Raw genomic sequence first — 57,671 nt, forward strand, 5'->3', positions numbered from 1 at the left:
GTGCAGCAATATTATATCAGTTATACCCATGATGCTCGATGCGTCTTGGCGGGGCCACTACATGGAGTAACCCGTGATGAAAATATAAAAGTGAGAGTGAATGTGAAAGTGAGTGCGGAAGTGGAAGTGAGTGATGAGTGATGAGTGATGAGTGAAGCGTAATGCGCAAGATGCGAGAGGCAAGACGAAGAAAGTTGTCGGAGAATAAGAAACACAAAAGCAATACAAAGGCCTGACCTCACGAATTTAGATAATATGCTATGATTACAAACGAAGGACAGCGGTTTTTCGGAGGATGCGCCAATGGCGAAGGCATCTTTAGTGCGATATCGATGCGGAGAGTGCGGCTCCGTGAGCCTCAGTTGGAGCGGTAAATGTCCGTCTTGCGGTTCGTGGGGCACACTCTACGAGGAAAGAGAAGAGAAGGAGAAAAAAACCTCATTCAAGCCACTCGCGCCGGCCGCGCTGGATGAGGTCACCTTTCCTGAAAGGTTCCCCTCTGGGCTTTCGGAGTTGGATAGAGTGCTCGGAGGGGGATGGGTGGCCGGAAGCGTCGTCCTGATCGGCGGAGAGCCTGGCATAGGCAAGTCCACGCTGTTGCTTCAGGTGTGCAGCTTTCTCGGAGAGAAAGGTACGGATGTCCTCTACATATCCGGCGAGGAGTCGGCCGCTCAAGTGGCATTGCGGGCTAAGCGCCTTGAGGCTCGAGGTGGTAATTTGCGCCTGCTGTGCCACGATGACATCGATGAGGCGCTTTCCGTCGCTGCAGACGCAAGATTCGTAGTAGTAGATAGCGTTCAGGCACTTCGCTCTGCCGATGTAGGTGGCTGGCCCGGCACGATTTCCCAGGTCAGAGCCGTGACGCAGCGGTGCATAGATTTTGCCAAAGAGAAGAACGTGCCCGTCGTACTCGTAGGGCATATCACCAAGGAGGGGCAGATAGCGGGCCCGAAGTTGATGGAGCACATGGTGGATGTGGTCCTGTTGTTCTCCGGCGAGCGCACCTCATCGTATCGCGTTTTGAGGGGCGTGAAGAATCGCTACGGGAGCACGGACGAGGTGGGTCTCTTCGAAATGAGCGAGCGCGGGCTTTCGCCGGTGGTCGACCCGAGCAGCCTCTATTGGAGTGGCGTGGAGTCATCGGTTTCTGGCGTCGCCATGGGGGTGGTGCTCGAAGGTTCGCGACCCTTGGTGGCGGAGATACAATGTTTGGCCTGTCCTACGCCCTTTCCCTACCCGAAGAGGACGGCCAGGGGAATTGAGACGAGCAGGGTGCAGCTTTTGCTCGCTGTTTTGGAGCGGCGTTGCGGTTGTTTCAGCAGGACTCACGACGTTTACGTCAATGTCGTGGGCGGGTTGCAGGTTCGCGACCCGGCCGTGGACTTGCCGCTGGCCCTGGCGCTCGTCTCCGCCTTGAAAGATGTACCGTTGAGGCCGGATCTCTGCATGGTGGGAGAAGTGGGATTGGCGGGCGAGGTGCGGCCGGCTCCACGCACGCATCTTCGCATCAGGGAGGCCTCCCGCCTGGGTTTCTGCAGGGCCTTGGTGAGCAGTGCAGAAAGAGACATGAGCCGCGTTGAGGGGGTGGAGATCATAGCGGTTAAGAGCCTCAGAGAGGCAATGGGGGTGGTGATGCGTTGAAGCGTCATCTCGCAGTTTTAGCGCTTTTTGTCTGCTTCGTTGCATGGGGAGGTTCCGCAACGGTCTATGCAGAAGAGGCGAAGGTGTTGGTTTCCCCCCTCGATGGCGTCGTGGGGACCGTTCTCGAAGTTTACTTAGGCGAACTCATAGAACGTGCCCGCAGCGAGGGGTTCGACCTCTTGGTGCTCGCCATAGACACGCCTGGCGGCCTCGTGAGCTCGATGACAGCCATGGTGAATAAGATTCTGACCTCACCCGTTCCGATAGTCGTGTGGGTCTACCCTTATGGGGCGAGAGCGGCCTCTGCGGGAGCGTTTATTGTGCAGGCGGCTCACGTGGCGGCAATGGCTCCCGGCACGAGGATAGGCGCTGCTCATCCGGTGACCGCCGGTGGCGGTGACGTGCCGAGCGATGAGATGAACCGCAAGATTACCAACGACTTAGCAGCTCAGATGCGCTCTCTGGCCGAGGAGAGAGGACGCTCTGCTGAAGTGGCTGCCCGTATGGTGACGGAGAGTCTGTCTTTGACCGCCCAAGAGGCCATGAGCAAGGGTGTGGTGGACGTGATGGCCACAGAATTGGAGGAGCTCCTCGTGGCCATTAGCGGCAGGAAAGTCGTGGTTGGGGGAAGCGAAATCGTCCTCGACCTTTCGGACTACGAAGTTGAGCATACGGAAATGCCGATGAGGCTCAAGGTTCTCCACTTCATATCCCGCCCCGACATCGCCTATCTTTTGCTCATGCTGGGCATATATGCGATCATATTTGAGATCCTCTCTCCGGGAGGGTTTGTCCTCGGCACATCTGGGGCCATAATGATCCTACTGGGCGCTTATGGGCTGCGGATGCTTCCGCTGAATTGGGCAGGAATTATCTTGCTCATAGCCGGCATCACCGTGATGATCATAGATCTGTTGGTCGGGGGAATTGGGGTACTCTCCGCCTTCGGCGGAGTAGCCATCATAGTGGGCGGGCTTATCATCTATCGGGCTCCAGGGGGTGAGCTCTTGCGCTATTCCATGACTTTCGTCACAGGGGCTGTTGTGGCTGCAACGGGCTTTTTCTTGTTGGCCCTGTGGGCTTTCTTGAGATCTTTGAAGACCAGAAAAGCCTCGGGCCAGGAAGGGTTGGTGGGAGAACCCGCTACTGTGGTTCAAGCGTGTAACCCGGATGGGATGGTGCTCTGTCATGGGGAGTATTGGAAGGCAAGAAGCGTGGATGGAGAACCCTTAGGAGTGGGAGAAAGAGTTCGGGTGGTTTCCCTCTCAGGGTTGGTCCTGTTGGTAAGTCGAGACAAGGAGGAGGATGTAAAGGATGGGGACTGAAGGGATCATAGAAAGCCTTTTTAGCGCCGGCGGTTATCTCGGGGCTATACTGATCATAGTCATTATCTTGACGGCGGCTCTCAAGATTGTTCCTGAGTATCAGCGCGCCGTGGTTTTTCGCCTGGGTAGGGCTATAGGCGTGAAGGGGCCCGGTTTGGTGATTGTCATCCCTGTTATCGATCGCGTAGTGCGAGTTGACTTGCGCGTGGTCACACTCGATGTGCCCGTTCAAGAGGTGATAACGAGGGACAACGTACCCATCAAGGTTAACGCCGTGGTATACTTTCGAGTTATGGAGCCGATGCGCTCCGTGATAGAGGTGGAAAGCTATATCATGGCCACGAGCCTTCTGGCTCAAACCACGCTTCGTTCGGTGGTGGGAAGGGCCGAACTCGACGAAGTTCTCTCTGCGAGGGATAAGATCAACATGGAGCTGCAGCAGATCATAGACGAGCGCACAGACCCATGGGGTATCAAAGTGAGCGCGGTTGAGGTCAAAGAACTGGAGCTGCCAGAAGGAATGAAGCGCGCGATGGCGAGGCAGGCCGAGGCCGAAAGGGAACGTCGCGCCAAGATCATCAACGCCGAAGGAGAGCTTCAGGCTGCAGAAAGGCTCAGCCAGGCCGCTCAGATCATGGAGACCTCTCCGGTTACCCTCCAGCTCAGGTATCTGCAGACGCTGAGAGAGGTGGCAAGCGAGAGGAATTCCACCACCATATTCCCGCTGCCCATCGATTTGCTGAAACCGTTCCTTTCGCGCAAGGAGCGGGAGGTTATCGATAAGGATTAGGCTGAAAAAACATAGCTGACTTTACTGCGTATAGACGAGGGGGTCCATTTCGTGGGTTACGACTTTTCGGCCATAGAGAGAAAATGGCAACAGCGTTGGGAAGCGGCAGGCGTATTCTACGTGGATAGAAATCCGGCTAAGCCCAAATTTTATTGCCTCGAAATGTTCCCATATCCGAGTGGGGCTCTTCACATGGGGCATCTCAGGAACTACTCGATAGGCGACGTATTGGCCAGGTACTTGCGCATGAAGGGATACAACGTGCTTCACCCCATGGGCTTCGACGCCTTCGGCATGCCGGCGGAAAACGCCGCTATACGTTACGGAGTGCACCCACACGAGTGGACGTGGAATAACATCGAGCACATGGCGAAGCAGCTAAAGGAGATGGGCTGCAGCTATGATTGGCGACGCCGCATAGAGACGTGTCATCCCAACTATTACCGTTGGACGGAATGGTTTTTTCTCCAATTCTTCAAGAGGGGGCTTGCATATCGTAAAAAAGCCTTCGTCAATTGGTGCGATGAGTGCAAAACCGTGCTCGCCAACGAGCAGGTGATCGAAGGCAATTGCTGGCGCTGTGGCACGCCGGTAAGAAAACGAAGCCTTGAGCAGTGGTTCTTGCGCATATCAGACTACGCTCAAGAACTGCTCGATTCGCTAAAAGAGCTCGACAAATGGCCCGAACGGGTGAAGATGATGCAGGAAAACTGGATCGGCCGCTCTGAAGGAGTGCGCCTATCTTTCCCCGTGGAGGGTATCGACGCCTCAATAGAGGTGTTTACAACCCGCGTCGACACCATTTACGGTGCCACGTTCCTCTCCCTGGCGCCGGAGCATCCCTTGGTGGAAGCGTTGGCGGATCGCTCCCCGGACGGCGACGACATCAGGAGGTTCGTAGAAGAGGTGATCCGTCGGAGGGAGATTGAGCGCTCGGCCGTGGGCAATGAAAAAAAGGGATACTTCACGGGCTTTTATGCCCGCAATCCCGTCACCGGCGAGAGGCTTCCCATTTGGATAGCCGATTACGTGCTCATGGAATACGGCACGGGTGCGATCATGGGCGTGCCGGCTCATGACCAACGCGACTTCGAGTTCGCCCGCAAATACGGTCTGGAGGTTCGTGTGGTAGTTAACCCTCCAGGAGAGGAAAAACTCGATCCCGCGACTATGGATAGGGCCTTCGAGGGAGAGGGATATCAGTGCAATTCGGGTTCCTTTGACGGTCTTGCCACACCGGTGGCCATTCGGCGGATGGCTGAGTGGATCGAAAGCCAGGGTATGGGCAAGAGAGAGGTCAACTATCGCCTCCGCGATTGGCTGATCTCGCGCCAGCGCTACTGGGGGGCTCCCATCCCGATAGTCTATTGTGATCGTTGTGGCATTGTCCCAGTTCCGGAGGAGGATTTGCCTGTGCTCCTTCCGCTGGACGCACACCTCCTTCCCGGGGGAGGAAGCCCTCTGCCTGGGCTCGAAGAGTGGGTCAGCGTACCGTGCCCTCAGTGCGGCGCTCCGGCCAAGCGCGAGACCGACACGATGGATACCTTTATCTGTTCTTCGTGGTATTTTTTGCGTTTTTGTTCGCCATGGACGGATAAGGCTCCCTTTGAAAAGGAGGACGTCGATTGTTGGATGCCGGTTGACCAGTATATAGGCGGCATTGAACATGCTTGTCTTCACCTCATTTATGCGCGTTTCTTCACCAAAGTCCTCGCTGACATGGGCATGGTCAATGTGAGGGAACCCTTTGCCGCGCTTTTAACCCAAGGCATGGTTATAAAAGACGGCGCCAAGATGTCTAAGTCAAAGGGCAATGTAGTTGACCCCGATGAGATCATGAAGACCTACGGGGCAGATACGGCTCGGCTTTTCATTCTCTTCGCATCTCCGCCTCACAAGGACCTCGAATGGTCGGACCGAGGCGTCCAGGGAGCCCACCGCTTCCTTAATCGCCTCTTCAGGTTCGTGGAGGACAACGAAGAAAAGCTTAAAGGGGCATCGACCGAACCAGTGCCTGTGGGCAACCTTCTGAAGAAGGAACAAAGGGAGCTCAAAAGGGCCATACACGGGACCATACAGGCCGTCACGCGCGACATAGAGGTGGAAAGACAATTTAACACCGGCGTTGCGAGGCTTATGGAGCTCCTTAACGCCCTTTCGATGTATGAGCCCAAAGATCCTGTTGATTGGAGCCTAACGAGAGAAGGGGTCGAAGCTCTGCTCGTATGCCTCTCCCCTTACACGCCGCATATCTGCGAGGAGCTGTGGGAGAAACTTGGACACGATAATATGCTGGCCGAAACCGAATGGCCCGAGCCCGATCCGGAAGCGCTCGCCGCGGAGGAGGTTACGGTGGTGGTCCAGGTGAACGGCAAGGTGAGGGAAAGCATTAATGTGCCGGCCGGGTTGAGCGAAGAAAACCTGAAGGAGCGCGTCTTGGCGCACGAGGGGGTTAGGCGAAGGTTAGAAGGTAAGGAAATCAAAAAAGTGATAGTGGTGCCCGATAAGCTTGTGAGCCTTGTGGTGAAGGATTAGTGCCTCATTTAATCGTGGTTAGTGCTCCTGGTCTTGAGCTGCAGGATTTGCTCCTCGCTGCAGAAAAAGAGCTGCAGGAGGCAGGTTATATGTTGGCTCGTCACTATGAAGAGACGAGCTGGAGTGAAATCTTCGCCGTCGCCGGCAGCGGCGGCCTCTTAGGAGGCCGTTCCCTCTTTGTGGTGGAAAATGCGTCACGGTTGGGGCCGTTTCCTGAGGGTTTTTTGCCGTGGCTTGAGGGAGAGGCGGCAGAGACCGCGGTCATTTTGGCCTATGAGGGAGATCATCGCAAGTATCTGTCAAAGGAAGTACTCGAACGGGTAGGTCTTTACGAGCTACAAGCTGTGCCTCGATGGGGTAAGGCCAGGCTGGATTGGATAGCCGCGCAGGCTAAAAATCTTGGAGCGCGCCTCGACGGCGAGGCGCTTTCTCTACTGAGCGAGTATTTTGAGGATCCCAAGGAGCTCAAGTCTGAGCTTGAAAAGCTTGCCGTGGCCTCTGAAGACGGGAAAATATCTACAGCCTTGGTGAAGGAGCTTTCTGTCTCAAGCGGGGGCAGGAAGCTGGTAAAATTCCTCGACGCGCTCTGCGAAGGAAAGATCCCTGAGGCGCTCGAAGCCATGGTGAATCTGAGGGAAGAAGCGGATGTACTGCCGGTGATCGCCAGCCTTCATCGGCGGTTTCGTTTGGCTGCCTACATATCTTGTTTGTCTCCTGAGGCCCATGAAGCCTTTTTAGAGGCGCTCAAGGCGCGTGGTTATCAGGCCAGGATGGCGAAGACAGCAGCCAAGCGCTATCCCGAAGCGGCTATCTGGCGCTTTTTAACCGGAATAATAGGTTTGAGCTATCGGGAAAAGGTCGGGGAAGGATCTGGGTGGGTTTCGTTAGAAGAGCTTGCAATCGAACTGCTCGAGTCATGTGCATCTTGAGGCGGGCTAAGGGTTTTGGGGCTCTTTGCCCGCCTTTTATATTAGGATCCAGCGCTTTTATCGAGCGCCCTGACCGACGCCATGAGCCTCGACTTTTTTCTTGCTACGGTGTTGCGATGAAGGACTCCTTTGATTGTGGCCTTGTCTAAGACGGAATAGGCTATGCTGAGGCGTTCCTTCGCAAGCGCAAGATCGCCAGCGGTTACAGCTTCGAGCACATCCTTGCAAGCGCTCTTGGCGCGACTTTTCCAGTGGCGATTATACAGTCTGTTCCTTTCCTCGATGCGCATCCTCTTGACTGCGGATTTAATATTGGGCACCGCTTTTTCACCTCCCTTCGTATAATAAAAAGAAAGCGCAAATAATTCTATCACGTCTTTGTGGATCGAGACAACCGGTGTCGCTTGGGCCTGCAGCGAGATCTCAAGCGGTGGGAGGCGGGACCATAGGTGCAGAAAAAGGTCCTTAGATGAGCTTGAAAAAACTGCGCCCTTGGAAGATGGACGAGGTATCATGTTCGGAAGGTTAACTACGCGAAGGGGTTTGTATCATGGCTTTAGGCGGCGTCAAAGTAGAAGGAAGCCTTACAACAAAAATCAAGACCCTCCTCTTTTGGTCGTTGGTTGTTTTGACGGCCGCGGGGTATCTATTGGACGGCAGCGCCGAGAGCAAATGGTCGCTCATGTGGATGACCGGTTTATCCGGTCTAATCGGTTATATAACAAACTATTTAGCAGTTAAGATGATATTCCACTCTTTCACTATCCCATTGGGGCCTGTCTCCTTCACGTTGCCGGGCAGCGGGCTCATCCCCCGCAACAGAGATCGCATATTGGACACGGTAGCCGAAGAGGTGCGGCGCAGGCTCATAACGCCGGAAGCGCTTGAGAGGATCGTAAGTGAGGAGGAGCTCATCGAGGCGCTGGCTCCGACGATTCAGCGAGAGGTCATGCGTCTGATCTTGAAAAGGGAGAGCCTGAAGACCGTCTTGAATGCCATGTCCAAACCGTTAGAGGAATATTTCAGGGGACGCGAGTTCAGAACCCTCCTCAAGCAGCAGGTCGAGAAAATGGAGGAGGAGCACCTTTTAGTTGGCTTAGCCAGCCGCTTGAAGATCATAGATGCCGATGAAATCGCCAAGTGGATCGGGGATTTGGTTTGGGAACGCTGGCGCGATTTCTCACAGGGAGAGGAGGGTCTATCGGAGTTGCAAAGACAAGTAGCTTCGGTCTTGAGGGAGATGTCTTTTCAGGAGGATCAGGCGGCGGAGCTTTTGGGTCGGAGCTTCAGAAGGATAATAAACAAGGCCTTGAGGGAGATAGACTTCGGCGCCGTAGCGCGCAGGTCGCTCGTGAGCATCGATGAAGGAAGTTTGGAGGACTACCTCGAGTTTCTCTCGCAGCGCTACCTGAATTGGATAGAGATCTGGGGCGGAGTTATGGGAGCCTTGGTCGGTGTCGTGATGTGGCTTGGCGTGTGGGTCCAGTAGGGATGTGGAGGGGCGTTATACATGTCGGAATTCAAGAGATTAAAGGTGCTTGCGGGGACGAAAAAGGTTACCTTTGGCGTCGACATCCTGGCCTTGAAGTTGCGGGGCATCAGCGCTTGTGCGCTCGTCGTCTTCGCTTTATCGCTTTTGGGGTCTTTTTTGCCGGCTTTTGCCGAAGAGATGGTTGTTCTGTGTCCGGAGCGCATTTCCGTCGGAGAGCCCTTCCTTGTGACCGTATATATGGAGTCTAAACCGGAGAGGGTAGAACTCTCCTGGCTCGGTGAGACTTTGTCGCTGGACGTTCAAGCCGATGGTGGGCACTTCGTATCAGCTGCGCTTTTGGGCACAGACATCTTAAATTCCACTTTAGGAGAGCACGAGCTCGCTATTTACGCGAAGGCCTCGAACGGACAGCTGCGTGTCGCTCGTAGCGTAAAGGTGATCGGCAAAAAGTTCAAAGAGCAGCGGTTGAGTCTGCCCGAGAAGATGGTGACGCCCCCCAAGGATGTGCTTGACCGCATAACGAAGGAGCAGAAGCAGGTGCGTGAAGTGCTTGCGACGCGCTCTCCTAAACGGCTCTGGGAGCTCCCTTTTGTGCGTCCGGTCCCAGGTGCGGTGACTTCCGAGTACGGCTTGACGCGGGTCTTGAACGGCAAACCTAAAAATCCGCATCGCGGCGTTGACCTCCGCGGGGCCGCAGGTGACCCGGTTAAGGCTGTGGCGTCCGGTCGCGTCGCCCTTGCCGAGGAGCATTACTTCGCCGGGAAATGTATCTATCTCGACCACGGAAACGGCGTGATTTCGGTTTATATGCATTTATCTCGTATCGGTGTGGCCGGGGGAGATCTCGTCGAAGCCGGAGCGGCCATCGGCAATGTGGGAAGCACGGGCAGAGTGACCGGCCCTCATCTTCACCTCGGCATCAGCCTTCAGGGGCGTATGGTCGACCCTATGCCTCTTTTGGCAAAGCCTGCCGATCGTCCCGGGGAAGATTGAACAATCGGCCACCGCTCAAAAGATACCCCTTAGAAGTAACCTTCTCTATGAAGTCTTTATCGTGGGAAGCAACAAGAAGGGCTGCATCGGTAGCGATCAGCAATTGCTCTAAAATGGCACGAGCATCCTCGTCGAGGCCGCCGGTAGGTTCGTCCAAGATGAGCGCTATCGGGTCCATAGCCAGTATTGTGGCGAGAGCTCCGAGTTTTTTTTGGCCGCCGGATAGGGAGTAAGGCGGCCGATCTGCTAAATTCGCCATGTCCAAAAGATCGAGTGTGGCGATGGCTTTACTGCGCGCCTCGTCAGGAGACAGGCCGAGGTTCAGCGGGCCGAAGGCTACATCTTCGAGAAGAGTGGGGCAGAATAGTTGATCGTCAGCGTCTTGAAACAGAAATCCCACCTTCCGGCGCAGCGCCGTTAGATCTTTGCGCCCGGTTACAGGTCTTCCCTCGAACAAAATCTCACCGGCCGAAGGCCTTTCCAGGCCCATTATGACATGGAAGAGAGTAGTCTTCCCTGCGCCGTTGCACCCCCATAAGCCCGCCTTCTCACCAAAATCCAGTTGAAAGTCGATCCCTTTCAAGACCGGTTCGCCGCCTGGGTAGGAAAAGGTTATACCCTTGAGTTCCAAGAGCGGCCTCATATTAAAACGCACCCCAAGAGGAGTAGGCCGAGCCCGGCACAACGCATCGCTTGTGTAAGGTTCAGTTTCTCGGCGTAGCAGATGTCGGGAAAGGTGCCGTTAAAGCCTCGAAGCTCCATCGCAACCGATACCCTCTCAGCTCGGCTGAAGGCTTTTAAAAAGATCATCCCCATGAGGTTGCCGTACGCTCTTAGCGTGCGGAGGTTAAATCCTGGCTTAAAAGCCCGCAGTGTCATGGAACGGTGAAGTTTTGATGCCTCGTCGAAGAAAACGTGCGCGTAACGATATGTAAAGTGGAGGAGGAGCACCAGTTTTTCGGGCATGTGAAAGAATTTGAGGGCATTCATAGTCCGATAAATCGGAGTCGTCCCCAAGAGCGAGGTGAAACCGAAGACCGCCGTGTAGCTTCGAAGGGTGATCGTCCCGGCCATGACAACCCCTTCTATCGAAAGAGAACAAGTCCCCAAAGAGACCCTTTTTCCGCCGCCCAATAGCGGTAGAGTAATCCAAAGCACGAGTATGAGACTGTCCAAGAGGGCCAACCTCTTCATAACGGAAGCCAACGGTATGTGCCCCAAGAAGAGAAGCAGGATGGAAAAGGCGAGCAAAGCCACGAGGGATGACCAGTTTGAGGCAGCGGCTGCGGATAGCGCCAGCGCCGCTGCCAAAAACACCTTAAGTCGCGGGTCCATCGTATGCAGGAAAGAGTTTCCCTCTGCAAAGGCGACCTTCAAGGGGAGTCCCATAGGTTCAGCCATTCTTCTTTCGATTCCCCTTCCATAAGATTATGCCCACCAGGCCGACGATGTAGCCCACCCCGCCCACAATCTCCGAGAAGCCCGGATGAGACATCTTTTCGTTTAAGCGCACGACCTCTTCCCTCAGAGGGGAAACCTCGCGCCTTACGACCTCTCGCATCAGTGCTTCCAGCTCTCCCGCTGGCAGGTTTGATTGTGCCGTCCCTGCGGCTTCCGACTCGCTTGCTGTTATGGCTTTTTCTCCGCTTGAAAACCTTAAAGTCGTCTCAGTGCGGTGCCCCATGCCGTCTTCGACTACCACCTTGACTGTCTCACGTTTTTCTTCTCGTGGCAGGGACAGGGAAAAGCCCCCTATGTCATCGGTGCGACATTCTTGGAGTACCTCGTCGTCGGCACTCAATAGTCGCACCGGACAGCCTTTAGCTGGGACCCCGTCGCTGAAATAGACCTCTCCTGTCACTCGTTCCCCCTCGTGGAAGGCAAAGACGTTTAGCTTGTGCGCCGAAGCTGGCGAGGCTACAAAGAGCGTCAACACAAAGAATGCGATGAGTGGCGCACATAAAATGCGAGGCATCGTTTTGGCGATGAAGGAGATGATAAAACCTGTCACAATCCCTTCGATTAGCACTATGGGGAGATTAGCCGCCAAAAGCATCGCCGCAGAATTTTGGAGGATTTCTCCGCTGAAGGTAAGGGCCATCGCCACCATCAGGGAAGCTCCGAGCACGCCCCCCGAGCCGGCCACGAAACCAGCCGCAAATGGCGGAATTTTCTTCTTGGCCATGAGCCAGCGGCCCAGAAGGCCCGCTAAGGCACCGGGCAGAGCCATGGCCGTGGCGTTTGCGCCCAGCACCACCAATCCGCCAAACTGGAAGAGAATGGCCTGAAGCAGCAGTGCAACCAGATAAGCTGGGAACAGAGACCATCCCAATACGAAGCCGCCAAGGCCGTTCAGCAGCAGGTGCACGCTTGAAACCCCTACGTTTACGTGAATGAGTGATGCCACGAAGAGAGAGGCGGAGACAACGCCGCAGCGCGGAACCGCCTCCATCGATAGCTTGCTGAGGCCATAAGTCGTCCCCGCGGCAGCGCAGGTAACGCCGCCAATTAAAACGGGAAGCGAAAGCACACCTTCGGCTATATGCATCCTTTATTCACCTTTTCCGCATGAACCCAGATCACGGCGCCCAGCTCGACGGGAGCATCCTCTCCGGAAGGGCTTTTCATCGTCTCGGTCTCGGGAGCGTCGGCGAGCGCCGCAAAGCCCCACCAACCATCCCAGGGGAGACCGTAGGTGAAAACGCCCCGTTCGTCGGCGCGGATGACCTGGGTCACAAAGGGAGGAGCGGGGGTCTGTCGCTTCAAGCCTTCGTTGTAGTATTCGATTTCGACTAAAGCGCCCGAGAGCGGTACTCCCTCCAGCAACACCTGGCCCTGAAAGACATTGCCCTCCCAGAGGCCGTAAGGCCGCGTCAGCGGAACGATCTCGGCTCGCAAGCCAACCGGCACATCCCACCCCTCCTCCATTCCGAAGGCGTTGACCACGGTCTTCGCGTAGTGGATGATATACTTGCCTTCGGCAGGTTCCCAGTAGGGTGCGGGCTCCACATAGAAGATGTAGTCGCCTGGGCGGCGAACCTCATAAGACGTCTTCCAGGCCTTGAAGCCCTCGGCCGTAGAGAACTCAGAGAGGGTGGAAAGAAGATCCGCATTTTGGCCTCTGGCTACGACGCCGAAAGTCGCAGGTTTTTTCATGTCCATCAACTGCTGCTCGAAGGGGTGAATGAAGAGCAGGGACAAAGTCACGTTGCGATCTTCGTCTTGGGTGAGTATATTGTCGCTGGGCAAGATCGCTTGGAAGTGCGCAAGGGCTGCAGTAGCGATTGTCGTTTGGAATATAGCTGTTATGAAGAAAATTAAAAGCCTGTTTTTTACCATTCGAAAAACCTCCTTGGACAGATAAGGAGCAGGGAGCATCGTGTTACGTTTACGACAAATAATATTACGACTTTGTCCTCCTTTGTCAAGCGGAGGACCATTGCTCTGCAGGGTCAGCTATGCTATAGTATTTGGGCTCGTCATATCTATGGCCTTGTCAAATTAACGAGGAGTTGGTGACCTGTGAAACGTACTTATCAACCGCACAACACGCGGAGGAAGCGCTCGATGGGTTTTCTCGTCCGATCGAGTTCGCCAAGCGGTCGTCGCATATTGCGCAATCGCAGAAGGAAAGGGCGCAAGCGCCTGACGGTATAGAGTGGGCGGATTTTCTTATCCCCGCTCGGCGCGTTTGGTGAGAGGATGGGAGTACGATTACGTATTTCGCACCGGTCGCAGGAAAAGAGGGGCGCTGGTGCGTTTGTTATTCGCTCCTGGACCTGATGGCGCGACGCGCTTCGGCTTGGCAGTGGGCGGTCGACAAGGGGGATCCGCAGATAGAAACAGGGGGAAGCGCATCTTGAGAGAAGCGGTGCGGCGATTGAGGCCTTGGACGAGAAAGGGAATATGGATGGTGGTCATGTTGACAGATATGGGTCTCAAGGCCAACGCCAGAGAAGTGTACGAAGAGATGGCCAAGCTGTGTCACGAGTCGGGGCTTCTGGCAGATGAATGGCCTGGTCTTCAATGGATGCCTCGTAGAGGTGCGGATAGCGCATGAAATTTCTCAAGCTGATCGCCATAAGGTCAGTTCGCGGTTATCAGACCTTCGTCTCTCCGTTGTTGGGGAATAATTGCCGATTTTACCCTACTTGTTCTCAATACGCCATTGAGGCCGTCGAGCAGTATGGCATTTATGGCGTCTGGTTGGCTTTGTGCCGCATATTCAGATGCGGCCCCTGGAGTCGTGGAGGGTATGACCCCGTTCCTCAGCGCAAGGCGAAGTCATAAGCGAAAGAAGGATGGTGAGAGTTTTGGGTTCTATTTGGCAAGCAGGTAGCAATCTGATGCTTGTTACCTTGAATTTCTTTTATGGAATAACGCATTCGTATGGTCTTTCGATCATATTACTCACAATCGTGGTGAGGTTGCTTTTGCATCCCTTGACCCATAAGCAGTTAGTGAGCATGAGAAAGATGCAGCAGATTCAACCTCGCCTGCGGACATTGCAGGAAAAGTACGGCGACGACAAGGCTAAGCTCAATCAAGAACTGATGAAGCTTTATAAGGATGAGGGGATCAATCCGGCCGCCGGTTGTCTTCCCATGTTGCTTCAGTTGCCCATAATGATCCTCCTGTTCCGGTTATTGATGACCTACGACTTCGGCAATATATCGTTCATGGGCGTGTCGTTGGCGGGCTCCGTCCTGTCCACAATGGCCGCTGCGTTGGGCATATCTGCAGAGAAGATCGGGATAACGATGGTCCTTTCGGCTATAGCCTCAAACCCAGCAGGCCTCCTCAACGTGTCCGTATACGCAGGCAACCTCTTGCTTTTGATAGGGATTACCGTTTTGACCTGGCTCCAGCAAAAGTTTTCGGGGAGTACAGGCAACCCCCAGATGGCCTTCATGAACTGGTTTATGCCGCTCTTTCTCGCCTTCATATGCTTGAGCTTGCCGGGCGGCGTGCTCCTTTATTGGGGCGTTTCTTCGCTCATAGGCGTCGCGCAGCAATGGTGGGTTCAGCGCACGGTTAAAGTGCAGTTGCAGGAAAAACCTGTACTGTACAAAAACAAACCTCCCACTGCTTGACGATGACAGAGGTTGAACTTTAAGAGGGGGTTAGAGCATATGAGCGCGACTGACGAGCAGTCCATACTGTTAGAGGTATCTTCAATGGAAGAGGCTCAAGACCTCGCTGCGGCTCGTTGGGATATAAGGGCAGACGACGTGATAGTGGTCTCAGTGGAGGAGGAGAAAAAACTCTTTGGCCTCTTTGGTAAGAGGCTAAAGGTGGCGGTCAGACCGAAGGCTGACCTCGTCAGTTTGAAAGCCCGAGATTTCCTCTGTGAATTGTTTGAACTTATGGACTTAAAGGTGGAAGTCGAGGTTAAAGAGGACGATGTCCTCGATATAACAGGCGAAGACGCAGGTATAGTCATAGGGCGCCATGGTGATACGCTCAAGGCCTTAGAACACCTGTTAAACTTGGCCGTAAGAAGAGAGGGCGGCCGCCTGCGGCTCGATAGCGACGGGTATCGCCAACGCAGAGAGGCGAGTTTGAAGCGCCTTGCGGAGTCCGCTGCTCGCCGGGCGCTGGAAAGGGGAAGGCCCGTGCCGCTCGAACCTATGGCCAACTGGGAGCGAAAAGTGGTTCATTTGGCTCTCAAAGACTACCATGACATAGAGACGCGCTCCGTGGGCGATGAGCCATATAGGCATATCGTCGTGTGGCCCAAGAGGCCCGAGAGGAAAAAGCCCTCTTTTTATCGCACTTGATGATCTGTCGATATATATGGGCTCAACTGCTAACTGCTCGGCGGATGCGTTTGCCCTTTGATTAGCAGGGGGCAAGAAGTGCAGGATGGCTTCTTCTTGCAATGTGTCTTTGCGTGCGCTACAGCTAAGGCGTGCCACTCTCCCAGGAAGGTTGCATCTTTGGGCAAATTGCCCATTAACAGGTGTTGCGCGGCAGCATACTGTCTCTTATCCCACTCCTTTGGCCACCATCCCAATCGGCCGCCTATTCTCAGCGTGTAGTTGTCGATGACTAAGATTGGATACCCTCCGGCATAGCATAGCATGCTATCTGCCGTCTCTTCGCCTATCCCCGTCCGATTCAGCAACCAGCTTCTCGTCTCTTCTAACGGTTTTTCGAACAGCACATCGAGAGTTTTGAACTCTCTCTCGATGCTGACAGCGAACTCCTTCAAATAGCGGGCCTTTTGGCGGTAGAAGCCGCAAGGCCGTATTGCTTCGCACAAGTTTTCTTGCGGAATTTCGCATAGCGCCTTTAGCGACAGCCACCCTCTTTTCTTCAGGGCCGTTATGGCTGCTTCTACGTTCCTCCAGCTGGCGTTCTGAGTCAAAATGGCTCCTATGCATACTTCTTCCGTCGAGTCGGCTGGCCACCATCCTTGTGGTCCATAACAGCGAAACCACATTTCGTAAGCCTTTAACGGAGAGAGCATCCGACCACTCCTTCGGGGCTTTCCCTTAAACATAATGTACCAAAAACATAATGTACCAACCCGGCCGTCGGCTTTCAAGCCGATATCCTTAAGGTCTGAAGACGTGTCAGTGCCCTCCGGCCATGATAAAATTTTGGTGGATATATGAGCGCGACGCCGCAAAAAACCGTAGGTAGAATTTACGATGTGCGTGGATTGTTAAAGGGAGTATATACTCGATCTTGATAATGCAAAGATATCGGGGGTGATTGAGTTGTTGAAAAAGTTCATTAAAGTGGGGATCTTGCTTCTGCTAGGAATGCTCGCGGTAGGCTTGCCGCTTGAAGCTCTCGCTGCCACTTCGAGCGACCCCTTCACGGGGAATCCGATAGCGAAGATCGCTCAAAGCGCCTCTCCGGCGGTGGTCAACATCGATACCGAGACCCTCGTTAGGCAGCCCGTGTTTCCCTTCATCGACGATCCTTTCTTCAGGCAGTTTTTCGGGGAGGAGTGGCAACGATTCTCACAGGTCATTCCGATGAAGGGGAAAGGCTCGGGGTTTATAGTATCTAAAGAAGGTCACATACTGACCAACAATCATGTGGTCGAGGGAGCGGACAAGATCACCGTTACCTTGTCAGACGGCAGACAGTTCGATGCGAAAATCGTGGGGAGAGACCCGACCTTTGACCTCGCCGTGATAAAGATCACAGCGAGCGATCTTCCGGTACTATCTCTGGGCGATTCCGATGCGATTCAAGTAGGCGAATGGGTTGTTGCCATAGGAAACCCCTTCGGTTTGGAGCATACTGTCACGGTTGGTGTGATATCGGCGAAGAACCGATCGATCAGAGCTGGGAATCTCAGCTTCGACGGATTTTTGCAGACGGATGCGGCCATAAACCCGGGCAACAGCGGCGGTCCGCTCTTGGACCTCGACGGCAAGGTCGTAGGCATAAACACGGCCATCATCCCTTACGCTCAAGGTATAGGCTTTGCCATACCGGTGAACATGGCCAAGAGCGTCATGGACGATCTCGTATCTTATGGAAGGGTGCGACGAGGTTGGCTCGGCGTTTACCTTCAACCCCTCACTAAGGACTTCGCCAAAGCTTATGGTATAAAGATCGACAAGGGTGCGGTAGTGGCCGATGTGGTATCCGGTTCCCCTGCAGATAAAGCCGGCATAAAGCGAGGGGACGTGATAACGGGCATCGATGGCGCAGAGATCAAAGATCCTCAAGATCTGGTTTTTCAGATACGCAAGCGCATGGCAGGAGATAGAGTGAACCTCGAAGTCGTAAACCAGAGCGGGCGCAGGAGCATTGCCGTGACTTTGGGAGAGATACCGGGGCAGTCCGAAGAGCCTCGCACGCGCAGGACATCGCTTGAGGAGAGCCTCGGCGTAGAAGTGTCTCCCGTGACTCCTACTCTTAAAGAGGAATTTAGTCTGCCAGACCAGAGAGGCCTGGTGGTGACGAAGGTAAAATCCGGCTCACCGGCCGATCGCGTCGGTCTTCGAGAGGGAGACATGATACTTGAAGCCAACGGCTCTGCGATTGAGAGCGTAGAAGACCTGGAGCGCGCCTCTCAAAGCAGGGACATCGTCGTCCTTCTGGTGTGGCGCAATGGGCGAACGTTCTTCGTCTCCCTGCGACCTTAAGACAAGGGTTGAGACTCCTTCGGAGGTGCATCGCTTGAAGACAAGAGATGTAATAGTGATCTTGGACTGCGGCTCTCAGTATACTCAGCTCATAGCGAGGAGGATCAGAGAACTCCGTGTCTTTAGCGAGATTCTTCCGTGGGATGCGCCTGTAGAGGAAATCCGATCGAGGAGCCCCAAGGGCATCGTAATTTCGGGAAGCCCGATGAGCGTTACGATTCCTGGGGCTCCCACGTTACCTCGTGACTTTTTGGAAATCGGCGTTCCCATCTTGGGCATCTGCTATGGGATGCAGTTGTTGTCTTTCCTTCTGGGCGGCAAGGTGGAGAGGGCAGAGGCGGCGGAATACGGGCGCGCTCAAGTTGAGGTCGAAGACGAAGGCTCTCCGCTATTTCGCGATCTCCCCCAGCGCTTTTGTGTGTGGATGAGCCATGGAGACTCGGTGGCCTGGCTTCCGCCACATGTGCGCGTCTTGGCTAAGAGTGAAGGCGGTTTGCCGGCCGCTATAGGCGTTCCAGAGAAGCGCATCTGGGGTCTGCAGTTCCATCCGGAAGTGGTCCATACGACATATGGCGTCGAGATCTTGAAGAACTTTCTCTTTGAGATATGCGGGTGTGACCCTTCGTGGGATTTGGGCGACTGGGTCAAGGAGAAGGTGGATGAAATTGCGAAAACGGTAGGAGATGGGAGCGTACTCTCGGCCCTTTCCGGCGGTGTGGACTCCACCGTGGCCGCAGTGCTTACGAGGAGGGCAATAGGAGATAGGCTTCATTGCGTCTTTGTAAACAATGGCCTCTTGCGCCTGAATGAGGCGGAAAGCGTGCTCTCCGTTTATCGGCAGGAGTTAAATCTCAACGTCCAGTATGTGGACGCTTCGGAAGAGTTCCTCACCGCTTTGCAGGGCATTACAGACCCCGAGGGCAAGCGTAAAGCGGTGGGAGAAACCTTTATACGCGTCTTCGAGAGAGAGGCGAAAAGGATCGGTCGCACGGAGTGGCTCCTCCAGGGGACGCTTTACCCGGATGTGATAGAGAGCGGACATCGCGGCAGAGGGGCCTCTGTAATAAAGACGCATCACAACGTCGGCGGACTGCCGAAGGATATGAAATTTAAGCTCTTGGAACCGTTGAGGGATCTCTTCAAAGACGAGGTCCGCGCTATAGGGGCTATCTTAGGCGTGCCGAATACAATATTGCGGCGCCATCCCTTTCCCGGCCCTGGCTTGGCCGTGAGGTGTTTGGGAGAGGTGACGCGGGAAAAGTTGGAGCTGCTGCGGCGGGCCGATGCCATATTTCTTGAGGAGTTGGATTCTGCAGGTTTTTACGATAAGGTGTGGCAAGCCTTCTGCGTCCTCCTCCCCGTTAAGAGCGTCGGCGTGATGGGGGATGAACGCACCTATGGCCATCCTGTGGTATTGCGAGCGATCGAGTCTCAAGATGGGATGACGGCGGATTGGGCCTACTTGGACCGTCAACTGCTCGATAAGGTGGCACGGCGCATATGTAACGAAGTTAAGGGCATCAACAGGGTGGTCTTGGATTTGACCAGCAAGCCGCCGGCGACGATAGAGTGGGAGTGAGGGAAGTGCTCTCCAAGGAGCGCCTCGTGAAGTATTTGAGCGGCCGCAATTACGAACCCTCGACAGCCGAAGAGATCGCTTCGGCTTTGTCCGTTTCGCCGCAGGAATTTCGGGAACTCGAGAAAGTGCTGAAGGAGCTCGAAGACGACGGCCTTGTATTTAAAAGCCGCCGTGGTCGGTATCTTTGGTGTGAGCGCAACCACATAGTTGTCGGGCGCCTTCAGGTGCATCCTCAAGGGTTCGCCTTTCTCATACCGGAGAAGGAGGGTTCGCCTGACATATTCGTGCCGCCGGATCAGAAAGGTGATGCCATCCACGGAGATCGTGTTTTGGTGCGCTATCACAGAGAAAAAGGCAAACGGCTGGTCGGCGGCGTTGTTAAAGTGCTTCAGCGAAGCACAAAGCGCATAGTCGGTACTGTGCGCGCCGCCGACTCCGTCCTTTACGTAGTCCCTTTGGAGAAACGCTATGCTTTCGTCGTCGCGCTCTCGGGCGAATCTGGGCGAGTTGTCTCGTCCGGCGATGTGGTGGTCTGCGAAATCGCGCACTATCCCACGCCCTTTGAACCAGCCTTCGGCGCGATCGTGCGCAGGATAGGCAAAGAAGGCGAACGAGGTGTGGATGTAAAGGCCCTGATGGAACACTTCGGCGTGGAGGAAGACTTCCCCGAGGCTGCATGGGATGAAGCGGAGCACCTGTTGGGAATGGAAAACGCCGTTGAAGCGGAGGGGCGCGTCGATTTTCGCAATTGGGCTACCCTTACGATAGACCCCGAGGAAGCCAAAGATTTCGACGATGCTATCTCTGTCGAGGCGACGAACGATGGCTGGCATGTGGCGGTGCACATAGCGGATGTGGCTCATTATGTGCGCGAGGGGAGCGCCCTCGACGAGGAAGCCAAAGAAAGAGGATTTTCCGTATATTTGGTAGATCGGGTAGCGCCGATGCTTCCACCCCAGCTCTCCTCAAACCTCTGCAGCCTCAAAGAGGGAGAGGATCGCTACGCTATCGCAGTCGACGCGCATTTGGACGGCGAAGGAGGGGTCAAAGGGTATAGGATCGTAAGAAGCGTTATCAACGTCGATCGAAGGCTCACTTACGATGAGGCGCAGCGCGCTCTCGATGGGATTTTACCACTCGAGGCGCCTCTTCAGCACGTGCTCGAAGAGGCGAGCAAGCTGGCTCGCCGACTCTACGAGAGGCGTTTGGAGGATGGGATGCTCGAATTCGATCTCCCCGAAGTCGAGGTGGATCTCGATACTTCGGGGTGTCCTGTGGCGATCAGAGTTTTAGAGCGCCGTTGGAGTTATAAGGTTATAGAACACCTGATGATAATGGCCAATTCTCTCGTAGCAGATCACCTCTTCGGTCTTGGCGTCCCAGCCCTTTATCGCATACATGAAAGGCCGAACGCGGAAAAGCTCGAGCAATTACGGGCGCTTTTGATCGTTTTGGGCCTTCGCCTTCGTGCGCTTCGTCCGAAGCACAAAGACATTCTCGAACTGCTGAAACTTGTGGAAGGGAGGCCTCAGAAACGCTTGGTTCACACGTTGCTTCTGCGCTCGCTGCCGCGGGCCAGATATGCCCCTGAAGCCCTTTCCCACTTTGGGCTCGCCCTGAAGCGATATCTTCACTTCACCTCTCCTATTCGCCGTTATGCTGACCTTTTGGTACACCGCATTGTCGGCCTTCTCCTCGACGGAGGCTTGGCTCAAGAGATAGAGCGCTTTCGAAACGAAACGGCCTCCGTGGCCGCGCACCTTTCCGCTCGAGAGGATGTTGTCGATGAGGCGGAGAGGGAGTCGGTCCGCCTGAAGCTCCTACAATATATGGAGCGTCACGTCGGGGACGTTTTTTCAGGGGTGATCTCCGGCGTGGTGTCCACAGGATTTTTTGTGGAGTTGGAGAACTCCGCGGAGGGCTTTGTGCACGTCTCTTCGTTGGACGATGACTACTACATTTACGATGAAAGACAGATGGCGCTCGTTGGGCGCCGCCGCGGCAGGATTTATCGCCTCGGCGATCCTCTTCGCGTCCTTGTGGCTAAGGTAGATAGAGGCATGGGAAGGTTGGATCTGGAAATATCGCGCTAAAGGGGGTGTTTTTGGGTGGAATACGATGAAGTGGGTTCATACGAAAGAAGGAGGAAGGGTTTTTTGCCCTTCGGCCTGGTATTTGCTCTGTTGGCATTTTTAGCTTATAGCGTAACGCAACCGCTCTTGCGCCCGATAGCGTGGTCCGTGTTGCTCACCTTCTTCGTCCGTCCCTTTTATAGCTTCCTTTACGAGCGTTTTTTTCTGGGGCGTTGGAAGGGCGTAGCCGCGGCCATTACGACTATTTTAGTGCTGGTGGTCATCGTCGTGCCGGTGGTCACCATAGGATTGCTCCTCGTAAGGGAGGGAATAAACGTAATCAGTGCCCTCCCTGGCGTCGTAACCAAGTTAGGAGAGATGGACCTATCCTTCGTCTTGAATTATCTGCCGCCGCAGGTTGCCGAGGCCGTTAAACCTTATCTCGTAGATTTGAGCTATCTCAACGATATGCTGCTCAGGACTGCCCGTTGGGTAGCCACATGGTTGGCCAGCACCTCAAGGGATGTGATGGGCAACGTCTTTCGCCTCTTCTATAACTTGTTTGCGCTGACGATTGTGTCATTTTACATACTGCGCGACGGGCACCTCATATTGAAGTATGTAGACGATATACTGCCATTGCCCAAAAACGAGCGTGAGGCCATCTTTGAACGCGGCAGGGCCATGCTCTCCGCCGTGCTTTACGGGGTGACCTTGACTGCGGGCATCCAGGCCTCTTTGGGTGGCCTAGGCTGGTGGTATGTGGGCTTGCCATCGCCGCTGTTGTTCGGCGGCGTGATGTTCGTGACGGCTATGATACCCTTTATCGGCACCCCGATAGTGCTACTTCCCGGGGCTTTATATCTTTTCCTGGTGGGGCAGTGGAGCCAGGCTGCAATGCTGGCTGCGTGGTCCTTATTGGTGGTGAGCACTGTCGATAATTTTATACGCCCATACTTCATCTCAGAAGGAAGCAAGGTTCACATGTTAGTCGCCTTTATCGGGGGAGTCGGAGGATTGGCGGCGTGGGGCTTCCTGGGGCTCTTCCTCGGCCCTATCATCGTCACTTTGTTCGTGTTTTTCTTAGATAGCTACAGGCGCGTATGGCATGCCATGCGCGGCGCCTGATCGCTTGGGGGTGCCTCAATGCCATTTGCTGTGGCGGTGTGCGGTTTTAAGGATAGCGGCAAATCGACGCTTTGTTACAAGCTGTTGGAGGGCTTGCGTTCAAAGGGCCTCCGGGTGGCTTACGTTAAGCGCACTCAGGAGGAGGTCTTATCTCCCGCTGGTACGGACAGCGGAGACGGCGCCGCCTTGGGCTTCGAGACGCTGCTTTGGGGGCGCGATGGTGTCAGATGTGAGGCGAAGGGCGCCGCTTTCGATATTTCCTTCTTGACGGTTCGTTTCTTCTCTGAAGCGGATTTTATCCTCGTGGAGGGGGGGAAGGAGCTCTCTTTGCCTAAAATTTGGGTGGGACCTCCCGGTTCTTCACCGCCTGGGGTGAAGGGAATCTTGGCTTACTATCATAGTGAGTCTCCGTCAAATGGCGTTCTCTCCTTTCGCCGCGGCGAAGAAGAAGCGATGATTGAGTGGTTATACGGTTTACAGCAGCAAAGGGCATCGGCCTCATTGAGGCTGTATCTGGACTATAGAGAATTGCCTTTAAAAGACTTCGTGGCCGACATGATCGCGGGGGGATTGAGGGGGATGATAATGGCGCTCAAAGGCGGCGAGGCTGTCAAGCGTGGCGCTTTTGTATATCTGCGTGGCGACAAAACTGGGGGAGAACGATAGAAAATTATATAAAAAAGCAAGATTTATACTATAATTAACCTCGTCTTTTGCTCTTACAGCATTTCGCGATCTCTGGAGGAGGGATTTTCAACAAATGAACGGCTATGTGTTGTGGCTGACCGGAGGTACTGGTGTTTTGGCGCTTGTCTTTGCTATTCTGGCAGTGGGGCGCATTGGCGCTATGGAGGTGAAGATCGAGAGAGTCAAAGAGCTCTCCGAGATCGTCCACAGAGGCGCCATGACCTTTTTATACCGGGAGTACAAGGCCCTCATTCCCTTTGTATTGCTCGTGGGAGCGCTATTGGCCTGGAAGGCCTCCTTCCCTCTCGCTGTCTCTTTCGTTTTCGGTGCCTTTTGCAGCGCTTTGGCAGGTTTCTTGGGGATGCGCGTTGCCACGAGGGCCAATGGCAATACGGCTTACGCGGCGACTGCCGGTATGAACCAAGCCCTGCAGGTGGCCTTTACTGGCGGTGTTGTAATGGGGATGTTCGTCGTGGGGATAGGGATTTTGGGCGTGGTATTGGCTTACTGGCTTTATGGTGACCCTAATATAATCACAGGTTTCGGCTTCGGTGCTAGTTCTATAGCGTTGTTCGCACGCGTCGGCGGGGGTATCTACACGAAGGCTGCAGATATGGGGGCTGACCTGGTCGGCAAAGTGGAGGCGGGCATTCCAGAAGACGACCCAAGGAATCCGGCCGTTATAGCGGATAACGTCGGCGACAACGTGGGTGACATAGCTGGGATGGGGGCCGATCTATTCGAGTCATACGTGAACTCCATCATAGCCGCTATGGCTCTTGGCGTGGTAGCTTTCGGTCCAACGGGAGCAGCGTATCCGCTATTGCTCGCTGGAAGCGGCATAGTCTCCGCCGTTTTGGGCACGTTTTTCGTCCGGGTGAAGGAGGGCGGCGATCCTCAGTTCGCTTTGAGGAAGGGGACGATAGCCACCGGCCTATTCATGATGATCGGCGCATTCCTCGTCACGCGTGCCCTTTTTGGCGATATCGCCCTCTTTTGGTCTGTCCTGGGAGGGGTCATCCTGGGCGTGGCGATAGGGTATGTCACGGAGTTTTATACTTCTATAGGTTCAAAACCGGTGCGTCAAATTGCCGAGTCAGCTGCAACGGGACATGCCACCAACATCTTGTCGGGCATTTCTGTGGGCATGATGTCCACGGCAATACCGGTATTGCTCATATGTGCGGCGGTGCTGATAGGTTACAAATTCGGCGGACTTTACGGCATCGCATGCTCTGCTGTGGGAATGCTCTCGATAACTGGGATGACCTTGTCTGTGGATGCCTATGGCCCAATAGCGGACAATGCCGGGGGTATAGCCCAGATGAGCCAATTGCCTCCATCTGTACGTCAGATCACGGACAGATTAGATGCTGTTGGCAACACCACCGCTGCCATAGGAAAGGGATTGGCAATAGGGTCAGCTGCACTGACAGCCTTAGCGCTATTTGCGACTTATGCCACTGCGGTGCGGCTCGATCACATAGATCTCAACGACCCGATGGTGATGGCTGGTCTTTTTATAGGTGGCATGTTGCCGTTCCTCTTCTCTTCTATGGCGATCATGGCCGTTGGAAGAGCTGCCCAGTCGATGATCGACGAGGTGCGCCGTCAGTTTAGGGAGATCACGGGTCTCATGGAAGGCAGTGCCCAGCCAGAATACGAGCGCTGCGTAGATATATCGACTGCCGCAGCGCTGAAGGAAATGTTAGTGCCTGGCCTTATGGCGGTGGTGGCTCCTATAGCCGTAGGGCTGCTTTTGGGTCCCGGGGCGCTTGGTGGGCTGTTGGGAGGATCCATAATTACGGGTGTGATGTTGGCCATATTCATGGCCAACGCCGGTGGAGCTTGGGATAATGCCAAAAAATACATCGAGGAAGGGCACTTCGGCGGCAAGGGCACGCCCTCTCACGCAGCGGCAGTGGTGGGTGACACCGTGGGGGATCCGTTCAAAGATACGGCGGGGCCAAGCCTCAACATCCTCATTAAGCTCATGTCTGTTATCGCTGTAGTTTTGGCGCCGCTTCTGTGAGTGTGGGTATTGAAACAGGTGCTGGGTGAAGACTAACGCCTCGCTTGGTGGAGTGCCGGATAAGCTCGGACTTTATCCGGCACTTCTGTGCTTTTCGACATGGTTAAAGGCCGTATGTGCGAAGTACGTGTCGAGCAGTAGGGGATGGCATATATGGATCGCGATGTGATCGGAGAGATTAAAAAGCGCTTGGATATAGTGGACCTCGTTGGGGATTATGTCCAACTGCGCAAGGTGGGCAGGAACTATAGGGCTCTCTGCCCGTTTCATACTGAAAAGACTCCCTCTTTTTACGTGTCGCCGGAGCGACAGACGTATCACTGCTTCGGTTGTGGCAAGGGTGGAGACGCGTTCACCTTCCTTATGGAGATAGAAGGGGTATCGTTTCCTCAAGCTTTGGAGCGCCTTGCCAAGCGGGCGGGTGTGGCTTTATCCAAGAGCGCTCACCCCAAAACCGAGGGAGACCTTTCAGAAGTAATGGAGTTGGCCTTGAAATTTTACAGGGATGCGCTCAATAGCCCTTCTGGCGAGGTCGCGAGATCTTACCTGAAGCATAGGGAACTTCCTCCCGAGGTGTGGGAGGCATTTGAACTCGGTTGGGCTCCACCCTCGTGGGATTATCTGTGGCAATCCCTTCAAAGACGTGGCGTAACCTTCGAACTCGCCGAAAGATGCGGATTGGTGCTCATGGGTTCGAGGAGCCCATATGATCGCTTTCGCGGTCGAGTAATGTTTCCGGTTCGGGACGTCTCCGGCAAACTTGTGGCGTTTGGAGGCAGGCTCGTGGTGGGCGAGGGCGCGAAGTACATCAATAGCCCAGAGAGCGAGCTGTTTCAAAAGAGAAGCTGTCTCTATCTTTTGGAGCGCGCCAAGAAGTCTATACGCCAACGGGGGCGTTCGATCCTCGTGGAGGGTTATATAGATGCTATAAGGCTGCACATCTCGGGCTATCCTGAAGCTGTTGCCTCCCTCGGCACTTCGCTCACAGAGGATCAAGCCAAACTCCTCCAGCGCTTCGCGGGTCGTTGTTGTATATGTTACGATGCAGATACGTCAGGGCAGGAAGCCTCGTTGAGAGGCATGTATGTCCTTCAGAGAGAAGGGCTTCAAGTCAGTGTGGTCGTCCTCCCTCGAGATGTTGACCCCGATCAGTTGTTGCTTCAGGAAAACGGGGATAGGGTCTTTATGGAGGCTTTAGATCGCGCCCTTCCCCTTCCTCTTTACCACTTAGAGATCAGACGGCCTTGGTTAGAGGACCCTGGATCTCGCCATAGTGCGATTTTGGAGTTGCTCGAGGGCCTTGCGGAGCTTTCCCCCTTTGATGTGGCTCCATATCTTTCAAATTTGAGCATCGCCTTGGGCGTCTTGCCTGGAGAACTCAATGAGCAGATCGCAGAGATCAGGAGCAGAAAAAAGGTTGCAAAAGAAGATAAAAGCGCTCGTTCCGGCGTATATATAAATGGGATAGGGAAGAAATCGGCGAGTAAAGCGGCAGACCCCGTAGAGGCAGCTGTAGCCTATGTGCTGTGGAACGATGCCCGGAGGCGGGTTGAGGCGCCGCCAGAGGTTATTCTCCCCCTTATCGATGACGAGCGCGTTAAATCCATTGTCGCAGCTTTGCTGTATGGTGAGTCTCCTGAAGAGTTGGAGGGACGGTGGCTATCGTTAGGGGATCGTTTCCCCATGAGCCTCATCGCTATCGGGGGGAGTTTTTGTGACCAATTTGGTGATTTGGAAGTGGCATGGAAGGAGTTGCTCAAACTTTTGGAGAAACGGCGACGTTCCGAAAGATATCATAAACTCCTTTCGGCGATGGCCAAAGGTGAGGCCTCGGCGGAGGAGATGGAAGAATTGCGGCAATTGGCCAGTGACATAAAGGGAGGTGGCTGAAGATGAGCATCGAGGAACGCGACGGGCCGATCGAATCGCCGGAGGAACCCAGTGTCCCAGTAGAAGACCTCTCGACTTCTCAGGAGGAGCTGTTAAAGCACATAGACAAAATAAGAGACTTGCTCCAGATGGGAAGACAGAGGGGGTATGTGACGTATGAAGACATTGAAAAATCGATACCTCCGGAGCTATTGACAGCGGAGGCTCTCGATAACCTCTATTTCAATTTGATGGAACTCGGCATAGACATTCAGGACGGGGCCAAGGAGAAATTGCCGGGCGAAGAGATCGTGCTGAAGGGCAGCCTCGAGATACCTGAGGTGGAAGATATACCTCTGACCGACCCGGTACGGATGTATTTGAGAGAGATCGGGAAAATCCCGCTCTTGACGCCAGAAGAAGAGGTTGAGCTCGCTAAAAGGATTGAGGCCGGCGATCTCGAGGCAAAGAAAAAGCTCATGGCGGCCAATCTGAGGCTGGTAGTGAGTATCGCTAAGAAATATATAGGGAGGGGCATGCTCTTTTTGGACTTGATCCAGGAAGGCAATCTGGGCCTAAGCCGTGCCGTTGAGAAGTTCGATTATAGGAAGGGTTTTAAGTTCAGCACTTACGCCACGTGGTGGATCAGACAGGCCATAACGCGAGCCATCGCCGATCAGGCTAGGACCATCCGGATACCTGTTCACATGGTGGAGACGATAAACAAGCTGATCCGCGTGTCGCGCCAGCTGGTTCAAAAGCTTGGTCGTGAGCCGACTGCAGAGGAGATCGCCAAAGAGATGGGGGTAGACGCAGAAAGGGTGGCTGAGATCCAGCGCATTGCTCAGGAGCCTGTCTCTTTGGAGACGCCGATAGGAGAAGAAGAGGACAGCCAATTGGGCGACTTTTTGGAAGATAAAGAGTTATTGAGCCCAGATGATGCAGCGGCCAATCAGCTCCTTCGGGAGGAGTTGGAAAGCATGATTGACGAACTGGCGCCGCGCGAGAGAGAAGTGCTGCGCCTTCGTTTCGGCCTGGAGGACGGACACCCTTATACACTGGAGGAGGTGGGCCGTCGTTTCGGCGTGACCAGGGAGCGTATCAGGCAGATAGAGGCCAAAGCCTTGCGCAAGCTTCGACATCCGAGCCGCAGCAAGAAATTGCGGGATTTTATCGTATGAGTTGTTTATCATGATGAGCGTGAGGAGGTGGCTACATGAAGAAGGCAATCATCAAAGAAGTGGTGGAGCGCTTTAGGGAAAAGGGTCCGGTTATCTCCATTTTCGTGGATATGGATCGGAGCAAAAAGAACCCCAGGGAGATAGCCATCGAGGTGAAGAACATCTACAAAACGACGCTTCAAGAGCTTGCGCGCTGGCAAGTCGCTTCAGAAAGCGAGGCTTTGAAAGCCGTGTTTGAATCTCTCTTTCCTGAGATAGAAGGGTGCGTAGACGGTCTTTCTAAAGGCAAGGCCTTCTATGTGAATGCGGCCTCGGGGCTTTTCGCTCAATATTCACTCCCGGTCGCCGTACCTACGCAGGTGAGGGTGGCAAATCACCCATGCATCTTTCCTCTGATGGAGGTCCTTTCGCCTCATAAAGAAACGCTCGCCGTCATAGTCGGTGCCAAGGAGGCACGCTTTTTCCGCAACGACGGAGAAGAGGTGAAAATGCTACTCGAAGTCGCCGAGGATATGCCGGCCAAAGTTAAGGCCGCAGGGTGGTATGGCCTTGAAGAGCGCAGAATAGAGCGCCACGTGGAGGAGCACATATTACGACACCTTAAAGCTACCGCTGCTACCTTGAAGAGCCTTGTGGAAGAAGAGGGCAACAATTACGATCTCGTCCTCGTGGGAGGCAACGAAGAATATGGGGCGATAGTGGTCGAGTTGGCCAGGGAGGCCACTGTCTCTGTTCCCGTAGAGATGGCGTCTGAGCTCGGCAACGTTACCGATCCGGAGCTCGTCAGAGAAGCTATATTTGTTTATACCATGCGTCGCTTTTACGAGGAGGGGGAGGCCTTAGTCGGGCGTATTTTGACCGAAGCCTCCAAGGGAGGACAAGCCATCACGGGTTTGAGCGGCACATTGAAGGCCGTCAATATGGGCGCCATTCATCAACTTGTGGTTGACGAGCATCGCTCAGTAAAGGGAGGACGTTGCGATCATTGCGATACCCTAATTTCGGAGCCATCGAACGTTTGTCCTGTGTGCGGAGCATCAGTAACCGCTGAAGATGATCTCTTGGAGGCCATTGCGCATAAAGTCCTGGAGCAAGATGGCGATGTAACGGTATTGGGTCGACCGTCGCTGTTAAGGGAATACGAGGGCTTGGGCGCGGTTCTTCGCTTTCCTGTTTCTTGAGTTTGTTATACTGAAAGACACGATACATGAGGTTGGATAAATTCTTGAAAGCTTCAAGGCTGATCAAGCGCCGCTCTTTGGCTCAGGAGATGATCGCAAATAATGCTGTTCGCGTCAATGGTCGGCCCTGCAAGGCCTCTTATAATGTAAAATCTGGTGATGTCGTGAGTGTGGCTTTTCCGCGCCGTTTATTGCGGGTGTGCATTTCGGTAGACGACGAAGCGCTCATCAAGCGAGGGAGTCGTTGTTATGAAGTGCTCGAAGAGCGCACAATAGATCCTGATGAAGTGCCATGGTAGGCAATGAGGAGGAAGACAAAAATGAGCGAAATCGTAGGCATTCATGGTAGAGAAATACTCGATTCCAGAGGTAATCCCACTGTAGAGGTTGAAATATGGCTTGAGAGCGGAAGCATTGGCAGGGCAGCTGTTCCCTCTGGAGCTTCTACTGGCACATTTGAGGCTTTAGAGCTGAGGGATGGCGGCGACAGATATGGCGGCAAAGGTGTCAGGAAGGCCGTAGAGAACGTGAATGAGCGGATAGGACCGGAGATAGTCGGCTTGGAGGCCTCCGAGCAGGTCTCAATTGACCGTGCGATGATAGATCTCGACGGCACGCCGAACAAGAGCAACTTGGGTGCCAATGCCATTTTGGCCGTCTCATTGGCAGTGGCACGCGCTGCAGCCGGTGAGCGAAGCATGACGTTATGGTCTTACCTTGGTGGGGTTGGCCCGTATCTGATGCCTGTCCCCCTGATGAACGTCATCAATGGCGGACTACATGCTGATAACAACTTAGACATACAGGAATTTATGATCGTTCCTCACGGTGCCGAGAGTTTTGCCCAGGCTTTACAGATGGGCGTTGAAGTCTACCAGGCGCTTAAGAAACTCCTCGCAAAGAAAGGCTATAGCACGTCCGTTGGGGATGAAGGAGGATTCGCTCCAAACCTGAGAGGTAGCGAAGAAGCCCTTGACTTGCTCGTCGAGGCGATTTCCTCAGCTGGTTACTCCCCCAAAGACGAGGTGAGCCTTGCCCTCGACGTAGCCGCTACGGAACTTTACGAAGATGGTCGCTATCGGCTTCGTGGCGAAAGAAAGGATCTTTCACAGGAAGAGCTCGTTGGATACTACGAGAGACTGTGTGACAATTATCCCATCGTTTCGATAGAAGATGGGATGGCCGAAGAAGACTGGGAAGGATGGGGCCTCCTCACCCGCGCCATGGGCGAAAAGGTCCAACTCGTAGGCGACGATCTCTTTGTCACAAATCCAGATCGATTCAAGAGGGGCATAGAAAAGGGCATAGCCAGCGCGATTTTGGTAAAGCTCAACCAAATAGGCACCCTCACCGAAACGATGGAGGTAATAGAAATGGCGCGCTGGAACGGTTACGGGGTGATCATATCTCATCGTTCTGGAGAGACGGAGGACAGTTTCATAAGCGATTTGGCCGTAGCCACTGGCGCAGGCCAGATAAAGGGTGGCGCTCCCGCACGAACGGATCGGGTGGTGAAATACAATCAGTTACTCAGGATCGCTGAGATGCTCGGGGAGGAAGAGGGCTTTGCTGGCCTATCGCGCGTCCGTCGAAGGAGTTAGAGGTCGCGAAGGCGCGTCGATCTATAAGGCTGAGTGGTGGACTTGTCCTTTGCGGATAAAGCCATTTACGGTTATTTGCCTTCCCACTCCGGCCCTTAAGCTCAAAGGGGTGGTCGAATGCGCATAGCAGAGCCGACGGTTGAACGACTTGTTCTTTATGCGCGCCTCTTGAAGCGCCTGCAAGAGGAAGGAGTGGATGTGATTTCCTCCCAAGAGATCGGCGATGAGCTGGGGCTTAAGGCCAGTCAGGTACGTAAAGACCTTTCCTACTTCGGCGAGATAGGAAAACGTGGCGTAGGGTATAGCGTTCCACGCCTTTGCGAACATCTTGAGGCGATTCTTTCTCCTCCGAGGGTATGGAGGATAGCCATGGTGGGTGTAGGTAGGCTCGGCGGGGCATTATTGGGTTATGGGCCTTTGCAAAACGAGAAGTTTAAAATGGTTGCCCTCTTCGACGTGGATCCCGCAAAAGTGGGAAGAATCTTTCGAGGGGCTCCGTGTTTTCACGTCGACAGAATTGCCGATGTGATCGCCGAGTTGGCCATCGAAGTCTTCATCTTGACCGTTCCTGCTGAGGCTGCTCAATCTGTGGTGGATAGGATTGCGAGTTCGAGTTTCGTTAAGGGAATTCTTAACTTCGCGCCAGCCCCCATAGTCGCCCCTAAAGAGATACTTGTGTATAATGTAGATATATCAGTAGAATTGGAAAAGCTGCTCTTTTATCTTAAGCAGAGGGAAAGCCAGAGCGCCCATTTTGTGTTAGAATAGCTCTGTAAATTTACTGGAGAGGAGTGTTCAATTTGCCACAACAAGGTTTAAGTTCTCTGTTGTTGCCGCTCTTGCTTTTTGTCCTCATCTTTTATTTTCTCATCATTCGCCCTCAGAGGAGACGGCAAAAGCAGCATGAGCAGATGTTAGCTTCGGTGAACCGTGGCGATCAGGTCGTCACGATCGGAGGTTTTTTTGGCACGGTGAAGGATGTTAAGGACGACAGCTTCATATTAGAGATAGCAGATGGAGTAAGGGTGCGCATTTTGAAGAGCGCTATCTCCGCAAGGCGTTCGCCTGCTCCAGTGTCAGAACCAAAGGAAAAAGAGGCGTAAAGCCTCACCTTCCTCGTGCGGAGTGGGCAAGAGAAGGCTCGCTCCGCTTTTTATTGGGATGGGAGGAGTGTATGAATGTCCAAGCGTGAACGGTGGCATTTGATATTTGTGGCGGCAATCGTGGTAGTGGCATTGCTTTCCGTTTTTCCTATCCAAGGCAGAGTGCGCCTCGGGCTGGATTTGAAAGGAGGGGTTCACCTTCTCCTGCAGGCTGTAGGTACCGCTGAGGTTCCCGTAACTGACGATAGCATAGAGCGACTGATAGCTGTCCTTCGCAATAGAATTGACCAATATGGGATCACAGAACCGGTTATCCAGCGCCAAGGCAACGACCGGGTTGTCGTGGATCTCCCGGGTGTGGAGGATCCGGAGGCCGCCCTTGAGCTCATAGGGAAAACGGCCATGTTGGAGTTCAGACAAGTCGTAGATGTTACTCCGACCCCACCTCGCGCCCCTGAGAGAAAAAACTACGACAGCGACGAAGAGTTTCAGCGTGCTCAGGAGCGTTGGAGAGCCATGGTTTCCGAGATAGAGGATAGTGTACGCCGGATGGAAGAGAAAGCCGCTTCGGATCCAAACCTCATTGTAGCCAAAGAGGAGGAATCGGGGCGCTTTTATCTTTTGGGCGCCGCTTACGTGACAGGAGAGCACCTTGTAGATGCCAAGACTTCCTATGACAGCTTGGGGCGTCCAACAGTTAATTTGAAGTTCAGCAGAGAGGGAGCTAAATTATTTGATGAAGCAACAGCAGCTAACGTAGGAAAACAGATAGCAATTTTATTAGATGGCGTAGTAATATCAGCTCCAGTAGTGCAGGAACGCATAAGCGGCGGAGAAGCCCAAATTTCTGGTCGCTTCACTACCGCTTCGGCCCAGAGGTTGGCCATTATGCTCCGCGCCGGAGCCTTGCCTGTAAGCGTAAAGATTTTGGAAAATCGCTCTGTTGGGCCCACCTTAGGAACTGACTCTATAAAGGCAGGCATAAGGGCCGGGCTGATAGGGGTAGCATTGGTTGTGGTTTTTATGCTCCTCTATTATGCATCCTTGGGGATAGTCGCCGACGTGGCACTTGGCGTGACTATACTTTTGCTTTTAGCCGGCCTTATAAGCCTAAAAGCCACCCTGACCTTGCCTGGCATTGCCGGTATAATACTCACCATAGGCATGGCAGTAGACGGCAACATTCTGATTTATGAGAGGATCAGAGAGGAGATAAGGTCGGGGAAGACCGTTTATGCCTCCATCGATGCGGGTTTTCGTAAGGCTTTTGTTACCATTTTCGATGCCAACCTAACGACTCTTATAGCTGCTGCAGTGCTTTATTATTTTGGTAGTGGACCGATTCGCGGTTTCGCCGTTACCTTGAGCATAGGCATCGTGGCCAGCGTATTTTCTGCAATAGTCGTGACGAGGACGCTTCTCAGGATATTCTTGACAGTCAAGAAAGATCTCACTCTGCTTAGATGAGGTGCCATTAAGATGCAATTATTAAAGATAAAATTCTACATAAGCTTTATGAAGGTGCGCCGTTTGGCGTTACTGGCGAGCGCCATCGCGATTGTGGCGAGTATTTGTCTGTTAACCTTTAAGGGATTAAACCTCGGTATAGACTTTTCTGGTGGCGTATTAATCCAGATGGAAACTGCTGAAGCCTCTTCTGTCGGCAATGTGCGTCAGGCGCTTGAAAAGGTTGGCTTGGGAACATCTGTAATACAGGCCTATAGCGGGAAGGGCTATATAATACGCATTAAGTCAGAGGAGTCACAAGAAGAAGCGCTTAGGGCCTTGCGCGAGAGCTTTCCCAATATGTCTCTGTTGCGGTTGGAACAGGTGGGACCGGTTGTGGGCAGTCAACTTCGCCGTCAAGCTATCATTGCGGTCTCTATTTCTTTAGTTTGTATCTTAATCTACATAACATTCCGCTTTCGTTTCCGCTTCGGCGCAGTCAGCGTATTGGCGTTATTTCATGATGTCATCATAACGCTTGGCCTTTTTAGCTTAACAGGCAGAGAGATATCACTTCCCTTCATAGCGGCCATCCTCACCATCGTAGGTTACTCTCTGAACGATACGATAGTGGTCCTCGATCGCGTCCGGGAGAACTGGCGCCATGTTAAACAATGGGGGATCGTCAAACTTCTCGATGACTCCGTTAACCAGGTCTTATCCAGGACCATCAACACTTCTCTTACGACGTTCTTTCCGGTGCTTGCCTTGTTTCTGTGGGGCGGACCGGCGATAGCCGACTTCTCCTTTGCTTTTATGGTGGGCATAGTGGTGGGAACGTACAGCTCTATATTTGTGGCTGGCGCGCTTTTGTGCGAATGGCAATTGCGTTCGCCGAAAACGTGAAAATTTTCGGATATAATGTTATAATTTTTTTTAAAGGAATTAGCGAGGAGGGGTGACTATGGAGGCGATCCTTCGTCTAATTTGGGAAGGCTTAAGTGCGGAGGACTCCTTGCTCGGTATATGCAGAGGACACTTAAGAGAACTTGTCAAACGGGGAAAGCTCACAGAATTAGATGTAGAGGGGGTCTTGAGCGCCATCGAAAGCGACTTGGCGCAGCGACGAGAGATGTTGCGAAACGGCTTCAAGCGCGAGGTCCAGCGGTTGCTCTCGCTCCTTCCAGTAGCTACAATTGACGATATTAAGATGTTGGAACGCAGGCTGGATGCATTGGAAGAGGGAATAAAACGGGCTTCATCCATGAGCCTATAGTTCAGAGGGCCTGTATAGCTTGAGGAGGCGAACTCACATGGCCATGACCATTTATGATAGGGTGAAAGGCATAGTATCTTATAAGCTTTTGGAGCAAGTAGCGAAGATGGCTAGCGAAGGGGATGAGTCCAAGCTGGCCTTTCTTTTCGAGACTATATCTCGCCTTTCGCCGGCTAAGTATCATCGCGAGACCTTTCACGATCTGGCGGAAATGGTTCGCGCGGACCACCCGTTTGTGGGCGTGTTTCGAAGGGTCTTACAGGAGCTTCATCCGAATTGCCGTAAAAAATTTATCATGAATTTCTTGGTAAATTTTGTCGTCCTATCGCGTGGGATACGCGACCGCAAAGAAAAAGAGCTCGGCATTCATATACCGAACTTTATGGTGATAAGCCCTACAATGCGCTGTAATCTCCACTGTCGCGGCTGCTATGCCGGCGAGTATGACACCAGCAAGGACCTATCCTTAGAAGAGCTCGATGACATTATAAAACAGGCTAAAGAGCTTGGCATGTATTTCTTCACCATCTCCGGTGGGGAAGCGTTCACGAGGCCCGATCTCTTTGAGCTGTGGGCGAAACATAGCGACGAATGCTATTTCCAGGTTTACACGAACGGGACGCTCATAACCGACGAAGTGGCCGATAAACTCGTAGAGCTCGGCAACGTTGCGCCTGTCATATCCATCGAAGGCAATAAGGCGGAAACGGATGCCCGTCGCGGACCTGGCATGTATGATCGCATAATGGCCACGTTTAAACGCTTGAGGGAAAAGGGCGTGCTTTATGGCTTTAGCGCCACCTATACGAGCAGCAGCGCCGACTATATCGCAAGCGATGCTTTTATAGAGGAGATGCTTCGAGCGGGTTGTAAAGTCGGTTGGTTCTTCCAATACATTCCCACGGGCGAAAACCCGGACCTCTCTTACATGGCCACGCCGGAGCAGCGAGCCAAGTTGCACGAGAAGGTTGAAGAGTGGCGCAGCAAGTACCCTATCTTTTTGGGCGACTTCTGGAACGACGGTCCCTATGTCGATGGCTGCATGGCCGGGGGCGAGCGGTATCTTCACGTCATCTCCAATGGCGACGTGGAACCTTGCGTCTTTGTGCATTTCGCTGTCGACAACATCAGGGAAAAGAGCCTGGTAGAGATTTTGGATAGCCCGTTCTTCCGAGCGATCCGCGAGGCTCAGCCGTATGACGACGATAACTTGCTTCGTCCTTGTCTTATCATAGATCACCCATGGTTGCTGCGACAGCTTGTGGAAGAATACGGAGCCAGACCTACCCATGCTGGGGCTGAAAAGGTTATAGGCGAACTCGCCGAAGGCGTTGATTCTTACGCCCTTCGACTCAAGGAGATTTACGATCCCCTGTGGGATGAGAAGGGAAGAGAAAAGTATCTCAGGTCACTCAGCAAAGAAGAGAAGCAGGAAATGCGGGACCGCTTTTTGAAGAAGAGCTGCGTATCCTCGACATCTGAAAAGGAATAGATGTGCGATGTGGGGTGAATGGACGAAATGAAGAGCTATGCTCTCGCTGTGGCAGCCGGCATGATAATTGCCGCGCTCTATGCGGTTCAAAACGGAGACATTATAACGGTTAATTTCTTGATTTGGCAGAGGGATGTGCACCAAGGAATATGGGAAGTCCTCGTTTTCGCCGCTGGAGCTTTGTTGATGTGGGTCGCCTCAGTGGGAGCGATAGTAGAGCTAAAAGGACGCGGCAAGTCTCGTGTGAAGGAGCTTGAGAAGCAGATCTCCGCTTTGGAAAAAGAGAAGGCCTCGTTCATAGAAGCGCTGCAGGGAGGACACAAAGAAGAATAACCCGGTTCAGGTCTTTGCTTTTTGTGTTTTGTTGCCCTCGTGCGCTTATAGGGTGCGCGTGGGCAACAATCCTTCCAAGTTTTAATCCTCTTTAGAGCAATTTCGATACAGTGCCCCCAGGATTGAAATTCGAGGCCTCTCGGTTCGTCCAGGGGCAGCAGTATAATCCCGTGTTGTCTCCGAAGGTTTGAATGCTGTTTCGCAATGCCCTGTGGACTATCGTTTTCATTGCCTCCAATATAAACTGCGAGGCTTTTCAGCGTCGACTCTATAGAATAAATTACGGGATATGTACAGGCGTATGATTTTGGCGCATTCGGCATAATTTTTGTAGCTTCTCATGTGGGTGTGAGAAATGATATCATGTGTCGGAAGGGCGGAGTTGGCCTCTTAAACAAAAGGACGGATTTGACATATGAAGCCTAAGGGCGAACTCAAGAGTGAAGATATAGGAATTCGAGCTGTAGGCGCCGAAACTCACAGCGGTGGCGGAAAAGCGTTGCGGCTTTTGAGAGACAGCTTCATCGGCCGACTGCCGGAGACCGAGCGTCATACGGCGGTGAAGCTGGCGTGGCAAACGCTATGGGAGAAAGCCTGCGCCTATCTGCCGAAGGAGGAGCTCTCTCAGCTGGGTGAAGCCCTAGTGTTGGCTGCCAAGGCTCATGCCGACCAGAAGAGGGCTACGGGCGAGCCTTATATAATCCACTCGATTTATGTTGCTACGATACTGGCTGACATGGAGTTGGATAATGAGACTCTTATGGCTGCTATCCTTCATGACGCTTTGGAAGATACCACTCTTGGTCCTGAGGCCATAAAAGAGCGTTTTGGCCAGAGCGTGCTCACTCTCGTTGATGGAGTAACCAAGTTAGGAAGCCTTCCCTTTGGGTCCTTGGAGGAATATCAGGCCGAGAACTTGCGCAAGATGTTTCTCGTCATGGCGAAGGACATCAGGGTTGTGCTGATCAAGTTGGCCGATCGGCTTCACAATATGCGCACCATTCAAATACTTCCCAGGGATAAGCAGATCAGAATTGCGCGAGAGACGCTTGAGATATATGCCCCCCTTTCACATCGCTTAGGGATATATCAACTGAAGCGCGAACTCGAAGACCTGGCTTTCAAAGTGCTTTATCCGGAGACGTATTATGAAATTCGTAGGAGAGTGCGCAAAAAGCTGCCGGAAAGAGAAGCCATCGTGAAACAGGCTATCGACGTCCTCGCTAAGCGTTTTCAAGAGGTGGGGCTTAAGGCTTACATCACGGGCAGGGCTAAGCACTTTTACAGCATCTACGAGAAAATGCAAAGGAAAGGGCTCACGCTCGACCAGATATATGACCTTTTGGCTTTGAGAGTGGTCGTAGGGAGCGTTGCGGAGTGCTATCAAGCGCTCGGCATCGTGCATACAATTTGGAAGCCCATTCCTGGTCAGTTTGACGATTATATAGCTAACCCCAAGAGCAATATGTATCAATCCCTTCATACCACGATCGTAGGTCCTTCGGGCGAACCGCTGGAGATTCAGATTAGGACATGGGAGATGCACTGGCTTGCCGAATATGGTATAGCAGCTCACTGGCGATATAAAGAAGGATACGGCAAGCCGGACAACTTGGATGCCAAGCTCGCGTGGATACGCCAGGTGCTGGAGACGCAATCCGAAGGCTCTCCTCCATCGGAGTTTCTCGAGAACCTAAAGGTAGATGTGCTTTCGTCGGAGGTCTTCGTCTTCACGCCGAAGGGCAGTGTGGTATCCCTGCCGAAGGGTGCCACTCCTGTCGATTTCGCATACGCCATCCATACGGAGGTGGGACATAAGTGCGTAGGGGCAATGGTCAATGGGCGCATAGTCCCCATGAACTACGAATTGCAGAACGGCGACATAGTGCGCATCCTCACTTCTCCCCAAGGACGTCCATCGCGGGACTGGTTGAACATAGCCCGCACCGGCAGGGCGAAGTCCAAGATAAAGGCGTATTTCCGTCAGATGGAGCGATCCGAGCGGGAGGACAAGCTCAACAGGGGCAGGGAACTGTTAGAGAGGGAAATCCGCAGGCGTCTGAACGACGATTCGATATCGCTGGAGGAGTTGGGATCGTCTCTCAGCAAGGTCTCCCATGATCTGGGTTATGGAAACGGCGAGGATCTCATAGCGGCTGTCGGAGCCGGCAACCAAAATGTATCTGCGGTGGCTTCGCGCATAGCTGAGCACCTCAGTTCCAAGGGCAGAGGTGAAGAGAAGCCCCATGAACCCGCAAAGAGGGAAGCTGAGTCCGAGATTATAGTTGAGGGGACAAGTGGGCTGACGGTGACCATAGCCAACTGTTGCACCCCTGTGCCTGGCGACGCAATCGTAGGATATGTGACGAGAAATCGCGGCATCACGGCTCATCGTAAGGATTGTCCCAATATACAAGGACTCCCTGAGGAGAAAAAGGTCTCTTTGTCCTGGGGCAAGACCAATAGCGGCTACACAGCTCGCTTGTACTTGGAGGCTATCGATCGTGCAGGATTATTTGCTGACGTTACCCAAGCCATAAATGCTACCGAAGGGATTATTTCGGCCATCAAAGCTCATGTAATTGAAGCGAACCGAGCTCGCATGTCGATGGAGATACAGGTTAAAGATGTAGGGCAACTCTATAAAATTATGGCTCGCCTAAACGCGGTTGAGAGCGTCATCAATGTCTCTCGGGGGTGATGGCTTGAGAGCTGTGTTGCAGCGGGTGAAATGGGCCTACGTCGATGTGGGTGGCAAAAGGATATCCGAAATAGGGCCGGGGATATTGCTCCTTGTGGGCTTTTCCCACTGTGACGATAACGAGAGCCTCGAGTGGATGGCTAACAAGGTGGTCAACTTGCGCATCTTCGAAGATGAAAATGGTAAAATGAACCGCTCTGTAGTCGAGGTTGGTGGCTCTGTTTTGGTTGTCTCTCAGTTTACGCTCTATGCCGATTGTAGCAAGGGTAGGCGTCCGTCCTTTGTGAATGCCGCCACCCAGGATGTTGCCGAAAGGCTGTATGAAAATTTCCTCGGCGTTCTGAGATCACGTCATGGGGCTATCAAGAGCGGTATATTCCAAGCCCATATGGAAGTGAGTCTTTGCAATAATGGACCTGTGACTTTGATGCTTGACTCGACCAAAGGAGGAAGCGCCGAATGAATGTGAAGTGCTTTTATCTGGGACCATTGTTTACAAATGGCTATCTCTTATGGGACGATTTAGGTAACGCGGCCTTTGTGGATCCCGGCGAGGAGAGCGCGGAGGTGTTAAAATTTTTGGACGAGGGACGGCTCAAACTGTTATGGATCTTCCTCACCCATGGTCATCCGGATCATATAGGAGGTGTCGAAGTGCTGAGGAAGGTGGCACTTTATGGGGTTGCCATTCACGAGGCCGATATCCCCATGTTCGTGGAGCCGACGCTTGGCCTTTCGCCTCTTTTCGGCTCAAGGCGTCCTTCTCATCCTGAAAAGGTGCTCCAGGACGGGGATAGGATTACCGTCGGCCGCCTCGTCTTTACCGTCATCCATACGCCAGGTCACACCCCTGGAAGCGTTTGCTTTCTGGTTGAAGGAGAAGGAGGGCAACTCTTGCTCTCGGGAGATACACTCTTCGCTCAAAGCGTCGGGCGCACGGATTTGCCTGGAGGAGACGGGGCAAAACTCCTTTCTTCCCTCAGGCGCCTTGCCGAGTTGCCCGATGACCTCTTGGTCCTCCCCGGCCATGGTCCCAAAACGACGATTGGTGACGAGCGCAGGGACAATCCGTTTTGGCCACGATGAGGGTGAAGTCGCTCCCCGCTGATGAACGCCCTAGGGAACGGCTCCTTTCGTCCGGTCCAGAGGCGCTTTCCGGGACGGAACTCCTGGCCATCCTCCTCCGCACAGGAGATAGCAAGCGGGGCGTGATGGAGCTTGCATCGCATGTATTAGAGCAGTGTGGCGGCATAACAGGGCTTTGCCGGGCTACCCCAAACGAGCTCCTCTCCATTCCTGGGGTGGGCAGAGCTAAAGCAGCCACTCTTTTGGCTGCTACGGAGCTGGCCAAGCGTGTGTTTGGTGGTCAAGAGCGCAAGTCGACCTCGAGTTGGGAATGGCGCTTGCACGAGTGGGTCTCTCGTCTTAGCTTGGAAGGTAGAGAGTTTGTGGTGGCGATATACGCCGATGATGATGAGGCGTTCGTAGGCGATGATCGCCTCTCTTACGGAGGTGTCGATGGGGCTTTTATCGATGTGAAATATTTGTTGAGAAGGGCTCTCCGCATGGGCGCTTCTAAGGTGGTCCTGCTCCATAATCACCCCGACGGGGCGTTGGAGGCGAGCGATGAGGATATGCAGCTCACCAAGATAATTTCTCAGATGATGCATTTAGTGGGGCTTGAGTTCTTGGGTCATTGCATCGTGGCTCAAGGTAGTTATAAGTGGGTGAAATAGCGACACTTGGCGAAAGCGAGGGAGAAGAGCGTGTTCAAGCGCTTATCTGGAATCTTCGGTCACGATATAGGCCTTGATCTGGGCACATCTAACGTGGTGGTTTATGTCAAGGGCAAGGGGATATTCATAGATGAGCCATCCGTGGTCTCCTATCGGCAGGGACCTAAGGGGAAGCGCGAAGTAATAGCTATTGGACGCAGAGCAAAAAGCATGATGGGAAAGACCCCCGCAGGGATCGAAACAGTTCGTCCGTTGCAACATGGCGTTATAGCCGATTTCGAGGCGACTGAGGCTATGGTCTGGCACTTTATACGCACGGCCAACGGAGGCAGGCGATTTTTGGCCCATCCCAAAGTTGTAGCCTGTGTCCCAGCTTGCGGTACTGAGGTTGAACGACGGGCGGTTGTAGATGCGGCCCTCGCAGCGGGGGCGCGGGAGGCATATGTCGTGGAGGAGCCGGTAGCGGCTGCCATAGGTGCTGGACTTCCCATAAACGAACCGAGGGGCAATATGGTGGTCGATATAGGTGGAGGCACCAGCGAAGTCGCAGTCCTCTCTTTGGGGGGGATAGTCGTCAGCGATTCCGTCAGGATGGCTGGCGATGACATAGACGAAGCCATTGTAAGCCTTTTGCGTCAAGAGAAGAAGCTTTACATAGGCAATATAACAGCTGAGGAGATTAAGGTTCAGATAGGGTCGGCCTACCCCTTGGACGAAGAGTTGGAGATGGAGGTCAAAGGACGCGATCTCACAAACGGCCTCCCCCGTGCGGTAAGGATAACCTCAGGAGAGGTGAGAGAGGCGTTAGAGCCTATATTGCTGCGCATAGAGGAAAAAATCCGTGAGACCTTGGAGCGCACCCAACCGGAGTTAGCCAGGGATATCGTTGAGCATGGGATCGTCTTGAGCGGCGGAGGTTCGCTTTTGAGGGAGCTTCCGCGCCGCCTTTCCACCAACCTTGAGATCCCGGTCATACTGGCAGAACAGCCGCTTTACTCTGTGGCCATAGGGTTGGGGCGAATATTAGAGAGGCTCGAGTTTATGAAACGTGCCCTCGTCTCCGTGGAGGGCGAGAATGCTTGAGCGCCTTTAAGGTTGCGTCAAAGGAGCGGCGCTTTTGGATTTGTGGTCTCGTGCTTTTGGCCGTAGCCTTGTCATTGATAGCGGCCACAGGCGGCAAAGTCTCGGTTTTGGCTGAAAGTTACGACCATGTCGGTCGCATTCTCTTTTCGATAGAGTACCCCGCTTGGGCGTTGCGCGACGGTGTATTGCGCGTCGCTTCATGGACAATTGGACGGGGCAAGTTAGAATCGCAGTTGAAAGAACTTCAGCGCGAAAATTTGGCTTTGCGTTTGCAACTTGGACTGAGGGAAGAAAGGGCACTATTGCGCGAAGGAGGGGGCGAGGCCAGGATTGTGGCCCGCTATCCGGGCGAGTGGTGGCGTTTCGTCGTAATCGACAAAGGGTCGACCGATGGCGTAGTGCGCGGCATGCCAGCCCTTCAGAATGGGAGATTTTTGGCAGGTAGGGTTAGGTATATAGAATCAAATTCTTCCGTTATAGAACTGATTTCGTCGTCGACGATGCTCGTTCCGGTGGTGGTCGACGATACGCGTGACATCGGCATCATTCGAGGTGATGATGTAGGAGGGGTGTGGTTGCTTTATATACCTATGGAAAGGAAGCTCGAAGCCGGCATGACGATATCGACAGCCATGGCCGGAGAGGCGCTTCCCCCGGGAATCCCCGTCGGGCGCGTAGGTGAACCTGGAGGTGCAGCGGAGGGCTATGGGAGCTATCGTTTATATCCATACGCCGATCTGTCGCAACTACGCTCCGTAACTTTAATTGATGGCACGCCATGATTTATCTCTTCTGGTGGCTCTTTCAGGATCTGTTGCAGGTCCTGGTGCATGGCTGGATCTTAGCGCCTGACGTTTTTCTGATGGCCCTCTTGTTCGCGTTGCCACTTAAAGATCATGAGGGAGGACTGCTGTTGTGGGTCGCCTTTTTGGGCGGTATATTGTGGGACTTGAGATGGTCCGGCCTTATAGGCCTTACCGGCGGTCTTTACGTGATGGCCCTGATGGGCATGAAGGGAATATGGGAGTTAGTGCCTCCCTCGGCTAAAGGATTTCGCATAGTCCTTGGCTTAGTCTTGGGTTTTCATTTTATAGTTGGCTTGTTGCGCCTTCTCTTTTTCGGAGGACAAGGAGAGGCGCTCTTCGTCCAGTTTGCTGGACAGCAGTTAGGAGGAGCATTGGTGGCGTTGTTGTCTTACCTTTCATATATCGGCGAGAGAAGTTCCTTTCATGAGTAATCCTGGTTACGATGTGAATCGCCGCATCGAGCTTTGGCAATGGGCGAGTTGTGCCTCGCTGCTCTTTTCGCTTTTGGCCCTTTTCTTTTTTCAAGTACTTAAAGCCGATGAGTATGTCCTGCTGGCCTCTCGAAACCGCCTGCGCATTGTGAGGATACAACCTCCAAGAGGCCTAATATTTGACGCCAATGGAATACCGCTTGCTACCAACGTCAGGACCTTTGCCATAGAGGGGTATCCTCTTGATTTGAAGGAGGGACTATTGAAGGATTTTGCCGGCCTTTTGTACCGCCACGGCATACCCTATAGTTTCGAGGATCTTTCGTCCTTCGTTGCGCGCCAGTATCCCGTTCCTTATCGGGCGGTCACTTTGGTTTCAAACCTGACACTGGCTCAGATGGCTGAACTCGTGTCCGACGCGAACTTTCCCCGAGAGCTGTTTCCTGTAGCCCAATGGAAGCGCTCTTATCCGGCAGGGGCGGTTGTGGCTCACGTAGTAGGATATGTGGGCGAAATCTCCGCTGACGAATTGAGCGCGTCTTCTGAGGGCTATGAGGTTGGGGATATAGTAGGTAAGAATGGAATAGAGAAATTTTGCGAGGCGAGGCTTCGCGGGAGGCCCGGCGGTGAGATCGTGGAGGTAGACGCAATGGGGAGGCGCGTTGGGGATCTGGGCCGTCGCTCGCCACGGAATGGTGAAGACGTTGTCCTCACCATCGACCTGGCATCTCAAAGGATCGCTGCAGAGATGTTGGATGGGCACAAAGGGGCGATCGTAGCCATGGACGTGAAAGATGGCGCCGTCAAAGTGCTCTATTCGTCACCATCTTTCGATCCCACACCATTAGCCTGGGGTATTACGCGAAATGAGTGGAGAGCTTTAATGGATGACCCCGATGTGCCCATGATGAACAGGGTTATAGGCGGCTCTTATCCGCCCGGCTCCATTTTTAAGCCGGTGACCCTCATCGCCGGTTTAACAGAGGGTGTCGTAACGCTGCGCACGAAGGTTTACTGTCCTGGGCGTTTCGAACTGGGCGACAGGATTTTTCGCTGTTGGAGGAGTTGGGGGCACGGTTCGGTGGACGCGGTTAAAGCCCTCAGGGAATCGTGCGATGTATACTTTTACCAGTTGGGTGTTTGGACCGGAATCGACCCGATAGTACAATGGGCGCAGTCCTTAGGCGTAGGTAAAACAACAGGGATTGCTTTACCAGGAGAGGTTGCCGGCAACATAGGTGGCCCAGATTGGAAATTGCGCAGATTTGGCGAGAGGTGGTACCAAGGAGACACGGTCAACTACGCCATAGGACAAGGTTTTTTGCTCGTTACGCCGATTCAAATGGCCCGCCTCTTCGCCTGTATAGCTAACGGTGGCAAGCTTTTTCGCCCCCGCTTGATTTTGGATGAACCGATAGAGTATAACGAGATATCATTGTCGAGTGAAATTTTAAAGACGGTACAAAAAGGATTGGAGGGCGTGGTGGGCCCAAGAGGCACAGGAGAGGCGGCGGGGAAGTTTGGCGTTTCTGTGGCTGGCAAAACTGGTACAGCTCAAAACCCTCACGGGGAGGATCACGCTTGGTTTGCAGGCTATGCGCCTGCTGACGAACCGCGCTATGTGGCGGTAGCGTTGGTCGAGGGTGGGGGCAAAGGGAGCGAAGTTGCGGCGCCGATCGTCGGGAGGCTGCTTGCAACTTTGGTAGAGCGCGACGGGGGTAAGAAACGTGAGTGAAGTCGAAGGCGGGATTTTGCTAAAAGGGAGCGGTCACAGGATCCGCTGTATCATCCCCGAAACACTCGAGGGAGACAGGTTATCTGAGGCGTTCGGACGCCTTGTAGAAGAAGGACGAAACCTTCTCGAGGGCGCAGAGGTCGTGATAGATCTCCAGGGAAGGGTTCTTTCGATCGATACATGGAAAGACATCCTGAAGCATCTAATTCTGGCGGGCGGCATGCAGGTCGTAGCCTGGTCGTCGAGCGATCCCGCCACGCAGGCTTTGTTGCACTCTGCCGGAATGATATTGGAAGATAGACAAAGAGTTAGCAAGCCCCCTCAAGGGGGATGCAAAGCCTTGATACTTCCTCGTTCTTTGAGGTCTGGCCAGAAAGTGGAAGCCGATGGCGATGTGATCGTGTTTGGCAATGTAAACGACGGCGCTGAAATATATGCTGGAGGGCACATTTGCGTTTGGGGAAGGCTTCAGGGATTGGCGCACGCGGGGTGCACGGGAGACGAAAAAGCCCGCATAGCGGTCCTCTCTTTGGAGGCTGTGCAGGTAAGGATCGGAAGTCTTTATAGCATACTAGACCGTGAAGGTCCTTGGTGGGCCAAGCCGGCAGCTGTAGCCGTGCAAAATGGCACCATAGTCCTTCGTTCCATGGACGGTTTTAGCTTCGGTGTATGAGGAGGGTTTTGGGTGGATACGAGGATAATTGTCGTTACCTCTGGCAAGGGCGGTGTCGGCAAGACCACAACTACGGCCAACTTAGCCGTGGCATTGGCCCGTGCCGGCAAAAAGGTTTTGGCCGTGGACGCTGACATAGGCCTACGCAATCTCGACGTAGTCCTGGGTCTTGAGAACCGCATAGTATACAGCCTTGTCGACGTAATAGAGGGCCAATGTCGACTTCAGCAGGCGCTGGTCCGTGACAAGCGGGTAGAAACCCTATATTTGCTTCCCGCCGCTCAGACGCGCACCAAAGAAGCTGTGTCGTCCGAGCAAATGCAAGGGTTATGCGACTCGCTCAGGGGGGAATTCGATTTCGTCTTCATAGATAGCCCTGCCGGCATAGAGTCCGGTTTTCGTAACGCTGCGGTTGGTGCCGATAGTGCTTTGGTGGTGACGACGCCTGAGATATCAGCTGTGCGGGACGCCGATCGTATCATAGGGCTTTTGGAGTCGATGGAAAAGTCCGATATCTCTTTGATAATCAATCGCATACGCCCAGAAATGGTGCGGCAAGGAGATATGCTCGATATTTCCGATGTAGTTGAGATCCTCGCCGTGGCTTTGATAGGTATTGTGCCCGATGACGATGCCGTCGTCATCTCCACGAACAAGGGGGAACCGCTTACCCTTCATTCGAGTTCCCAGGCGGCTAAGGCTTTCTTCAATATAGCGCGCCGCCTCACGGGGGAAAAGGTGCCTTTTGAGGAACTCGAGTTTGCCAACAGAGGAGGTTTTTGGGGCAAGTTCAGAAAGCTATTGCGATTTTAGCGGCTTATAGGGAGGTGTGCGAGAATGCCCTTCTGGGAAAAATTCTTCCGGCGCAAAGGCTCCAAAGATGTGGCAAAAGAGCGCCTTCAACTCGTGCTCATTCACGATCGTGCCGATATCTCACCGGACGTTTTGGAGAAGTTGAGAAAGGATTTGATACAGACAATAGGCAAATACTTGGATATAGACGACAAACGCATAGAGTTGGAAATTGAGCGGGAGGATCGTTCCGTCGCCTTGGTGGCTAACATTCCACTGATGGGCGTCAAGAGGCAGCTTAAAACGTTATCTCCTGAGCAATGAGGCAAACTGAAGAACAGAGGGAGTGGATAACATCTCTGCTTCTTCTGGATTATTGGCTTTTGGGGAGCGCGATCCTTCTCTTCTGCGTCGGTTTGGTTACTATATATAGCGCCACGTTGGGATGGAAGGTCAACTTCTTCGCGCGCCAATTCGTATGGGGCATTTTCTCGGCCTTAGCCTTTTTGGTGACTCTCAAGATAGGATATAGCTGTCTGCTTAGGTGGGGACATGTCATTTATGGGGTCTGCTTATTGGCGCTCGCAGGACTGTTGGTTTCAGGCCATGTGACCCGCGGCGCCCAGAGCTGGTACGTCTTAGGTCCTCTTCGCCTCCAGCCGGCCGAGTTCGTAAAAGTCGGGTTGGCCCTCTTTTTGTCGCGCTTCCTTTTCAGGCACCCACCAAAGGAATTCGCCACGTTTTTGTGGGCCTTGACTTTGGCCGGCGCAGGAGGGGCCTTAATCCTCCTGCAGCCGGACATGGGCAGTGCTTTGGTATATGGGTTCATGACGTTGATAGCGCTTTTCGTATCTGGGGCTCCCTGGCGTTATATAGCCGGGCTTTTGGGGTGCCTGGTGGCCTCGTTTCCTCTGGTATGGCTCTTTTTAGCCGATTACCAGAAACTGCGCCTGCTCACCTTCTTCGATCCGTCGGTAGATCCTTTAGGTGCCGGTTATAATGTCATTCAGTCGCGCATTGCGGTGGGTTCGGGTGGATTGTTGGGGAAAGGCTTTCTTGCCGGGACGCAGAGCAAGCTGCGCTTTCTGCCTGAGCCTCACACGGATTTCGCATTCAGCGTCTTCGCTGAGGAATTTGGCTTCATCGGTGGTGCGATTATGATCGCACTCTATGTCCTTCTAATTTGGAGAATGGTCAAAATCGGGCTTGCGGCGAAAGACGTTCGCGCCAAAGTGTTGGTCGCTATGTTGTCAGCGTGGTTTTGGTTACAGGCTGCAGAAAGCATAATGATGAGCGTGGGGCTCGCTCCCGTGACTGGCCTGCCCCTTCCCTTTGTGAGTTACGGGGGCAGCTCCCTGCTGGCCTCGGCCATCGCCCTCGCCTGCGTTGAAAGCGTGCACTTATCCACGTTGAAGAAATATGAATGATTTGGAGGGTCTTCGGTGAAAGAACTACAAGATCCGCGTTTTCGCCTCTTGTCGCAGGTTAAGCGCCCAGCTCGCTACATAGGAAGCGAAATAGAAACCTTGTCGCCCAAAGAACTGGGAAGCGACAGCGTAACCGTCTGTCTTGCCTTTCCAGATGCCTACGAGCTCGGTATGAGCTATCTCGGCTTTCAGATATTTTATCGCCTCATCAAGTCGATCCCCTTTGCGGATGTGGATCGCGTCTACGCCCCGTGGCCAGATATGGAGAAATTACTTCGCGCCGAGGGGTTACCGTTATGCTCATCCGAGTGGGGCCTTTCGCTTAAAGCCTTCGATGTCTTGGCTTTTACGCTGCAATACGAGCTCACGGCCACGAATATTTTGACCATGCTCGCACTTGGAGAAATACCGCTTCATAGCGACGAGAGGAGAGACGAAGATCCCATCGTCATCGCAGGCGGGCCCGGAGCGTTTGTTCCCGAGCCCTTGGCGCCCTTTATAGATGCCTTCTGCGTCGGAGATGGAGAAGTCTTGTTCCCGCCGTTGCTCGAGCTCCTTCGCGGCACAAAGGGGATGCGCAGAGATGAGCGCTTAAAATTGATCGCAGGACTCGCCGGCTTTTACGTGCCCGGCGTTATCCCGGTTGTGCCTTCTTCGGTAAAGCGGCAGATCGTGATGGATTTGGAAAAGGCCTTTTACCCTGATTCTATGCTCGTTCCGCTCTCAGGCATAGTGCACGACAGGGCTAGCGTCGAGGTGTTCCGCGGCTGCACTCAGGGATGTCGCTTCTGCCAGGCTGGCATGGCCTATCGACCCGTTCGCAGTCGAAGCCCCGAGAAAGTGCTCGCCCTTTGCAAAAGCCTCTTAAGGTCCACCGGTTGGGAGGAATTGGGACTTCTTTCCCTTTCTACCTGCGATTACCGCGGTCTGCTCTCAGTTCTCGATGGACTCTTCCCTTTAATGCAAGAGGGGATAAAACTCAGCCTGCCGAGCCTCAGGATGGATCGCTTTTCTGTGGAATTAGCCTCTCGCCTTGAGACAGCCAGACGAGGGGGACTCACCTTCGCTCCTGAGGCCGGAAGTCAGCGGTTGCGAAACGTGATCAACAAGAAGATCACCGACGAGAACATAAAGGAGACGCTGGAGACGGCCTTCTCTCACGGATGGGAGCGGGTCAAGCTCTATTTCATGATGGGCCTTCCCACGGAAGAGGAAGAAGACCTCATGGGAATCGTCAAGTTGGCGAACGAAGCGCTCCGCATAGGGAAGGCCAATAAAAAGAGGGCCGAAATCTCGGTCTCTGTGGCAGGTTTTATGCCTAAGCCGCACACACCATTTCAATGGGAGGGGCAGCTTCCGAGGGACGAACTCTTGGAGCGAGGAAGGTGGCTCAAGGCTAGGAGCAAAAAGCCGGGGATCGCCTTGAGTTATCATGATCCAGATCAAAGTTTTATCGAAGCGGTCATCGCGAGGGGCGACAGGCGCGTCGCCGAAGCGATAGAGGAGGCCTGGCAGCGGGGTGCCAGGTTCGACGGATGGACGGAGACGTTTTCTTTCTCCTTATGGGCGGATGCCTTTGAAGCTTGTGGCTTGGATGCCGCATCGATAGCCCAAAGGAAGCGTGGCGTGGAGGAGGTCCTCCCCTGGGACCATATAGATGTGGGTGTGGACAAGGCGTTTTTGCTGAGCGAGCGCGACAGGGCTTATGCGGGTTCGATCTCACCGGATTGTCGCGTCGGTGCTTGTCTTTCCTGCGGTTGGCATCTTAAAGGTTGCCGAGGGGGAAATTCGGATTGCCCCGGTCGGGTTTGAGAGACTTCAGAGGTGGTAAATGGATGAGACTGCGCGTTACTTTTGAAAAGAGAGGCCTGTTGTGTTTTATCCCGCATGTAGAGCTGCCCAAGCTGTTCTGTCGCTCGGCCAGGAGGGCAGGTTTTAGGCTTCAAAACACCGCCGGACTTGTCCCGCACCCGAAGCTGAGCCTGGGACCGGCTCTGCCTATGGGCGTTTTGGGACTATCTGAACCGGCGGAGTTTTGGCTCGAAAGCTGGCATCCTGAGGCGATGAAAGAGTGGAACGCCCACCTTCCTGAAGGGATTAAATTACTCTGCACCGAGGAGGTCTTCGGCAAACCTTTGAATGAGCTGTGCACAGCCGCTTCTTACGAGATATTCCCACGCGGATCCTTCTCTCTTGGCGCCATATACAGAGCGATAGCCAAAAACGCCTCCGCCTTAGGACTTTTAGCGCTTGAACAGGGCGACGAAAAACTTGAACTTTCTCAAGAAGATCCCAATCGACATACCCCTTCGGAATTGGTGAAGTGTTTGGTGAATGAAAATGCGATAGGCGGGTGGCAGGACTTGCTAGTCGTGCGAAGGTGCGTCGGGGGATGGGATGGGGAACGGGTGAGGCCGCTCCTCGGATGAGATTGGAGGAAGAGAAGTGACCGTCGAAAGAAAAATCATAGTCAACGCCGCCGAGCCCGAGGAGACGCGCATAGCAGTGGTGGAAGAAGGGAAACTCTGCGAATTTTTTATCGAGCGCATCTGGGATCGCCATATGGCCGGTGATATCTACAAAGCCCGCGTAGATACGGTGCTTCCCGGCATGCACGCCGCATTTGTAAACTTGGGCGAGGGGCGCAATGCCTTTCTCTATCTGGCCGACGCAAAGGGGCATAAGGTGGAGCCGAATGCCGCCATACTGGTCCAGGTGATGAGGGTCGCAAGAAAGGGAAAAGGCGCCAGGGTGACGGCCCACATATCGCTGCCCGGCAGATATGTGGTGTTGGTTCCCGGTGGGAAGGAAATAGGGGTCTCCCGTAGGATCGAAAGTCCTGAGGAACGCCGCCGCCTTCGGACCCTCGCGAGGCAGTTGAGGCCCAAGGGCTTTGGTTTGATAGTGCGCACTGTAGCTGCTGGGGCAGACGAGGATCTATTGATCCAGGATTTGACCGAGCTTATGGACCTTTGGCGGAGCATAGAACACACCGTTCTATCTCAAGAGGCCCCTTGTTTGATATACAAAGATATGGGCTTGTTGGGCCGCATCTTGAGGGACGAAGTTTCTGGAGACATTGCGGAGATTGTGGTAGACAGCGAGGAAGAGTACAAAGAGGTGAAGGAGTATATCGATCGCTTCTGTCCTGAAAAACCTCCAGAGGTGAGTTTACATAGAGGGAATGTGCCGATTTTTGAATTTTACGGCTTAGAGAAGGAGATAGAAGAAGCATTAGACAGGAAGGCTTGGCTTCCGTCGGGGGGCTATCTCGTGATCGATCAGACGGAGGCTTTCACGATAATCGATGTGAATACTGGAAAATATGTGGGCAAGGCCAACTTGAGGCAGACCGTATTAGATACGAACTTAGAGGCAGCTTCTGAGATAGCTCGTCAAATCAGACTGAGGGCGCTCGGGGGCATGATCATAGTCGACTTTATAGATATGGACCGTGATAAAGATCAACAGGCTCTCTTGTCGAAGTTAAACGAACTCTTCAAAGGAGACCACTACAGAGCGCGCGTCTTCGGCATCACGCACCTTGGGTTAGTGGAGATGACGCGCAAGCGTGCTCGCCCGGATGTGCGTGCTGTCTTGAGCAGGAACTGCCCCTTTTGTTCAGGCAACGGCTGGGTGCTCAAAGAGGATACCGTCGCCATGAATCTAAAGCGTTTCCTGCGCAAGGTCGCGCTCTCCAGCAAGCCGGAGGCTATCCTCGTGGAGATGTATCCGAGCGTGGCTTGTTATGTCGCCGAGACTTACCTTTCCAGTTGGGAAGAGGAGCTTGGGCTTAGAATGTTCATCCGCGAGACACCCGAATTCCAGTGGGCAAAATACCGCCTCGACTTCCAGGGCCCGCTTGAGCAAGCGGAAAGGCGTGTAAAACTCCTCCGGGAGGCGAAGGTCGTTGTACATAGCAGCGCTGCGCCTGAAAGGGTTTAAGAGCTTCGGACGCCCTTGTGAATTCGCGTTCTCTCCGGGTCTTACGGCTCTCGTGGGTCCCAACGGCAGCGGCAAGAGCAACGTTTTGGATGCGCTGCGCTTCGTCTTGGGCGATTCATCGCCAGTTCGCCTGAGGATCAGCCGACTTTCTGATCTCATGTTTCAGGGTAGCCCCTCCGTACCGCCCGCCAAAAGCGCGGAGGTTGCTCTGGATCTGACAGATGGGGCGCTCTCTTGCCGTCTGCGCCGCGAAGTGGACGAAGAAGGAAGCACCCTTTACTTGGATGGCAGGCGAATTCGCCTAAAGGAACTGGAAGAAGCAAAGAGGGGCTGGCGCCTCGAGGGAGACCGGTTTGTCTTCATAGGGCAGGGCGAAGTGATGGAGGTCATCCAACAATCTCCCGCCTTGCGTCGCAACAACTTAGAGGCCCTATTCGGCATAGATCTCTACCGAAGGCGGCGCGAGGGTGCAATGTCTAAGCTCGCTGCGGTCCTCGAAGAGGCGACGCGCATAGAGGCGCTCATGGTAGAACTTAAGAGGCGTAGAGATGAAATAGCCCCTGGCGTCGAATTAGCGAAAAGAGCCAAAGGTGTAGGGATGCGCCTGGAGGAGGCGCGAAAATTTCTTTACTGGCGGCTGAGGAGGGACCTCGAACTTCAATTAGAGCGCCTTTCAAAGGAGGGCGAAGAGGTGCAGCGCCATTTGCGCAAGCGGCTTTTTTGGGCGCGCCTGTGGAGAAAGGCCCTTGTGGAACTCGAGGAGGAGCAAAGGAAGGTTCGCGAGAGGTCGGATCAGCTCGCCGCCGAGCTTTCTGCCCTTGATGAAGCGATGGGATCGCTTCGGCGCAGATTGGGAGCGAGCGGTTTCTCTTACAGAATGGCAAGAGAGAAGTCTTGTCGCATCGAAGCGGATCGTCGCGAGGCTTACGATCGTCACCGTAAGCTCCTGGAGGAAAAAGGGCGGCTTGCAGGTGAGATGGAAGAAGCAAAGCGCAAGTTGGGAAAGCTTGAGGGTGAACTCTTGCGCCTTCGAGAAGCGGAGCGCCTTCGAGAAGCGGAGCGCGAGGAAAAGAGGCAAAGAAGAAAAGATCTCCTCAGCGAAAAAGCCGACCTTGAGCTTGAGCGCGAAAGGGCCATGAGCCGTCTGCGCGCCCTCGGGCGGCTCGCTGTAGAAGAAAGCCGCCTTGCAGGTGAACTGCTCCACAAGCTCAAAGGTCTCGAACTCGACGAGGAGCTTTCGAGTGAGAGACTCGAAGTCGCAAAAAAGAACCTCGAAGTAGCGATAGAGGCTCACGGGGATGCCTATGCGCTCTGTCAGGTCCTCGGCATTAAAGTTCAGGGTTTGAGGAAAAGGGCGGCGGAGCTCGAAGCGATGGAGAACGAGCTCCATGAATCGTCCGATAACGGCTATCCATCGCCCGTACGCCATGTCATCTCGGCGGTGCGGCTTGGCAGGCTGAAGGCGAATCCGAAACCTGTAGTCGAAGCCTTTTCTTGTCCTGATGGGTTGTCCGTGGCATTGGGTGCATATTTGGGAGGTAGGCAATTTTGGCTCCTGGTGGAAGACCTCGAAGAGGCTCAGCGTTGTATAGAACAACTCAAGGCGAACAATGCCGGAAGGGCGACATTTTTCCCCAAGGAGAGAGCTCGCCCTCGCGCGCCCAAGGAGATAAAGAGAAAGGATGGCATTGTGGGGTGGGCTAAAGACTTGGTCGAGATTGAGCCCTATTGGGAGGCTCCTTTAGAGGAGCTTCTCGGTGACCTCCTCGTTGTTACCGATTATGAGGTCGGTGCTGCGCTCGTGCGAGAGGGAGCCAGATTCCCAATAGTCACGCTCGAGGGTGAAGTCTTTCAACCGTCGGGTGCCGTGAGCGGTGGCAGAGGGCGCGAGGCCAAAGCGATAGAGGTGCATAACGCCCTTCTGAAGGTGAAAAACGAGCTTGCGTCGTTGAAGAAAGCCCTCAGCGAGGAGAGGGAGCGCCTCAAAGCCGCTGAAGAAAAAGAGGCAGCTTTGGCAGCGAAAAAGGAAGAGGCGGAGCGCGTCCTCGAAGAGAGACGAGCTACCCTGGCACAGCTTGAAGCGACTAAAGGCACTTTTTACGCTGAACTCGCTCGCCTTAGCGAGGTAGAGCGCGCGAGAAAGGCGGAGATGAGAGAACTGGGGTCCCTCGTAATGTCCGCTTCGACTCGTCTGAAGGGGATCTACGAGGAACTCGCCGGGCTTCAAGGAATAGAAGCGCCATCGGCTATCAAGGAGCTCGAAGGCGCTTACAGCTTGGCGACAGAGCGTGCGAAATCGTGCGAGGCGATCCATTCCAGGGTTGCGAGCGAACTGACCGATGCCGAAAGGCGCCTTCGTCGCTTAGAAGAAGAGTTGGCTCGCTCTCAGGGGGTTCAGGAGGAAGAAAAAGCTAAACTGAAGGAGATCGGCTTGGAGTGGAAACGCCTCAGGGAGCGGCGCGTTGTGTTGCGGGGGCTCGTTGAGGCGAGCGACGAGATGCTTGCATTGATGGCCAAGAAGGTGACCGGCGCCAGAAGAAGGGCAGAAGCCGCCGAGAAAGATAAAGAGACGCTAGCCAGATCGCTGCAGTCGATCGAGGAAAGGAAGGGCTCGGCCGAACGTGAGCTCGAAAGGATAGTAGATCTGTGGGAGGGGAGCTTCCCATATTCGGAGGCTGATGCGGCAAGCATAGCCGAATCGGCGGAGGCGTTGCGCAGATCTGCGCTGCAGCTCGAGGAGGAGCTTCATTCCTTCGGCGACGTAGATTACGGGGTGCTCTCGGAGGACAATTCACTTTCGCAGCGGATTTCTTATCTCGGACTGGAGTTGAAGGACGTCCTTGACGGTAAGAGGGAGCTCGAGGAATTGATCCGGCTGACAGACCGCCAAGCCGGCGACGTTTTTAAAGGAGCGCTTAAAAAGATCGACGGGCGATTCGACGAACTCTTTCGCCTCCTCCTCGGAGGGGGCGAGGCCCATTTAAGACTTGAGGAGGGTGTATCGCTCTGGGATGCCGGCGTGGAGGTAATCTGCAGGCCGCCGGGCAAGCGGGCGCAACACCTATCCCAGCTTTCGGGCGGGGAGAGATCGCTATCGGCCATAGCTTTCCTTTTGGCCGCCATGGATGAGGCGAATGCCCCGCTTGCGGTCTTGGATGAGGTGGACGCCTCGCTCGATGAAGTCAACGTCAGGCGCTTTGCCGATCTGTTGTGCGAATACGCGAAGAAGATTCAGCTTATTATTATGACACATCGCAGGGTGACAATGGAGGGGGCAGATGTAATCTACGGCGTAACGCTCTCAGAGCCAGGCTTGTCTCAAGTGGTAGGCGTTCAGCTTGAGGAGTGGGTTTAATGGAAGCGACGAGAGATGCGATCCTTTACGGCTTGCTTCATATCTGGCAGCCGCTCAAAGGCCCTCGCGTTTCGGTGGATAGCGTGCTGTTGGCTTGGTATGCGCGCATTAAGCGTGGCGAGCGCGCCATCGAACTCGGAAGTGCCCACGGCGCCGTTTCACTCATATTGGCTAGGCGCTATCCGGAGTGCAGCATAGAGGGGATCGAAATTCAAGAGGAATTGGTGGAACTGGCTCGTCTGAACGCTGCAGAGAACGGTCTGACGGACAGGGTTTCTTTTTACTGCCGCGACCTGCGCCAGGTGCAGCGGTTTTATCGAAATCAGTCTTTTCACGTAGTGGTGGCAAATCCTCCGTATGGCGAGGTTTTATCGAGTCGCGCGAGCCCAGTTTGGTCGGAGGCTGTAGCCAGAGGCGGTCTTCTCTGTTCGTTGGACGATGTTGCGAGGAGCGCAAGCTATCTCTTGCGCCACGGGGGGCGCCTTTACATGGTTTATTCGGCGAGGCGGCTTTCAAGCCTGATGATGGCCCTGAAGGGCCACGGTCTGGAGCCAAAACGGTTGAGGGCCGTGCACCCTAAACCCGAGAGGGAGGCCTCTGTCGTACTCTTGGAGGCGAGAATGAAGGGGGGAGAGGGGTTGACCGTGGAGCCGCCCTTGTACATCTATGATGAATGTGGTAAATATACAAAAGCGCTGCTCTCGGCCTACTCCCTGGAGGGTCAGGCATCTTGCCGCTCATAGTAGTGCCCACTCCCATAGGGAACTTGAGGGACATCACGCTCCGCTCGTTAGACGCCTTAAAAGAAGCGGACATTATCGCCTGCGAAGATACGAGGCGCACCGCGAAGCTCTTGAACCATTACGACATCAAGGCGCCGCTCGTATCCTGCCACGAATATAACGAACGCTCTCGGGTCGAGCCGCTCCTTGAAAGGGTAGAGCAAGGACAAAAAGTAGTCCTGGTGTCAGATGCCGGCATGCCGGCCATATCCGATCCTGGCTATCTGATAATCTCGTCCGCTATAGAGAGGAATCTCGAAGTCGATGTATTGCCAGGCCCTTCTTCGATCCTGCCTGCGCTGCTTCTCTCGGGTTTGTCGCCCGACGCCTTCGTCTTCCTCGGTTTTTTGCCGGAGAAGAAAAAGAAGCGCCGTGTCCTCCTCGGGAAGGTGGCGCTTCTTCCGTGGACTCTGATATTTTATGTTCCCCCACACGACCTGCAGGGCACCTTAGAAGAGATGCTCGAAGCCTTAGGGGATAGAAAAGCTGCCCTCGTCAGGGAGATGAGCAAGCTCTATCAAGAGACGTTGCGAGGGAACATTTCCTATTTGCTTGAGGTTGCGCGGCTCGAGAGCAAAAGAGGCGAGCTCGTCTTGGTCGTAGAGGGGGCAAAGATGGCAGAGACCGCAGAAACGTGGAAAGAAGAGGCTCTGCGTTTAACGAGCGAAAAAAGGAGCGCCAAGGATGTTGTCTCTTTAGTGGCTGAGCGGTATGGTATTACAAAGAGCGCCGTAAAGCGATGGCTTCGAGAATGCGCCGATGAGGAGGGTTAAACTTGGAAGATAAGAAGCGTTTTTTTATCACAACTCCAATATATTATGTTAACGATGTGCCGCATATAGGACACGCCTATACTACCATCGCCGCCGATGTGATGGCCAGATATCATCGCATGAAGGGAGAAGATGTGTTGTTCTCCACCGGCACCGATGAACATGGGCAAAAAATTCAGCGCGCTGCGGCCAATAAGGGGATGACGCCAGAGGAACTCGCCGATAAGACGGTGGATAACTTCAAGGCGCTGTGGCAGAAGCTCAACATCTCCAATGACGACTTCGTTCGAACTACCGAAGAGAGGCACCACAAAACGGTGCAGGCGATATTCAATCTCCTTAAGGGTAAGGGTGACATCTATAAGGGCACGTACGAAGGGTGGTATTGCGTCCCTTGCGAAACCTATGTGCCGGAGAGCCAGATGGGAGAAGGGCGTACCTGCCCGAGTTGCGGCAGACAGCTCGAGATGATGTCGGAGGAGAGCTACTTCTTCCGCATGTCCGCGTATCAGGAACCGCTTTTGAAGTATTACGAGGAAAACCCCGACGCCATACTGCCAGAATCGCGGTATAACGAGATCGTGAGTTTTATAAAGGGAGGCCTGAAGGATCAATCGGTATCTCGGACCACCA

Annotated in this window: 56 protein-coding genes (1 of these 56 running past the window's edge); 49 read left to right on the top strand and 7 right to left on the bottom strand. The window is 53.9% G+C overall.

Features of this window, described 5'->3' with window-relative positions:
* Positions 1-303: 303 nt before the first annotated feature.
* Genes radA through holA form a run of 5 tightly spaced genes read left to right on the top strand, consistent with a single transcriptional unit; the run spans position 304 to position 7,220 of the window.
* The gene (gene radA / locus EZM41_RS06730; protein ID WP_198470357.1) at positions 304-1,641 is read left to right on the top strand and encodes a DNA repair protein RadA; all 1,338 of its coding nucleotides are present in this window, start codon (positions 304-306) and stop codon (positions 1,639-1,641) included.
* Complete coding sequence (locus EZM41_RS06735) at positions 1,638-2,966, top strand: NfeD family protein (RefSeq protein ID WP_198470358.1); 1,329 nt, start codon at positions 1,638-1,640, stop codon at positions 2,964-2,966. The genes radA and EZM41_RS06735 overlap by 4 nt, the downstream gene beginning before the upstream one ends.
* On the top strand, positions 2,956-3,756 hold the full coding sequence (locus tag EZM41_RS06740; RefSeq protein ID WP_198470359.1) for a slipin family protein: 801 nt from the start codon (positions 2,956-2,958) through the stop codon (positions 3,754-3,756). Before EZM41_RS06735 ends, EZM41_RS06740 begins: the two co-directional genes overlap by 11 nt.
* Positions 3,757-3,807: 51 nt before the next feature.
* Positions 3,808-6,291: a leucine--tRNA ligase gene (gene leuS, locus EZM41_RS06745; protein WP_198470360.1), complete on the top strand. Its 2,484-nt coding sequence runs from the start codon at positions 3,808-3,810 to the stop codon at positions 6,289-6,291.
* On the top strand, positions 6,291-7,220 hold the full coding sequence (gene holA, locus EZM41_RS06750; RefSeq protein WP_198470361.1) for a DNA polymerase III subunit delta: 930 nt from the start codon (positions 6,291-6,293) through the stop codon (positions 7,218-7,220). Before leuS ends, holA begins: the two co-directional genes overlap by 1 nt.
* 41 nt (positions 7,221-7,261) lie before the next feature.
* Here the strand turns inward: holA and rpsT are convergent, their stop codons facing one another.
* Entirely contained in the window at positions 7,262-7,540 is a 279-nt protein-coding gene (gene rpsT, locus EZM41_RS06755; protein ID WP_198470362.1) for a 30S ribosomal protein S20, read from the bottom strand.
* A gap of 230 nt (positions 7,541-7,770) precedes the next feature.
* Between rpsT and EZM41_RS06760 the strand changes: the two genes are divergently transcribed.
* Together EZM41_RS06760 and EZM41_RS06765 are read left to right on the top strand one after the other, a co-directional pair.
* Positions 7,771-8,709 (top strand): DUF445 domain-containing protein, encoded by a 939-nt coding sequence (locus tag EZM41_RS06760; protein WP_198470363.1) that lies wholly within the window; start codon positions 7,771-7,773, stop codon positions 8,707-8,709.
* Between the two features lie 21 nt (positions 8,710-8,730).
* The gene (locus EZM41_RS06765) at positions 8,731-9,705 is read left to right on the top strand and encodes a M23 family metallopeptidase (protein WP_198470364.1); all 975 of its coding nucleotides are present in this window, start codon (positions 8,731-8,733) and stop codon (positions 9,703-9,705) included.
* Here EZM41_RS06765 and EZM41_RS06770 read toward each other — a convergent pair.
* The 4 genes from EZM41_RS06770 to EZM41_RS06785 are packed head-to-tail and all read right to left on the bottom strand — an operon-like array spanning position 9,659 to position 13,044.
* Positions 9,659-10,348 (bottom strand): energy-coupling factor ABC transporter ATP-binding protein, encoded by a 690-nt coding sequence (locus tag EZM41_RS06770; RefSeq protein ID WP_198470365.1) that lies wholly within the window; start codon positions 10,346-10,348, stop codon positions 9,659-9,661. The genes EZM41_RS06765 and EZM41_RS06770 overlap by 47 nt on opposite strands.
* Entirely contained in the window at positions 10,345-11,106 is a 762-nt protein-coding gene (gene cbiQ, locus EZM41_RS06775; protein ID WP_198470366.1) for a cobalt ECF transporter T component CbiQ, read from the bottom strand. Before cbiQ ends, EZM41_RS06770 begins: the two co-directional genes overlap by 4 nt.
* A complete protein-coding gene (gene cbiM, locus EZM41_RS06780) occupies positions 11,099-12,253 on the bottom strand; it encodes a cobalt transporter CbiM (protein ID WP_198470367.1) in 1,155 nt (384 codons plus the stop codon). Before cbiM ends, cbiQ begins: the two co-directional genes overlap by 8 nt.
* Positions 12,244-13,044 carry a DUF4198 domain-containing protein gene (locus EZM41_RS06785; RefSeq protein WP_198470368.1) on the bottom strand — a complete coding sequence of 267 codons (801 nt, stop codon included), beginning with the start codon at positions 13,042-13,044 and terminating at the stop codon, positions 12,244-12,246. Before EZM41_RS06785 ends, cbiM begins: the two co-directional genes overlap by 10 nt.
* 183 nt (positions 13,045-13,227) lie before the next feature.
* Here EZM41_RS06785 and rpmH point away from each other — a divergent pair, with 183 nt between their 5' ends.
* From rpmH to jag, 5 genes are read left to right on the top strand one after another with little or no spacing between them, the layout of a single operon-like run.
* The gene (gene rpmH / locus EZM41_RS06790; protein ID WP_198470369.1) at positions 13,228-13,362 is read left to right on the top strand and encodes a 50S ribosomal protein L34; all 135 of its coding nucleotides are present in this window, start codon (positions 13,228-13,230) and stop codon (positions 13,360-13,362) included.
* Between the two features lies 1 nt (position 13,363).
* Complete coding sequence (locus tag EZM41_RS06795; protein WP_198470370.1) at positions 13,364-13,765, top strand: ribonuclease P protein component; 402 nt, start codon at positions 13,364-13,366, stop codon at positions 13,763-13,765.
* Positions 13,762-13,995 (top strand): membrane protein insertion efficiency factor YidD, encoded by a 234-nt coding sequence (yidD, locus tag EZM41_RS06800; protein WP_198470371.1) that lies wholly within the window; start codon positions 13,762-13,764, stop codon positions 13,993-13,995. Before EZM41_RS06795 ends, yidD begins: the two co-directional genes overlap by 4 nt.
* Before the next feature lie 23 nt (positions 13,996-14,018).
* The gene (locus EZM41_RS06805) at positions 14,019-14,798 is read left to right on the top strand and encodes a YidC/Oxa1 family membrane protein insertase (protein WP_198470372.1); all 780 of its coding nucleotides are present in this window, start codon (positions 14,019-14,021) and stop codon (positions 14,796-14,798) included.
* Positions 14,799-14,837: 39 nt separating this feature from the next.
* Positions 14,838-15,485 carry an RNA-binding cell elongation regulator Jag/EloR gene (gene jag, locus EZM41_RS06810; RefSeq protein ID WP_198470373.1) on the top strand — a complete coding sequence of 216 codons (648 nt, stop codon included), beginning with the start codon at positions 14,838-14,840 and terminating at the stop codon, positions 15,483-15,485.
* A 29-nt stretch (positions 15,486-15,514) separates the two neighbouring features.
* On the opposite strand, the gene EZM41_RS06815 is transcribed toward jag, so the two are convergent.
* Positions 15,515-16,177: an endonuclease III domain-containing protein gene (locus EZM41_RS06815; protein ID WP_198470374.1), complete on the bottom strand. Its 663-nt coding sequence runs from the start codon at positions 16,175-16,177 to the stop codon at positions 15,515-15,517.
* Between the two features lie 253 nt (positions 16,178-16,430).
* Between EZM41_RS06815 and EZM41_RS06820 the strand changes: the two genes are divergently transcribed.
* The 18 genes from EZM41_RS06820 (at position 16,431) to EZM41_RS06905 (ending at position 36,799) form a co-directional block, all read left to right on the top strand.
* Positions 16,431-17,819 (top strand): DegQ family serine endoprotease, encoded by a 1,389-nt coding sequence (locus EZM41_RS06820; protein WP_232619158.1) that lies wholly within the window; start codon positions 16,431-16,433, stop codon positions 17,817-17,819.
* Positions 17,820-17,853: 34 nt separating this feature from the next.
* Positions 17,854-19,398, top strand: a complete 1,545-nt coding sequence (guaA, locus tag EZM41_RS06825; RefSeq protein WP_232619159.1) for a glutamine-hydrolyzing GMP synthase — start codon at positions 17,854-17,856, stop codon at positions 19,396-19,398.
* Between the two features lie 5 nt (positions 19,399-19,403).
* On the top strand, positions 19,404-21,491 hold the full coding sequence (gene rnr, locus EZM41_RS06830) for a ribonuclease R (RefSeq protein WP_342449256.1): 2,088 nt from the start codon (positions 19,404-19,406) through the stop codon (positions 21,489-21,491).
* A 15-nt stretch (positions 21,492-21,506) separates the two neighbouring features.
* Positions 21,507-22,598, top strand: a complete 1,092-nt coding sequence (locus EZM41_RS06835; protein WP_198470377.1) for an AI-2E family transporter — start codon at positions 21,507-21,509, stop codon at positions 22,596-22,598.
* An 18-nt stretch (positions 22,599-22,616) separates the two neighbouring features.
* Positions 22,617-23,264, top strand: a complete 648-nt coding sequence (locus tag EZM41_RS06840) for a molybdopterin-guanine dinucleotide biosynthesis protein MobB (RefSeq protein WP_198470378.1) — start codon at positions 22,617-22,619, stop codon at positions 23,262-23,264.
* Between the two features lie 94 nt (positions 23,265-23,358).
* Positions 23,359-25,317, top strand: a complete 1,959-nt coding sequence (locus tag EZM41_RS06845) for a sodium-translocating pyrophosphatase (RefSeq protein ID WP_198470379.1) — start codon at positions 23,359-23,361, stop codon at positions 25,315-25,317.
* Between the two features lie 153 nt (positions 25,318-25,470).
* On the top strand, positions 25,471-27,207 hold the full coding sequence (gene dnaG, locus EZM41_RS06850) for a DNA primase (protein ID WP_198470380.1): 1,737 nt from the start codon (positions 25,471-25,473) through the stop codon (positions 27,205-27,207).
* A gap of 2 nt (positions 27,208-27,209) precedes the next feature.
* A complete protein-coding gene (gene rpoD / locus EZM41_RS06855; RefSeq protein WP_198470381.1) occupies positions 27,210-28,367 on the top strand; it encodes an RNA polymerase sigma factor RpoD in 1,158 nt (385 codons plus the stop codon).
* A 35-nt stretch (positions 28,368-28,402) separates the two neighbouring features.
* Entirely contained in the window at positions 28,403-29,548 is a 1,146-nt protein-coding gene (locus tag EZM41_RS06860; protein ID WP_198470382.1) for a baeRF10 domain-containing protein, read from the top strand.
* A gap of 26 nt (positions 29,549-29,574) precedes the next feature.
* On the top strand, positions 29,575-29,847 hold the full coding sequence (locus tag EZM41_RS06865; protein ID WP_198470383.1) for an RNA-binding S4 domain-containing protein: 273 nt from the start codon (positions 29,575-29,577) through the stop codon (positions 29,845-29,847).
* 21 nt (positions 29,848-29,868) lie between these two features.
* Complete coding sequence (gene eno / locus EZM41_RS06870) at positions 29,869-31,149, top strand: phosphopyruvate hydratase (protein ID WP_198470384.1); 1,281 nt, start codon at positions 29,869-29,871, stop codon at positions 31,147-31,149.
* Positions 31,150-31,266: 117 nt separating this feature from the next.
* A complete protein-coding gene (locus tag EZM41_RS06875) occupies positions 31,267-31,917 on the top strand; it encodes a redox-sensing transcriptional repressor Rex (protein WP_198470385.1) in 651 nt (216 codons plus the stop codon).
* A 32-nt stretch (positions 31,918-31,949) separates the two neighbouring features.
* Positions 31,950-32,252, top strand: a complete 303-nt coding sequence (yajC, locus tag EZM41_RS06880) for a preprotein translocase subunit YajC (RefSeq protein WP_232619160.1) — start codon at positions 31,950-31,952, stop codon at positions 32,250-32,252.
* A 75-nt stretch (positions 32,253-32,327) separates the two neighbouring features.
* Positions 32,328-33,719, top strand: a complete 1,392-nt coding sequence (gene secD, locus EZM41_RS06885) for a protein translocase subunit SecD (RefSeq protein ID WP_198470386.1) — start codon at positions 32,328-32,330, stop codon at positions 33,717-33,719.
* Between the two features lie 12 nt (positions 33,720-33,731).
* Positions 33,732-34,604, top strand: a complete 873-nt coding sequence (gene secF / locus EZM41_RS06890) for a protein translocase subunit SecF (protein ID WP_198470387.1) — start codon at positions 33,732-33,734, stop codon at positions 34,602-34,604.
* 58 nt (positions 34,605-34,662) lie between these two features.
* Positions 34,663-34,974, top strand: a complete 312-nt coding sequence (locus tag EZM41_RS06895; RefSeq protein WP_198470388.1) for a hypothetical protein — start codon at positions 34,663-34,665, stop codon at positions 34,972-34,974.
* Positions 34,975-35,011: 37 nt separating this feature from the next.
* Complete coding sequence (locus tag EZM41_RS06900; RefSeq protein WP_198470389.1) at positions 35,012-36,466, top strand: radical SAM protein; 1,455 nt, start codon at positions 35,012-35,014, stop codon at positions 36,464-36,466.
* Between the two features lie 27 nt (positions 36,467-36,493).
* Entirely contained in the window at positions 36,494-36,799 is a 306-nt protein-coding gene (locus EZM41_RS06905; RefSeq protein ID WP_198470390.1) for a LapA family protein, read from the top strand.
* A 91-nt stretch (positions 36,800-36,890) separates the two neighbouring features.
* On the opposite strand, the gene EZM41_RS06910 is transcribed toward EZM41_RS06905, so the two are convergent.
* Positions 36,891-37,028 (bottom strand): hypothetical protein, encoded by a 138-nt coding sequence (locus tag EZM41_RS06910; RefSeq protein ID WP_198470391.1) that lies wholly within the window; start codon positions 37,026-37,028, stop codon positions 36,891-36,893.
* Positions 37,029-37,214: 186 nt separating this feature from the next.
* On the opposite strand from EZM41_RS06910, the gene EZM41_RS06915 reads away from it, so the two are divergent.
* The 19 genes in view from EZM41_RS06915 to metG are tightly spaced (at most 30 nt apart) and all read left to right on the top strand, a layout consistent with a single transcriptional unit that may run on beyond the window.
* The gene (locus tag EZM41_RS06915) at positions 37,215-39,500 is read left to right on the top strand and encodes a RelA/SpoT family protein (RefSeq protein ID WP_198470392.1); all 2,286 of its coding nucleotides are present in this window, start codon (positions 37,215-37,217) and stop codon (positions 39,498-39,500) included.
* 13 nt (positions 39,501-39,513) lie between these two features.
* Positions 39,514-39,963 (top strand): D-aminoacyl-tRNA deacylase, encoded by a 450-nt coding sequence (gene dtd / locus EZM41_RS06920; RefSeq protein ID WP_342449258.1) that lies wholly within the window; start codon positions 39,514-39,516, stop codon positions 39,961-39,963.
* Entirely contained in the window at positions 39,960-40,586 is a 627-nt protein-coding gene (locus EZM41_RS06925) for an MBL fold metallo-hydrolase (RefSeq protein ID WP_198470394.1), read from the top strand. The genes dtd and EZM41_RS06925 overlap by 4 nt, the downstream gene beginning before the upstream one ends.
* Positions 40,583-41,236, top strand: coding sequence for a JAB domain-containing protein (locus tag EZM41_RS06930; RefSeq protein WP_232619167.1), 654 nt, complete (start codon positions 40,583-40,585; stop codon positions 41,234-41,236). The genes EZM41_RS06925 and EZM41_RS06930 overlap by 4 nt, the downstream gene beginning before the upstream one ends.
* Positions 41,237-41,266: 30 nt before the next feature.
* A complete protein-coding gene (gene mreB / locus EZM41_RS06935; protein ID WP_198470396.1) occupies positions 41,267-42,319 on the top strand; it encodes a rod shape-determining protein MreB in 1,053 nt (350 codons plus the stop codon).
* Positions 42,316-43,101: a rod shape-determining protein MreC gene (gene mreC / locus EZM41_RS06940; protein WP_198470397.1), complete on the top strand. Its 786-nt coding sequence runs from the start codon at positions 42,316-42,318 to the stop codon at positions 43,099-43,101. Before mreB ends, mreC begins: the two co-directional genes overlap by 4 nt.
* Positions 43,098-43,556 carry a hypothetical protein gene (locus tag EZM41_RS06945; protein ID WP_198470398.1) on the top strand — a complete coding sequence of 153 codons (459 nt, stop codon included), beginning with the start codon at positions 43,098-43,100 and terminating at the stop codon, positions 43,554-43,556. Before mreC ends, EZM41_RS06945 begins: the two co-directional genes overlap by 4 nt.
* On the top strand, positions 43,549-45,291 hold the full coding sequence (gene mrdA, locus EZM41_RS06950) for a penicillin-binding protein 2 (RefSeq protein ID WP_198470399.1): 1,743 nt from the start codon (positions 43,549-43,551) through the stop codon (positions 45,289-45,291). The genes EZM41_RS06945 and mrdA overlap by 8 nt, the downstream gene beginning before the upstream one ends.
* Complete coding sequence (minC, locus tag EZM41_RS06955; protein ID WP_198470400.1) at positions 45,284-45,964, top strand: septum site-determining protein MinC; 681 nt, start codon at positions 45,284-45,286, stop codon at positions 45,962-45,964. The genes mrdA and minC overlap by 8 nt, the downstream gene beginning before the upstream one ends.
* Before the next feature lie 12 nt (positions 45,965-45,976).
* A complete protein-coding gene (gene minD / locus EZM41_RS06960; RefSeq protein ID WP_198470401.1) occupies positions 45,977-46,777 on the top strand; it encodes a septum site-determining protein MinD in 801 nt (266 codons plus the stop codon).
* Positions 46,778-46,801: 24 nt separating this feature from the next.
* Positions 46,802-47,080 (top strand): cell division topological specificity factor MinE, encoded by a 279-nt coding sequence (gene minE, locus EZM41_RS06965; protein WP_198470402.1) that lies wholly within the window; start codon positions 46,802-46,804, stop codon positions 47,078-47,080.
* Positions 47,077-48,183 (top strand): rod shape-determining protein RodA, encoded by a 1,107-nt coding sequence (gene rodA / locus EZM41_RS06970; protein WP_198470403.1) that lies wholly within the window; start codon positions 47,077-47,079, stop codon positions 48,181-48,183. The genes minE and rodA overlap by 4 nt, the downstream gene beginning before the upstream one ends.
* A 15-nt stretch (positions 48,184-48,198) precedes the next feature.
* Positions 48,199-49,995 carry a TIGR03960 family B12-binding radical SAM protein gene (locus EZM41_RS06975; protein WP_198470404.1) on the top strand — a complete coding sequence of 599 codons (1,797 nt, stop codon included), beginning with the start codon at positions 48,199-48,201 and terminating at the stop codon, positions 49,993-49,995.
* Positions 49,996-50,018: 23 nt separating this feature from the next.
* A complete protein-coding gene (locus EZM41_RS06980; protein WP_198470405.1) occupies positions 50,019-50,612 on the top strand; it encodes a TIGR03936 family radical SAM-associated protein in 594 nt (197 codons plus the stop codon).
* Positions 50,613-50,628: 16 nt separating this feature from the next.
* A complete protein-coding gene (locus EZM41_RS06985) occupies positions 50,629-52,128 on the top strand; it encodes an Rne/Rng family ribonuclease (protein WP_198470406.1) in 1,500 nt (499 codons plus the stop codon).
* Positions 52,094-55,483: a chromosome segregation protein SMC gene (gene smc / locus EZM41_RS06990; RefSeq protein ID WP_198470407.1), complete on the top strand. Its 3,390-nt coding sequence runs from the start codon at positions 52,094-52,096 to the stop codon at positions 55,481-55,483. Before EZM41_RS06985 ends, smc begins: the two co-directional genes overlap by 35 nt.
* Positions 55,483-56,226, top strand: coding sequence for a tRNA1(Val) (adenine(37)-N6)-methyltransferase (locus tag EZM41_RS06995; protein WP_198470408.1), 744 nt, complete (start codon positions 55,483-55,485; stop codon positions 56,224-56,226). Before smc ends, EZM41_RS06995 begins: the two co-directional genes overlap by 1 nt.
* Positions 56,214-57,038, top strand: a complete 825-nt coding sequence (rsmI, locus tag EZM41_RS07000) for a 16S rRNA (cytidine(1402)-2'-O)-methyltransferase (protein ID WP_198470409.1) — start codon at positions 56,214-56,216, stop codon at positions 57,036-57,038. Before EZM41_RS06995 ends, rsmI begins: the two co-directional genes overlap by 13 nt.
* Before the next feature lie 2 nt (positions 57,039-57,040).
* On the top strand, positions 57,041-57,671 hold the 5' end (the start) of the coding sequence (metG, locus tag EZM41_RS07005) for a methionine--tRNA ligase (RefSeq protein WP_198470410.1). The gene runs 1,298 nt beyond the window's last position; the window shows 631 of its 1,929 coding nt (coding positions 1-631); it begins with the start codon at positions 57,041-57,043; the stop codon falls past the right edge of the window.

It is taken from the genome of Acetomicrobium sp. S15 = DSM 107314 (assembly GCF_016125955.1).
In the GTDB taxonomy this organism is placed as follows: Bacteria; Synergistota; Synergistia; order Synergistales; family Thermosynergistaceae; genus Thermosynergistes; species Thermosynergistes pyruvativorans.

Coding starts and splice junctions, on each gene's coding strand:
- EZM41_RS06865 (WP_198470383.1), top strand. CDS start 29,575: ATGAGGTTGGATAAATTCTTGAAAGCTTCAAGGCTGATCAAGCGCCGC.
- cbiM (WP_198470367.1), bottom strand. CDS start 12,253: ATGCATATAGCCGAAGGTGTGCTTTCGCTTCCCGTTTTAATTGGCGGC.
- EZM41_RS06915 (WP_198470392.1), top strand. CDS start 37,215: ATGAAGCCTAAGGGCGAACTCAAGAGTGAAGATATAGGAATTCGAGCT.
- EZM41_RS06760 (WP_198470363.1), top strand. CDS start 7,771: ATGGCTTTAGGCGGCGTCAAAGTAGAAGGAAGCCTTACAACAAAAATC.
- EZM41_RS06765 (WP_198470364.1), top strand. CDS start 8,731: ATGTCGGAATTCAAGAGATTAAAGGTGCTTGCGGGGACGAAAAAGGTT.
- secF (WP_198470387.1), top strand. CDS start 33,732: ATGCAATTATTAAAGATAAAATTCTACATAAGCTTTATGAAGGTGCGC.
- EZM41_RS06925 (WP_198470394.1), top strand. CDS start 39,960: ATGAATGTGAAGTGCTTTTATCTGGGACCATTGTTTACAAATGGCTAT.
- EZM41_RS06740 (WP_198470359.1), top strand. CDS start 2,956: ATGGGGACTGAAGGGATCATAGAAAGCCTTTTTAGCGCCGGCGGTTAT.
- minE (WP_198470402.1), top strand. CDS start 46,802: ATGCCCTTCTGGGAAAAATTCTTCCGGCGCAAAGGCTCCAAAGATGTG.
- EZM41_RS06770 (WP_198470365.1), bottom strand. CDS start 10,348: ATGAGGCCGCTCTTGGAACTCAAGGGTATAACCTTTTCCTACCCAGGC.
- EZM41_RS06995 (WP_198470408.1), top strand. CDS start 55,483: ATGGAAGCGACGAGAGATGCGATCCTTTACGGCTTGCTTCATATCTGG.
- jag (WP_198470373.1), top strand. CDS start 14,838: ATGAGCGCGACTGACGAGCAGTCCATACTGTTAGAGGTATCTTCAATG.
- EZM41_RS06980 (WP_198470405.1), top strand. CDS start 50,019: ATGAGACTGCGCGTTACTTTTGAAAAGAGAGGCCTGTTGTGTTTTATC.
- EZM41_RS06930 (WP_232619167.1), top strand. CDS start 40,583: ATGAGGGTGAAGTCGCTCCCCGCTGATGAACGCCCTAGGGAACGGCTC.
- rpoD (WP_198470381.1), top strand. CDS start 27,210: ATGAGCATCGAGGAACGCGACGGGCCGATCGAATCGCCGGAGGAACCC.
- EZM41_RS06860 (WP_198470382.1), top strand. CDS start 28,403: ATGAAGAAGGCAATCATCAAAGAAGTGGTGGAGCGCTTTAGGGAAAAG.
- radA (WP_198470357.1), top strand. CDS start 304: ATGGCGAAGGCATCTTTAGTGCGATATCGATGCGGAGAGTGCGGCTCC.
- EZM41_RS06845 (WP_198470379.1), top strand. CDS start 23,359: ATGAACGGCTATGTGTTGTGGCTGACCGGAGGTACTGGTGTTTTGGCG.
- yidD (WP_198470371.1), top strand. CDS start 13,762: ATGAAATTTCTCAAGCTGATCGCCATAAGGTCAGTTCGCGGTTATCAG.
- cbiQ (WP_198470366.1), bottom strand. CDS start 11,106: ATGGCTGAACCTATGGGACTCCCCTTGAAGGTCGCCTTTGCAGAGGGA.
- eno (WP_198470384.1), top strand. CDS start 29,869: ATGAGCGAAATCGTAGGCATTCATGGTAGAGAAATACTCGATTCCAGA.
- EZM41_RS06895 (WP_198470388.1), top strand. CDS start 34,663: ATGGAGGCGATCCTTCGTCTAATTTGGGAAGGCTTAAGTGCGGAGGAC.
- rodA (WP_198470403.1), top strand. CDS start 47,077: ATGAGGCAAACTGAAGAACAGAGGGAGTGGATAACATCTCTGCTTCTT.
- EZM41_RS06875 (WP_198470385.1), top strand. CDS start 31,267: ATGCGCATAGCAGAGCCGACGGTTGAACGACTTGTTCTTTATGCGCGC.
- mrdA (WP_198470399.1), top strand. CDS start 43,549: ATGAGTAATCCTGGTTACGATGTGAATCGCCGCATCGAGCTTTGGCAA.
- secD (WP_198470386.1), top strand. CDS start 32,328: ATGTCCAAGCGTGAACGGTGGCATTTGATATTTGTGGCGGCAATCGTG.
- EZM41_RS06840 (WP_198470378.1), top strand. CDS start 22,617: ATGCCATTTGCTGTGGCGGTGTGCGGTTTTAAGGATAGCGGCAAATCG.
- EZM41_RS06905 (WP_198470390.1), top strand. CDS start 36,494: ATGAAGAGCTATGCTCTCGCTGTGGCAGCCGGCATGATAATTGCCGCG.
- EZM41_RS06815 (WP_198470374.1), bottom strand. CDS start 16,177: ATGCTCTCTCCGTTAAAGGCTTACGAAATGTGGTTTCGCTGTTATGGA.
- EZM41_RS06900 (WP_198470389.1), top strand. CDS start 35,012: ATGGCCATGACCATTTATGATAGGGTGAAAGGCATAGTATCTTATAAG.
- EZM41_RS06945 (WP_198470398.1), top strand. CDS start 43,098: ATGATTTATCTCTTCTGGTGGCTCTTTCAGGATCTGTTGCAGGTCCTG.
- dnaG (WP_198470380.1), top strand. CDS start 25,471: ATGGATCGCGATGTGATCGGAGAGATTAAAAAGCGCTTGGATATAGTG.
- EZM41_RS06910 (WP_198470391.1), bottom strand. CDS start 37,028: ATGAAAACGATAGTCCACAGGGCATTGCGAAACAGCATTCAAACCTTC.
- EZM41_RS06785 (WP_198470368.1), bottom strand. CDS start 13,044: ATGGTAAAAAACAGGCTTTTAATTTTCTTCATAACAGCTATATTCCAA.